Annotated in this window: 40 protein-coding genes and 4 pseudogenes (2 of these 44 cut by a window edge); 12 read left to right on the top strand and 32 right to left on the bottom strand. The window is 55.3% G+C overall.

Translation table 11 applies throughout. From position 1 onward, the window contains the following. Positions 1-941: the 5' portion of an asparaginase gene (locus tag SD70_RS03120; protein WP_197080919.1), read on the bottom strand. It extends 67 nt beyond the left edge of the window; 941 of the gene's 1,008 nt are visible here — the first part of the coding sequence; the start codon lies at positions 939-941; its stop codon lies off the left edge, out of view. Between the two features lie 16 nt (positions 942-957). Then, positions 958-2,136 carry an ROK family transcriptional regulator gene (locus SD70_RS03115; RefSeq protein ID WP_052486998.1) on the bottom strand — a complete coding sequence of 393 codons (1,179 nt, stop codon included), beginning with the start codon at positions 2,134-2,136 and terminating at the stop codon, positions 958-960. Between the two features lie 286 nt (positions 2,137-2,422). Between SD70_RS03115 and SD70_RS03110 the strand changes: the two genes are divergently transcribed. Then, complete coding sequence (locus tag SD70_RS03110; protein WP_041045537.1) at positions 2,423-3,643, top strand: MFS transporter; 1,221 nt, start codon at positions 2,423-2,425, stop codon at positions 3,641-3,643. A gap of 223 nt (positions 3,644-3,866) precedes the next feature. Here the strand turns inward: SD70_RS03110 and SD70_RS35745 are convergent, their stop codons facing one another. The 12 genes and pseudogenes from SD70_RS35745 to SD70_RS03070 all read right to left on the bottom strand — a co-directional run bounded on the left by SD70_RS35745 (position 3,867) and on the right by SD70_RS03070 (position 26,830). Next, entirely contained in the window at positions 3,867-4,010 is a 144-nt protein-coding gene (locus SD70_RS35745; RefSeq protein WP_156157869.1) for a hypothetical protein, read from the bottom strand. Beyond that, positions 3,989-5,719: a CBM96 family carbohydrate-binding protein gene (locus SD70_RS35740; RefSeq protein WP_231571006.1), complete on the bottom strand. Its 1,731-nt coding sequence runs from the start codon at positions 5,717-5,719 to the stop codon at positions 3,989-3,991. Before SD70_RS35740 ends, SD70_RS35745 begins: the two co-directional genes overlap by 22 nt. A 26-nt stretch (positions 5,720-5,745) precedes the next feature. Continuing rightward, positions 5,746-6,429, bottom strand: coding sequence for a polysaccharide lyase family 8 super-sandwich domain-containing protein (locus SD70_RS39115; RefSeq protein WP_269432407.1), 684 nt, complete (start codon positions 6,427-6,429; stop codon positions 5,746-5,748). After that, the gene (locus tag SD70_RS39110; protein WP_269432408.1) at positions 6,378-6,560 is read right to left on the bottom strand and encodes a polysaccharide lyase family 8 super-sandwich domain-containing protein; all 183 of its coding nucleotides are present in this window, start codon (positions 6,558-6,560) and stop codon (positions 6,378-6,380) included. Before SD70_RS39110 ends, SD70_RS39115 begins: the two co-directional genes overlap by 52 nt. Before the next feature lie 210 nt (positions 6,561-6,770). Then, a pseudogene (locus tag SD70_RS39105) lies at positions 6,771-7,789 on the bottom strand (hyaluronate lyase); the annotation flags it as partial. 79 nt (positions 7,790-7,868) lie between these two features. Continuing rightward, positions 7,869-12,662, bottom strand: coding sequence for an endo-alpha-N-acetylgalactosaminidase family protein (locus SD70_RS03100; RefSeq protein ID WP_197080918.1), 4,794 nt, complete (start codon positions 12,660-12,662; stop codon positions 7,869-7,871). 288 nt (positions 12,663-12,950) lie between these two features. Then, a complete protein-coding gene (locus SD70_RS03095; protein WP_041045533.1) occupies positions 12,951-17,195 on the bottom strand; it encodes a galactose-binding domain-containing protein in 4,245 nt (1,414 codons plus the stop codon). A 336-nt stretch (positions 17,196-17,531) separates the two neighbouring features. Beyond that, entirely contained in the window at positions 17,532-20,573 is a 3,042-nt protein-coding gene (locus SD70_RS03090; protein ID WP_231571005.1) for a glycosyl hydrolase family 95 catalytic domain-containing protein, read from the bottom strand. 11 nt (positions 20,574-20,584) lie between these two features. Next, positions 20,585-21,460 carry a carbohydrate ABC transporter permease gene (locus SD70_RS03085; protein ID WP_041045531.1) on the bottom strand — a complete coding sequence of 292 codons (876 nt, stop codon included), beginning with the start codon at positions 21,458-21,460 and terminating at the stop codon, positions 20,585-20,587. Between the two features lie 12 nt (positions 21,461-21,472). Further along, the gene (locus SD70_RS03080) at positions 21,473-22,405 is read right to left on the bottom strand and encodes an ABC transporter permease (RefSeq protein WP_041045529.1); all 933 of its coding nucleotides are present in this window, start codon (positions 22,403-22,405) and stop codon (positions 21,473-21,475) included. Positions 22,406-22,503: 98 nt separating this feature from the next. Then, a complete protein-coding gene (locus SD70_RS03075) occupies positions 22,504-24,120 on the bottom strand; it encodes an extracellular solute-binding protein (protein WP_052486997.1) in 1,617 nt (538 codons plus the stop codon). 325 nt (positions 24,121-24,445) lie between these two features. Continuing rightward, positions 24,446-26,830, bottom strand: coding sequence for a helix-turn-helix domain-containing protein (locus SD70_RS03070; protein ID WP_041045527.1), 2,385 nt, complete (start codon positions 26,828-26,830; stop codon positions 24,446-24,448). 500 nt (positions 26,831-27,330) lie between these two features. On the opposite strand from SD70_RS03070, the gene SD70_RS32770 reads away from it, so the two are divergent. Next, positions 27,331-29,481 carry an S-layer homology domain-containing protein gene (locus tag SD70_RS32770; protein WP_052486996.1) on the top strand — a complete coding sequence of 717 codons (2,151 nt, stop codon included), beginning with the start codon at positions 27,331-27,333 and terminating at the stop codon, positions 29,479-29,481. Positions 29,482-29,550: 69 nt separating this feature from the next. Here the strand turns inward: SD70_RS32770 and SD70_RS03055 are convergent. Continuing rightward, positions 29,551-30,509, bottom strand: a pseudogene (locus SD70_RS03055) (D-2-hydroxyacid dehydrogenase family protein). A gap of 330 nt (positions 30,510-30,839) precedes the next feature. Between SD70_RS03055 and SD70_RS03050 the strand changes: the two are divergent. Further along, positions 30,840-31,730, top strand: a complete 891-nt coding sequence (locus SD70_RS03050) for a DMT family transporter (RefSeq protein ID WP_041045525.1) — start codon at positions 30,840-30,842, stop codon at positions 31,728-31,730. 5 nt (positions 31,731-31,735) lie between these two features. On the opposite strand, the gene SD70_RS03045 is transcribed toward SD70_RS03050, so the two are convergent. From SD70_RS03045 to SD70_RS03030, 4 genes are all read right to left on the bottom strand, one after another. Beyond that, positions 31,736-32,059: an MGMT family protein gene (locus tag SD70_RS03045; RefSeq protein WP_041045523.1), complete on the bottom strand. Its 324-nt coding sequence runs from the start codon at positions 32,057-32,059 to the stop codon at positions 31,736-31,738. Positions 32,060-32,087: 28 nt separating this feature from the next. Further along, on the bottom strand, positions 32,088-32,627 hold the full coding sequence (locus SD70_RS03040; RefSeq protein ID WP_041045516.1) for a PilZ domain-containing protein: 540 nt from the start codon (positions 32,625-32,627) through the stop codon (positions 32,088-32,090). Between the two features lie 194 nt (positions 32,628-32,821). Then, entirely contained in the window at positions 32,822-33,094 is a 273-nt protein-coding gene (locus SD70_RS03035) for a hypothetical protein (RefSeq protein ID WP_041045513.1), read from the bottom strand. Between the two features lie 74 nt (positions 33,095-33,168). Further along, positions 33,169-34,359 carry an MFS transporter gene (locus SD70_RS03030; RefSeq protein ID WP_041045511.1) on the bottom strand — a complete coding sequence of 397 codons (1,191 nt, stop codon included), beginning with the start codon at positions 34,357-34,359 and terminating at the stop codon, positions 33,169-33,171. Positions 34,360-34,515: 156 nt separating this feature from the next. Here SD70_RS03030 and SD70_RS03025 point away from each other — a divergent pair, with 156 nt between their 5' ends. Continuing rightward, positions 34,516-34,869, top strand: coding sequence for a winged helix-turn-helix transcriptional regulator (locus SD70_RS03025; RefSeq protein ID WP_041045508.1), 354 nt, complete (start codon positions 34,516-34,518; stop codon positions 34,867-34,869). Between the two features lie 22 nt (positions 34,870-34,891). On the opposite strand, the gene SD70_RS03020 is transcribed toward SD70_RS03025, so the two are convergent. From SD70_RS03020 to SD70_RS02990, 8 genes and pseudogenes are all read right to left on the bottom strand, one after another. After that, the gene (locus tag SD70_RS03020) at positions 34,892-35,098 is read right to left on the bottom strand and encodes a hypothetical protein (RefSeq protein ID WP_156157868.1); all 207 of its coding nucleotides are present in this window, start codon (positions 35,096-35,098) and stop codon (positions 34,892-34,894) included. 8 nt (positions 35,099-35,106) lie between these two features. Next, positions 35,107-35,409 carry a hypothetical protein gene (locus tag SD70_RS03015; RefSeq protein WP_052486995.1) on the bottom strand — a complete coding sequence of 101 codons (303 nt, stop codon included), beginning with the start codon at positions 35,407-35,409 and terminating at the stop codon, positions 35,107-35,109. A 46-nt stretch (positions 35,410-35,455) separates the two neighbouring features. Further along, positions 35,456-37,542, bottom strand: a pseudogene (locus tag SD70_RS03010) (molybdopterin-containing oxidoreductase family protein). 211 nt (positions 37,543-37,753) lie between these two features. After that, on the bottom strand, positions 37,754-38,452 hold the full coding sequence (locus tag SD70_RS03005) for a nucleoside hydrolase (RefSeq protein ID WP_231571004.1): 699 nt from the start codon (positions 38,450-38,452) through the stop codon (positions 37,754-37,756). Further along, the gene (locus SD70_RS37495) at positions 38,398-38,667 is read right to left on the bottom strand and encodes a hypothetical protein (protein WP_231571003.1); all 270 of its coding nucleotides are present in this window, start codon (positions 38,665-38,667) and stop codon (positions 38,398-38,400) included. Before SD70_RS37495 ends, SD70_RS03005 begins: the two co-directional genes overlap by 55 nt. A 1-nt stretch (position 38,668) precedes the next feature. Further along, a complete protein-coding gene (locus tag SD70_RS03000; RefSeq protein WP_052486994.1) occupies positions 38,669-39,496 on the bottom strand; it encodes an aminoglycoside adenylyltransferase domain-containing protein in 828 nt (275 codons plus the stop codon). Then, positions 39,496-41,250, bottom strand: coding sequence for a Rieske (2Fe-2S) protein (locus SD70_RS02995; protein ID WP_331436713.1), 1,755 nt, complete (start codon positions 41,248-41,250; stop codon positions 39,496-39,498). The genes SD70_RS03000 and SD70_RS02995 overlap by 1 nt, the downstream gene beginning before the upstream one ends. A 421-nt stretch (positions 41,251-41,671) precedes the next feature. Then, positions 41,672-42,130, bottom strand: coding sequence for an SgcJ/EcaC family oxidoreductase (locus SD70_RS02990; protein WP_231571002.1), 459 nt, complete (start codon positions 42,128-42,130; stop codon positions 41,672-41,674). 152 nt (positions 42,131-42,282) lie between these two features. On the opposite strand from SD70_RS02990, the gene SD70_RS02985 reads away from it, so the two are divergent. Next, positions 42,283-42,777 (top strand): MarR family winged helix-turn-helix transcriptional regulator, encoded by a 495-nt coding sequence (locus SD70_RS02985; RefSeq protein WP_041045505.1) that lies wholly within the window; start codon positions 42,283-42,285, stop codon positions 42,775-42,777. A gap of 362 nt (positions 42,778-43,139) precedes the next feature. Here the strand turns inward: SD70_RS02985 and SD70_RS02980 are convergent, their stop codons facing one another. From SD70_RS02980 to SD70_RS02960, 5 genes and pseudogenes are all read right to left on the bottom strand, one after another. Beyond that, positions 43,140-44,012 (bottom strand): sugar phosphate isomerase/epimerase family protein, encoded by an 873-nt coding sequence (locus SD70_RS02980; RefSeq protein WP_041045503.1) that lies wholly within the window; start codon positions 44,010-44,012, stop codon positions 43,140-43,142. An 18-nt stretch (positions 44,013-44,030) separates the two neighbouring features. Further along, positions 44,031-45,305 carry an alpha-L-fucosidase gene (locus SD70_RS02975; protein WP_041045501.1) on the bottom strand — a complete coding sequence of 425 codons (1,275 nt, stop codon included), beginning with the start codon at positions 45,303-45,305 and terminating at the stop codon, positions 44,031-44,033. Positions 45,306-45,335: 30 nt separating this feature from the next. Further along, positions 45,336-47,039: an ABC transporter substrate-binding protein gene (locus SD70_RS02970; protein WP_041045499.1), complete on the bottom strand. Its 1,704-nt coding sequence runs from the start codon at positions 47,037-47,039 to the stop codon at positions 45,336-45,338. Between the two features lie 29 nt (positions 47,040-47,068). Beyond that, on the bottom strand, positions 47,069-47,926 hold the full coding sequence (locus SD70_RS02965; protein WP_052487003.1) for a carbohydrate ABC transporter permease: 858 nt from the start codon (positions 47,924-47,926) through the stop codon (positions 47,069-47,071). A gap of 64 nt (positions 47,927-47,990) precedes the next feature. Then, positions 47,991-48,894: pseudogene (locus SD70_RS02960) on the bottom strand (ABC transporter permease). A 140-nt stretch (positions 48,895-49,034) separates the two neighbouring features. Between SD70_RS02960 and SD70_RS02955 the strand changes: the two are divergent. The 7 genes from SD70_RS02955 to SD70_RS02925 all read left to right on the top strand — a co-directional run. Beyond that, positions 49,035-50,816: a histidine kinase gene (locus SD70_RS02955; protein ID WP_041045495.1), complete on the top strand. Its 1,782-nt coding sequence runs from the start codon at positions 49,035-49,037 to the stop codon at positions 50,814-50,816. Beyond that, a complete protein-coding gene (locus SD70_RS39100) occupies positions 50,813-52,546 on the top strand; it encodes a response regulator transcription factor (protein ID WP_041045493.1) in 1,734 nt (577 codons plus the stop codon). Before SD70_RS02955 ends, SD70_RS39100 begins: the two co-directional genes overlap by 4 nt. A 145-nt stretch (positions 52,547-52,691) precedes the next feature. Further along, the gene (locus SD70_RS02945; protein WP_041045491.1) at positions 52,692-54,149 is read left to right on the top strand and encodes an aminotransferase-like domain-containing protein; all 1,458 of its coding nucleotides are present in this window, start codon (positions 52,692-52,694) and stop codon (positions 54,147-54,149) included. A gap of 12 nt (positions 54,150-54,161) precedes the next feature. Continuing rightward, positions 54,162-55,100 carry a D-alanine--D-alanine ligase gene (locus tag SD70_RS02940; protein ID WP_041045489.1) on the top strand — a complete coding sequence of 313 codons (939 nt, stop codon included), beginning with the start codon at positions 54,162-54,164 and terminating at the stop codon, positions 55,098-55,100. Then, entirely contained in the window at positions 55,090-56,259 is a 1,170-nt protein-coding gene (locus tag SD70_RS02935; RefSeq protein ID WP_041045487.1) for a pyridoxal phosphate-dependent aminotransferase, read from the top strand. The genes SD70_RS02940 and SD70_RS02935 overlap by 11 nt, the downstream gene beginning before the upstream one ends. Before the next feature lie 321 nt (positions 56,260-56,580). Beyond that, complete coding sequence (locus tag SD70_RS02930; RefSeq protein WP_041045485.1) at positions 56,581-57,336, top strand: alpha/beta fold hydrolase; 756 nt, start codon at positions 56,581-56,583, stop codon at positions 57,334-57,336. 7 nt (positions 57,337-57,343) lie between these two features. After that, positions 57,344-57,671 carry the 5' portion of a TetR/AcrR family transcriptional regulator gene (locus SD70_RS02925; RefSeq protein WP_041045483.1) on the top strand. It continues 272 nt past the right edge of the window, so 328 of the gene's 600 nt are visible here — the first part of the coding sequence; its start codon is at positions 57,344-57,346; its stop codon lies beyond the right edge, outside the window.

Below are 57,671 nucleotides of genomic sequence, written 5' to 3'. Positions count from 1 at the left end.
TCTTGCGGCGCCAACGCGTACATCCGGTCTATCGTCTCCCGACCCGGGTAACCGATCTGCTCCAAAATCGATGCCGCAATGAGCGGCCATTCGTCTTCGGACCCGTCCAGCACCTTGAACGCAAAGCCGAGCTTCTCGCGCTTCAGGCCGAAGCAATAAATGCCTTTGGCCCCGCCTTTTGCGACGATGTTGGGATCCATCAGGAGCGCCGAGCAAATGCGGTCGGTGCCGGCAATCATTTCGTAGTGATCGTTCATCAGGCGGACGATCGTCTCAACGGCGCTGCGCACCGCCACATCGTCAATCAATTCGGGGCAAGCAAGCTTCAAATATACTTTCGCCAAATTGCGGAGCGGAATCGCGAACACGGGAAAACCGCAGCCGTCCGTTCCGAGCGTAATGCGTTCGCGCGGATATTCGGACAAATAGGCAAGGGTTGAGAGTATTTCCTGCTGCGCCGGATGGGAAATATCGTAATAGTCTTCGAGCGGATAGCCCATCGCCTTGCACAAAGCCAGCGTACCGAGGTGCTTGCCGGAGCAGTTGTGATAGATCGAGCGCTGCGGACCGCCGCTGCGGATCACGTCTTCTTTCGCTTGAATGCCAAGCGGGTAGGTAGGTTTGCATACAAGGTGGCTTTCGGACAAGCCTAGCTTCGCCAGCAGCCCTTCGAGCGCTTCGACATGAAACGGCTCGGCCCGGTGCGAGCCCATCATAATGGCCATTTCCTTCTCCGTCAGCCCGTATTTGGCCGGCACTCCGTGCTTGAACACGGGAATCGCCTGCACCGGCTTGCCGGACGAGCGCAAAAACGCTACATAATCCGCATCGCCGACTGCATACCTCACTTCTCCGTCTGCGCCGACCCCGCAAATGTGCCCGCTATGCACGCATTCCAGCGCGCCGTTGCGGCTTTCTTCCACCAATACTTGCTCTTGCATCTTCGCTTCTCTCCCTTCAGCTCGTTTGCAATTCATAATCGAGACGCAAATTCAGCGCCAGCGAGGCGGCACCGATCATAACCGATTTCCCTGCGAATTTGGACAGAACGAGCTTGAACGTGCCGCGAAAAGGCTCCCAAATAAAATCGTCCAATTTGGCGCGGACGGCTTCCAATATGTGCGGATGCTGCTCGATAAAGTTGCCGCTGAGAACGATCGTATCGGGGTTATACATGCAGACAACGTTGCTGACGGTAACGGCGATGTACGTGCAGGCCCTGTCGATAATGCTGATCGCCCACGGTTCGCCGGCGCGCCATTCGTGAAAAATTTCGCTGAGTCTGGAAACCTTTTTGAAGTTATTCGCTTCCTGAATCAGAGCGTATTCGGCGATGTACGTTTGCAGGCAGCCCCGCTTGCCGCATTCGCAAAGCATGCCGTTCGGATCGAAGTTGAAGTGGCCGATTTCCCCGGCAATATTCGTTTCGCCGCGGTAAATTTCCCCGTCGATGACCAGGGTGGAGCCGACTCCGCTGCCGATGCCGATCAGCACCGTTTTGCGCGATTCGTTCACGTGGCCGTAGATGCTTTCGCCCAAAGCTTTTACGTTCAAATCGTTATCGATCGTAGTCGGAATGCCCACTCTTTCTTCCACCAGCTTGAGGAAAGCGACGTTCTTCCATCCCAATTGCGATGAAAATACGACGGTTCCCGAATCTACATCGATAATGCCCGGAATGCCGATGCCGACGCCGATAATTTTGTCTCGGTTAATGCCGTTGTCGCGAACCAGCTCCAACAGCTTGGCGGCGATAGTATCTGCGACCGCTTGCGGAGCTTTGTCGTGATTCGCGCCACTGACGGTATGTTCCGCCGCAATGCGGCCGTCGAAATCGACGACGCCGATCTTGATTTCCGTCTTGTCCAGCTCGATGCCCACCGTCAGCACGGAGCTGGCGTCGATGTCGAGCAGCGTCGCCTTGCGGCCGACGCCGGAAGAGAACTGCTCGGTTTCCTTGACGATGCCGGCTTGGCATAAATCCGCGACGATGCGGCTGACCGACGTAGGGCTCATGCCGGTAATTTTGGCGATGTCCGCTCGCGAGATGGGGCGTCTGTTTCGAATGACATCAAGCACCATGCTTTTGTTTTTGTGCTTGATATATTCTTGGTCGTGCTTGTTGATCTGTTCCAAGGGCATCTCCTTCTAACACATTAGTTTCATGGTGTTATTAATTCGGTTGGGTATCACCTGCTTCTGTCTCGATTTTTTACGAGAATATGAGTTTCATCACGTTTATTTCTCCACTGGTGTTATTAATTGAAAGTATAAGCGCCCTGCGAATAGCTGTCAATAAGAATTCGCAACTTCGCTTTCAAGTTTCCTATTGTATTAATTGGCAATAACCGCTATGATGCTTCGTATCGAAGTCGCTGTTGCCGTACGTTCAGCACAATTTTCGTAAAAGGTCGTGACCCGTATGTTGCTTCCGCCAAAGGATTCCGTTCTCAGGCAGGCGTCTTTCACAAACTTTTGGATCTCGCGAATCTTATCGTCCACCTCGTTCCAGATGCTCTCCGTCGCCATCGGCTGGCAAATGTATGCGCTTACCCACGATGCTTTCAGTCTCGGTTTCGTGGGACTCGCCCAGTTTATCCCGATGGTGCTGCTGACGTTCGTCGTCGGCCATGCCGCAGACCGCTTCGACCGCCGGAAGATCGTATGTTTATGCCAGCTCATCGAAGGCGGGATCGCCGCTCTGCTGCTCGTCGGCAATATGGCCGGCTGGCTCGGTCGCGAGCAAATTTTGCTGGCTGCGGCGATTCTCGGCGCCTGCCGCGCTTTCGAAGGACCTTCGTCCTCTGCGCTATTGCCGCAATTGGTGCCGAAGCATATTTTGCAGCAAGCGATCGCATGGAGCACCTCGGCCGGGCAAACGGCGCAAATCCTCGGCCCGTCTCTTGGCGGTTTGCTTTATTCGCTCGGAGCGTCTTGCGTTTACGGCGCTGCGACGATCGCGCTGCTCACAGCGGGAATTCTTACTTGCTTCATCCGCGTGGAGCGCAGCGAAAGAAAGACGGAGCCCGTATCGCTGCGCTCCGTCTTCTTGGGTCTGGAATTCGTTTATCGCCATCCTGCGATTTTGGGAACGATATCGCTCGATTTGTTTGCCGTTCTGCTTGGCGGCGCTACGGCGCTGCTGCCGATTTTTGCGCAGGATATTTTGCATACGGGCCCTTGGGGCTTGGGGCTGATGCGAACCGCCCCGGCGGTCGGCGCCTTGCTGATGTCGCTCATTCTCGCTTATTACCCGCTGCAAAGAGCCGTCGGACTGAAGCTGTTCGCGGCCCTCGCCGTGTTCGGCCTGGCCACCATGCTCTTCGCCATCTCGACAAACCTGGTCGTATCGCTGGTCGCCTTGCTTCTCACCGGAGCGTCGGACGTAGTCAGCGTCGTGATCAGGTCTTCGCTCGTGCAGCTGCAAACTCCGGATGAGATGCGGGGCCGGGTGAATGCGGTGAACTCGCTGTTTATCGGAACCTCCAATCAGCTCGGCGAGTTCGAATCGGGCGTGCTCGCCGGATTTATCGGCCCCGTCCCCGCCGCCTTCCTCGGCGGGCTCGGCACGATAGCGGTCGCCGGCCTGTGGATGTATTTGTTCCCTTCGCTCAGGCGGCTGCGTTCGCTGTCGGAAAGCTAGAAATGTTCGAGCCAGCCCGGCTAACTGCAACAGCCGGGCTTCCGATTTGATCTTGAGAAAAATCCGGCCTCTCCCGTGCCCTTGCTCGCTCATCTGATGAGCCTGCCGTACCAATAGTCGCTATGCTTCCATAGTGCACGGTGCAGGAGTCAAGCAATCGAATCCGGACAAAAAAAAGCACAGGCCGGACGGCCTGTGCAAGATAACTTTCGCTATCGTGCGCTTATCTCAATGCCTGTGCATTTCGAAGCAAGTAGCGTGCGGCGTCGCTATTCACATGTTTGCCGCTTTGTGCTTGAACTTCATGCACGAAGCTGTTCAGATCGCCATCAACCAGTTTTTGGGTCAGGCTGCTCGCGATTCCCATGTTATCGATCCACCCGCTTTTCGCAAACCTGGCGACCAGCGCTTTGAGCGAGTCGATACTCGCGCCGTCTGAAAGTTCACGCTGACGCTCCCCGCATTTCCCGCCAGATCGCATGCTGTTATTTTCAATGAATGAGTACCCAGCGGCAACCTATAAAGCGGAATCGTTGCCCCTTGTTCAACGGGCTGCCCGTCGATCGACACGGTCGTCTTCGTATTATCGACGCCGGACAAGCCATCGGTCACCGCAAATTGCGGCAGCAAATCCTGAGCGTCGCTATAGCTTCCGTCTGCCGGAGACGCAACCGCTATAAGCGGCGCTTCCGTATCCAGATTGAATTGATACGTCTTCGCGAGCTCTGTGTTGCCCGCAATATCCGTCGACCGGTAGCTGACCGTATACTTGCCGCCGCGGCTGAATGTAACCGGTCCAGTATATGTCTGCAAAGTGCCGCCTCCATCCAGACTGTATACCGAAGCTGCCACCCCCGATAAATTATCCGTAGCAGCCAAAGTTACTGTCACCGGATGGACGTACCAGCCGTTCAGGCCGTCCGGCTGCGCCGGGGATATCGCAGCGGTCGTAACGGGCGCAGCCGTATCCAGCTTTTCGAACAGCAGCACAGGACGGTAAGCCGCCTCCGCATGCTCCTTGGAGCCGTAGATGACCCAGCCCGTCGAGCCGTAGTTGGTCGTCTGGGCGAGCTGAACGGCGATCGTCTTGTCGCCGGACAAGGCCGCGTTCACTTGTGCGGTTACGTCCAACGTTACGGGGGTTCCGGCGGCGGGGACGGTCCAGCTTCCGATCAGGCCGCCGGCGGCCGGCTTGTTGTTCCAGGTAATGCCGCTTTCCGTCCACGCATGATTGTTTACTTCATAAGCGACGCCCGTCGTATTGGCTACACCGAAACTTGTCGGAATCAGGCGGATTTTCGCGCTTTTGACTTGCCACGGCACCGCGGATAAATCGAATTTCAAATACGAATACCGGTAATAGCCGGAGTTCGGATCGTTCTTCACAACCAATTGATCGGATGTGCCGAAGTTGCTGTTTGCGTAGGAACCGTTGCGCACGTAGGCATCGTCGGAAGGCGCGATCGCGAAGGGGAGCGTGACCGGCAATTCGTTGGAAGCCGCGCTTTCGCCGGCGCCGTTAAAGGCTTTTACGGCAAAATAGTACGTGGCTCCGTCGGTTAGCCCTGTGACCGTATACCGGTTGTCGCCGCTGACCTCCGTTACATCCACGGTATTCGTATAGGTGCCGGGCGCTGTCCCGTAATACATCCGGTAACCGGCGGCTCCGGCGCTTGCGGTCCATTTCAGCGTTGCGGAGCCGGGTCCTTGTACGGCTTCCGTCAATTGAGGCGCTGCCGGCGTTGTCGGCGAAACCGTGCTCAGCTTGGCCCGAAACGTTTTCCCTATTGCCCCTGCCGTTTTTATCGACAATTTCGTCGTAGGCGAAAACTGCTTGACCGTAACGCCCGGGTCCAGCTGCAGCGCGCCCGTTGTCGCGCGGTGAAGCTCGATTTCGATCGTGCCTCCGTTCGCCTGAGTCGGATCGGCAACCCCGATTTGCAGCTCATTTCCGCTCTCGGCAACGGTGACGGACGCTTTCTTGTTGCTGGTCAGGTAGTCGGCTCCGTTCACTTGTACCGTTTCAAGCGAATCTGTCCAAAAGTTCGCTCCGACCACATTCGCCGCGGTATCCATTACCGCCTGCGAGCTGCCCGTGTTATTCAGAACTGTAAACCGGGATTCGCCGCATAAGCGGCAGCCTCGGCCGTCGTCGCCCCCGGATAGACGGCGTACGCATAGGAAGCTTGAGCGGGATCGACGCCGTGATTCAGCGCCAGACTCGCGTATTGCGCGGACAATACCGCAGCGCTGCCGTCGGTGTTTATATCTTTCCAGGAGCCGGAACGCGTTTCCCGCAAACCGTTCACCGTGGCGCCTCCCGGGAACACGTACGCGATATCGGAGCCGGGTACGCTGCCGGACAAATGCGCCCACTGTACGTTCGTCATCGTTTCCGCCCATCCGCTCGCCGAAGGCTTCGCCGTACCATTTACCGTCAGTGTATTAGAGCCGCTCTCGTTCAGCTTGCGGTTTTCGACGATCGTCTCCACGGGGCGTCCTCCGGTGCTCGTAATATCGGCGCCGAGCGCTACGTACTTGTCGCCGAAAAGAAACCATGACTTTTTGCCGGAGAGCGGCGTTCCCGTATTGTTCGACATCGAAAACTGCATGCCGACCGTCCCGTACGGGCCGTCGATCGACGAGCCTCCCGCCCAATTCGACGTGTTGAATTTGAAAGAGCTTAAAGTGCCTGTAGATCCGTCCGTCGTCGTTCCCGGCAATCTCGCCGGATTCACCGTCGGCCAGTACGCACCCGAAAACTGCGTCTGATCCGCGTTGTACAAGTAGGCTGCCCCTGCACCTTGCCACCACGCTTATAATTTTCGCCGTTGCCGTATTCGAACGCGGAAATTCGCGTCGAAAACAGCCCAAGCGCCAGGCCGAAGCTAGGCCGCAAGTGCACGGCGCGGTCCATTCCCGCGAATACATGCGTATAGATCATATCGCCTGCAGGCGCAACGGACGCATCTCCTATCAGGGCTTTTATTTTGCCGATATTGAAGATGGAAAGGCCGTCCGTATAGCTCGCGAACGTCGTGTCCGACTTGATCTGGCCCTTGGCGATTTGCCGTACGGTCGCGGCATCCCGCGCGTTCAACCCGTCCGCCAGCATGACGAGCGAAGCCACGATGCTCCGCCCCATCTGATGATCCTGCGAGCCTTCACGCGATACCGCGCGTCCCCGCACCGTGTCCATCATGGCGCCTTTATACAGAAACGGGCGGTACGCTTCCGTTACCCAACGAATGACGTTGGCTACATTGGGGTCCGTAACGTCCCAGCTGGATCCGCCGAGCAAATAGAGCAGCTTCGCCATATCTCCGATCAAAACGGCGCCGTAGCTGCCCGTATACGCGACATAATCGTGCTGGATGAACGAACCGTCCTCGTAAAAGCCGTCTCCGTCCTGTACGTACAGCAATACCTGGCTGATCGCGTCCCGGCCTTGAGCAATTTTGACGCCCGATTTGTTGAGCACTCCGCGCATGGAGACGATCAGCGCTTTATCGAGCCGATTCCGGTCTCTTTCAGCGAGGGAGAATTCGTGCGATAGGTCGGATCCGGAACGAATTTATCCAACGCCTTCGTGTAATTGGCCTTTTGCGTCACGGACATTTGATCGTACATCAAAACCATCGCATCCGTCAGGTTCATCGGCACGCCGATTTCCCAATCCCACCAGTTGCCCGATTCTCCCTTCGATTCGTTGTATTTATTCGCATACATCCAGTCCAGTCCGTTCAGAATGTCGGCAGCAAGGCTTGCGTTCCCTTTCAGGGACGATCCCGCCGTGGCATACGCCAGCGCCATTTCCTTCAGCCGGACATAGTTTGCGGAAATCGTGCTGGAGACGCTCCAATTCGCCAGATCGCTCCATAAATACGTCCGCCCGGCGCTTTTGTTCATCGAGGACCAGTAATTGTTCGCGTTCGTTTCGACTTGGCTGATTTTCGCCGCTATTTCCGGGTCCGACGTATCGATCGCCGGTCCGCCTGTCAAATAGGCGTTCCACCTGTCCCTCAGCAAATCGTACTCGTCTGCGGCGCTTGCCGCTTGCGCCGGTCCCGCCAAAAGCAGGAACGGGTACAGCACGAGACAGGCAAGGAGCGCGACTACAGCGGATTTTTTCCAACGTAAGCTCATCAACAAACTCCTCCAACGATCAAATTAGACTTGCGATTGCGGGCACCTGCATCTTTCCGTCTGAAAATGCTGGAATCGTCTAATTACCGGATTGGTCGTGAGGAACCGCAACGGTTGCCGAAGCTGAAATTTTATTGCCTGCATAATCAATAGCCGTATAGGTAATGGTGTATGTGCGCCCGCTACCTTTGCCGGATCTTTCGGCACGAAGCATAAAAACAGTATCGAAAGTGCCTATTTCTGCGCCCTGAATGTCGTTCGGCGTATTGCCTTCGCCCGATCCGCTGTCCGGCTCATTGCTTGTTATGGATTCGAGATAGACAGATTTGATTCCGGAAAGGCGATCTTCCGAATACACGTTCGCACTTACCGTGACCATTTGATGGTTTGCGGGCCACAAAACAGGTTTATCCATAACAACGCGAATCGTTGGCGCCGTCTTATCCAATTGCACGGCCACGGTATGAGGTGCTTCAACGTTACCTGCCTTGTCAACGCTCCAGTAAGAGAGAGTATGGCTGCCTTCCGCCGTGATGGTAACGGAAGTGCCTTGCTGTTTGGCACCGCCGTCCACGGAGTAGTAGGTGCCGGCTACGCCCGAGCCGCTGTCGCTGGCAGTCAAAGTGACCGTAACGTCGCTGTTCACCCAGTCTTTCGGAGCATCGTCAGTTGTAACTGGTGCGGATTTATCGACTATCGGCACGCTTAACTCCAGAACCGGACGGTTGCTGGCCTGCGTGTTCTCGAACGCTCCGTATATGGCGTAAGCCGCCCCTCCCACCTTTCTTACTGCGCCGCGAATTTTTAAGGAAAGCTGCTTATCGGCGGCCAAAGCTTGTTGAACCTGGCTCGTTACATCGAATTCATGCGCGCCGAGGGTAGGAGGGAAGGTAGCCAGCACGATCCCCGAGGAAGCAGGTTTGTTGTTCCACGTAATCGTGTTCTCGGTCCACGTATTGTCGGTTACCAGCTCTACCACTTGATTGGGCGCCGTTTCGCCAACGTCGACCAAATTCAATTTGACTTTCGCAGCATATACCGCGCTTGTAACTCCCGAAAGATCAAATTTCAGGTAGGACTCGCGGGAATAGCCGGCGTTACCGTCCCATTTGACCTCGATTGTCGGAGAGGAGCCGTAATTCGTATTCGCATACGAGCTATCCCGCACATAAGAATCGTCATAGGAGTCAAGCACAATCGTTCCGGGCGCCGACTGCGGCGCTTCGGCCGGAGGCGTCGGAATAATCGGCGTCGACCCCGCAGCTGGGCCCATATTGGCCAGCGTCACATCGTCGACATATACGCTGGTTTTGTTTCTGACGATAAAACCGGTGCGGCCTGCCGTCGTTTTCAACTCCGGTACATCGCCGTCGAAGAGCAGGATATTGTCGACCTTCAGCTTGTAATGGCTGCCCGTATAAGTCAGCTTCACTTTGTGCGGAACGCCCTGCGTTAACGAAACGCCGGGCTTATTGATAATTCCCGAATGCCCTTGCGGATCCCGGTAAGTCCAACCGGTTGCCGAATCGTATCTTATTTGCGTATAGCTGGCCGGCGACGTGTAGCGGATTACGGCTCCGGCCGAGCTGCCGGATTGAGGCGTGACGGTGAACGAAATGTCGCCATCCGCAATATCCGCCGTGTTCCGATCGAGCGCTATCGTATCGTAACGGTCCGTTTTCATGGAAAGCTGTCCGTCGGCTGCCTGAATCTGCCCGTTGCCGTAGGCCACGACCCAGCCGCCGATCTGTCCGTCGTCGAACGTCTGGTCCGCCGTCTCGGCAGGGGGAGCTACTGCTCCTAGATCTACCGTGAAATCGTCGATAATCAGCTCTTGCACGCCGGCCGGACCGCCTGATTTTTTGATAAAGCGGAAGCTGTAATCATCAGCGCTGCCGGTTGTAAACGTTTTGCTGTAGAAGTATTTCGCATTGTCGAGCGTGTCGTTGAACAAATCAACCATTCCCGTTCCATAACCGCTCGTCAGGGCGAACTTAAAGCTGTCCGGATATTTCATGCGGTACGGGAAGCTGACCGTATACGTCGTATTCGGCTGCAATTTGAGGTTTGTCGGAACGGTTCTTTCCAGTTCGGCATTGCTGGTTTCGTTATCCGTCATTTTTAACGAAAACCTGCCGTTGATCGTATTGTTCGTAAAGCCTTCATGCAATTCCGACAGATGATTGGCTCCGTTCATGTAAATGAACGGTCCGTGGCCCTCTTGATTGCTCTCGAAATCTTCGAAGAAATAATGATTTCCTTGCGGCGCCGGAGCATCAAGCTCGACGATCCGGACATCGTCCAAGTCCGCTTCCGCAGTCGCGGAGCCGGCTACCTGACTTGCTTTCATATAGAATGTCGCGCTTGAATGACCGGCGGGCACGGTGAAATTCACCCAGATCCGCTGCATGTTATTGCTCCCGAGCTTGTTGCTGTTGATGGAAGACCTCATCGTGTTGAAATACTTGTTCGGGACGTTGGACTTGGTCATCGTATTCGTAACTTCCGTGCCCCCGTAATCCTTCACGCCAACCGTAAGCGTGCGCCCGTTCTTCACTTCGGCCCATACGGATGCCTGATACGTCTTGCCCGGAATCAAGCCGGCGATCGTCTGGGCAACGGTTGCGTCGGCACCGTTATTCCCTTTCACCTGAAGGTATGTATCTCCCGCCTCGTTCGTTTGGATAGACACATGGCTTGTGTTCCCGCTCGTCGACGAGACGTTCCAGTTATTCAACAACCGGCTGTCAAATCCGGGGTCTTTGACCAAGCCGCCTTCACCGAAGTTCAGCTCCGTTACCGGCGTGATCGTATCTCCCTTGCCTGACTTATACACGACGTATGGCGTATTCGCTGCCGCATTGATCGTCAGTTGGCCCGAAACGACCGGCAAACTCCCAACCGGCACTTTCCCTGTGTCGGTGAGCTTATACAAATCTACAGCCGTTACGCCTGCCCAGCTTGCGGGAAGCGTCCAAGTCGTGTTGCCGCCAACCGAGTTCCAGTGGTACAATTTCGTCTCCGTTTGCGGATCCCACGGAAGCAAATATTGAGTAAGCTGAGGCGTTACCGTCTTTCCGTGATAGTTGGCTGTTGTAGTTGCAACGATTTTCTTCTTGAACTCTTTCTGGTACGTTGCGATTAACGCTCCGTTCCTCCTTAATTCTACTTTCGGATTGTTGGTGACATAGGTTCCGTCATTCGTCACGGTGCCCGGATCAACGACTTGCCCGGTCAATCCGCCTTGGAACATTACGTTCGTCGCTTGGTTCAGCGTCTGATCGACATCCATCTTCATAATTTCATAATTTTGCATGTACTTGGAAAGCAAATTGTTCGTAAAGAAGATGTTCATCTGGTCCTGGATCGTCAATCCGGTCTCGCCTTGATCTTCGCCTTTATCGTTGCCGTATCCCATTGCGCTAGCATGGCGGGACCCAAGCAGTATAGGGTCGTACATAAATTCATCGGTCACATGGTTTCTTAGGAATCTCTCCACCTTGCTCTCGTTCTGCGTCACATGATTCCAAATACTATACCTGTCGAGGGCGCCGCTGAATTCCGTACCGATCATAAAGCCGTTCCGGTTTAATTCGTGCGCCAGCTTCCATTGGCTGTAACCGTTTCCTGTGTATACGTCGATATAAGTCCATTTCAAATTCGGGACATTGCGGCGCAGTTCCGCGATTCTTGCGGCCAAGCCGGTCGGTCCGTTATCGATCGCATCGTCGTACCGTTTGACGCATTCCAACGGATCCGACCATTCATAGCATATCGTTCCCGACGACTTCTCGTAGCTGTAGTATTGCGATTCGGGGTTCAGCTCCCGGTTGTTGATGTGGATTCCCACATACGTATTGTATTTGGCCGCTTCGGTAGCGAACTTGTTCAGATCGCTGGCGCCGCCGGCTCTTTTATTGATGCCGATGCCATAATCCGGTTCGGCGCTTCCTTCACGCAGCGAGCCCTTCGTCTGGAACAACTGGCCGAAGCCGTCCGTATACAGGTAAAACTTCTTGATCATGTCCAGCGTTCGCAAGAACGGCCACTGTGTCATACTTAAGGTGTTATGGGCAATTTCCGCAGTCACTTTCGGGATGATCTCATGGCCATACGGCAACGTCATGATTTTGCGGTAGGCAATGCCGCCATCCTGCCAATCTACAACTCCATCCCCGTTTGCATCCGGAGTAATGGCCACTTTAACATACGGCAGCTCAACGATTTCCTGGACGTTCCCCGATATTTCTCTGTACGTCCAAGGATAGCTCCAGACGCCCATTTTTTTATAGCCGCTTTTAGCTACGGTCTGGTAATAATAATGCTGCTCGTAGTCGTTGTAGTCCGGATTGTTTTTGCTGCTGTCCGGTACGAACTCGAACGCGTTGCTGTAAATGGATGCCGCAAGCTCGCTAGTGTTCAAAATCACGTACGATTTCCCGACCGGAGCTGCATCCGCCGCTTTGTTCGCCAGCAGATTATACTCTTCCTTCGTGCTGTTCCACGACCTGACGTCGACGCCGGTTTCCTGCGCGCCTATTTGCGTATCGCGGATGGAGATCAAGCTGTGCTTGGGGAATTCAACCGTTTTCACTAAGGTGGAACCGTTTTCCTGAATGTTCGTCACTTTGAAGTTCATCACGTTTTCGACAACCTCGATGACGACGGTCATAACCACATCAATATTTTGAAAAGTGAGCGTATAGGTTGCCTTATCCAGTTCCGTCTGTGCGAATTGCACCGTTGGCGTATAAGAGACACCGTTGATGTTCACCGTTGAAATTGCGTCCTCTTGGCCGTACATCATTTTACCGTTGCTCAGCCATTGGTACTGAATAACCCGGGGGAATTGGTCGTCGATCGTAACCTCCATGACTGACGATCGAACCGTTGTTGAAGCAGCGTAAGCGGTGGGAATAGTACTGTTTCCCGTCAAATCTGAAATACCGAATCCGAGAGTCTGCGTTGCCATGAGAAGTATCGCGAATAAAGCACAAATTTTCGTAAAACGCGATTTCTTGGTTCTCATTGCTTTTCATCTCCTTTTTTTCGGTGTTTACGCAAGTTTGCGGGCTCGAATGCCGGCGCCGGCGTCAGGCTTCCTTCGCTTCCGCCTCCGCATGCGACGGCATTCTTTCCCGCTCTTCTCGCGCTTCGCCGGTTATGGCAAATCAAGCTGCTTCAAATACGCAATATCGCTCAGAAGCACATTCGCGAACGAGGCCTGTATGTGTTTGCCGGCTTGTGCCTGCACTTCATTTTCCAAAGCTTTCAACCCGTTCCTGATGTCGGCGTGCTTTTGCCCGAGATGATTTGCTTTAGCCATAAGGCTGTTCAGTATGCCGCCATCCGAAATCCAGCCTTTATCCGCTCCAGCTTGCATGAGCTGCGGCAGATGGCCGATGTCCATCATCACGTTCAACGTAAAATCGCGTGTCGTTACGTTGCCCGCACGATCCGATGCGGTCGCCCGAATCGTATGGGGGCCGACGCTCAGCTTAAGCGGCTCGAGCGTTATCGGGTATGGGACCGATTTGCCGTCCAATTCGAACGACATGCCCGCAACGCCGCTCAAGCCGTCTTGGACGTCGAACGCGATCGTTGCCGCATCCGTTTGGTAAACGGCCATCGTAACGGTCGGCGTTATCGACGGACCGGTCATATCGATTTTGACCGCCGCCGATTTCGCTGTCTCCTCGTTGCCCTCGTTATCGACGCTATAGTACTTAAGCTCGTGCGCACCCTCGCTGCTGACGGTCACCGCGGTTCCTTCCGAGAACGGGCTGCCGTCCAGGCTGTAGTATGTGTGAGCAACTCCGCTTCCGGCATCCGTTGCCGTCAGATGAACCGTCTGCGCGGTATTTTGCCATTCGCTCTTCGCGTCATCCGCCGTCACCGGCGGGATCGTGTCGCGAATATGCACGGTTACCGTGGCGGCATCCGAATCGGCAAAGCCGTTGCTCGCCATGAACGTGAACGTATCGGTGCCGGTCACACCGGGGTTCGGCGTATAAGTAAAAGCACCGGTGGCAATATTCGCAATGGCCGCCGTCCCTTTCGCGCCGTTCGTTACGATGCTGTACACGAGCGGAGCTCCTTTTGCATCGCTTGCGCTCAGAGTCCCGCTCACTGCTGTGTCTTGCGGAGTGGTCAGCTCCGAGCCGACCGCCACCGGCTTAACTGTCTGGTTTGGATCTCCATATACCTTGAATTCATAGCTGGAAGCACTTCCGCCACTATAGCTGGAGCCCGTTACGGTAACCCTGACATATCTGTACGTTGCGTTAAAAGTATCCTTTGTCAAGCCTTGCGTCGTATTGCCCGTCCTGTCAAGTATCGTCGTATAGGTCACATCGTCATTGCTGCCTTCTATTATGTACTTGTAGTACCTTGGATAGGTCGTGCTGTTGTACCAGTAGCTTTCGAGCTTCGTAATATTCATGCTGCTGCCCAGGTCAACCTTCCACCACTGCGGGTACGTGTTGGTCACTGCCGCCCATCTGGTAGAGGTCGTATTCCCGTCATTGGCGTTGCTCACTTCATTTCCTGTTTGTACCGAGCTTGCTGCAGACGTCTTCCCTTGCGATAGAAGCTGTCCCGTCTGGTTTGGATCTCCATACACATTGAATTCATAACTGGAAGCACTACCGCCACTGTAGCTGGAGCCCGTTACGGTAACCCTGACATACCTGTAAACTGCATTAAAAGTATCTGTTGTCAAGCCTTGCGTCGTATTGTCCGTCCTGTCAAGTATCGTCGTATAGGTCACATCGTCATTGCTGCCTTCAATTTTGTACTTGTAGTACCTTGGATAGGTCGTGCTGTTGTACCAGTAGCTTTCCAGCTTCGAAATATACATGCTGCTGCCGAGGTCAACCTTCCACCACTGCGGGTATGTATTGGTGACTGCCGCCCATCTGGTAGAGGTCGTATTCCCGTCATTTGCATTGCTTACCGCATTTCCAGTTTGTACCGAGCTTGCCGTAGCTGGCTTGCCTTGCGAGACAATACCTGATTGGGTAGTCATACTTACCGGCAAACTCCATATGCTTGAGCCCGCGCTATTCTTTGCCCTTACCTGGTAGGTGTGGGTCGAGCTTGCCGCTAGCCCTGTATGCGCAAAAGGACTGCTTGCGTTACTTACCACCACACCATCTACCAAAAGGTCATAACCTGTAGCTCCCGTAGAGCCATTCCAGCTGACATTGATCTGCGACCCGCTTGCCGCTGTCGCGCTCAAACCGGTTGGTGCAGACGGTATGTTTGGATTCGGTGCTGCAGGGGTGATGGTCATGACCTGAGGATTGTTGGCGCCGAATTTCATACTCTGTATGGTTGCTTGACCCGAGGCAAACTCAACTCCAAGAGCGCTTGTTCTGTTGACCAGCCTATATTTGGTTATCCCGCTTACACTTGTATTTGTCGCTGCTGAAATCGTAGATGAAGGAGATGAAGGAGTGAGGTAGGCCGGGGTTGCATTTCCGACAGGCAAAAGGTACCATTGGTCACTGCCTGCTGCAGCGCCATTTCCGCCGTTTCCGCTTGGATTCGCATCCGCGTCTGCTGCACCAAAGCTAACGCTTGCTCCCATAGCCCGCGTTGCTGCAGCCGTTGTACCGGATACCTTCAGATAGTGTCCTGTAGCTACATTCTGCAGTCTGTAGAAACCGCTATTTTTTGACGAATCAAATTCATCGGGAACGGGAATAAACTGCCACTGATCAGCCGTGCCATCCTTGAGCGCATTCCCGCCTATGGAAACAGTATAGGTTACAGACGGCGAAATTGCGGTTCCATTGGCGTCTTTTGGCGGATTGTAAGCGGAGTAGTAAGTTTGCCCGGGACCAGGATCAGCCGTAGAATAATTGATTTGTTTACCGGATAAATCGGAGATCGTCCTGAACGAATAGCCGCTGACTTGCTGATTGGTAAGACTGCCGGTGTCGATCTGGGACAAATAACTGCCTACGGCAGCCGGTAGCTTGCCTACGATTTTGAAACTGTCCGGAGCGCCTAAATCATCTGTCTCGTACACGTATCCGTCATAGCCGACGGAGCGGTACTTGCCGCTATATACGTTATAGGAAAAGGCATTTTCGTATTGAGTATTGACCGGAACAAACAGCCTCTGGCTCGCCGTATCTTTAAATACCGGGTTGCCCGTAGCGGGTTTTACTGTTGCAATGTAGCCGGTTGAATTGTTTTCTTGTTTGATCGTTATTTTGCCGCTCTCAATGTAAACGGTTACAGTTGCATCCAGAGCAGGATCGGAGTAAGAGACGGACGGAATGCTGGTGCCGCTAGAGTTGATGATCGTACCGCCCACCGTGTTCGCCGTATACGTGCTGCCTGCGGTATCTTGGAAGGTAAAATCTCCGCTGCTCGGAATTTTCGTGTAGCTGATGTTCAGGGATGAGCCGTCCATTCCTGTCCCTGTTAACGTAAGGCTGTCCGTTGCCGGCGTATAGTTAACCGTCAGATTATGATCGCTCCCAGCCCCCATAGGACTGCCTATCCATCCTGCATAACCTTTAAGCGCGGATCTGGTCCATGTCCCGTTATACCAAACATCCCATGAACCTTCGGCCATCTTGGCGCTGATCGGAGAGCGGGCGAGGCTGAACCACGTGAGTACGTTGCTGAAACCCGGCTTCCAATTGATGTGATTGTTGTACAACACATAGAAGTAACCGTTAACATTGTCAACGAAAAATCTGGTGCCGGCAACTCCGTATGACCAGGTCGAGCCCGGGAAGTTGGTTGCGGTAGCTGCTTCATTGCTGTCGTTCCACGGTGAAGTGGCCACCTGCCCGATCAACTTCCAGGTTACCCCTTTATCCGTCGAGTAGGTGGCCAGAACGCGGTTGTTATGAAGACCTGTGGCAATTCTCTGATTGTTCGTCGGGGTGCCTGTTGCAAACGGATTAAATTGATACTCGTCGTTCGTCAGTGCATACCAGTATCCCGTATCCGGGTCAATCCAGACGCCGATACCGTCGTTGTGGTCATCCTGGTAAAGAGTCGGAATGCCGTAGGTTTCGTCGATCTTGTAATTGATAGTTCCCGGCCTGTTCCAGTAAGAATTATAGGTTGTTGCAGTGCCCCAGTTCGTATTTAACGCGCCTAAGTCCGTATTGGTGTTGTATTTGATCCAGGAGCCGCCGCTATCCGACTGTTCGTAGTTGGATACGGAATACATCCAATGAAAATCGCCGTCCTTGTCGACGAACGCAGAGCCGGCAATATCAGCAGTGCCGGATGTGAGGCTTGGGACCGCGTGTTGCGCATAAGTCGGGAATTTCTCCGTCCCTGCATAGGCAGTCTGCAGCCCTCCCAATAGCTGAACCGTCAGGAATGCCGGAACAACAATTCGAGCCGCCAATTTCACTTTCTTGTTAACGCGCATACTTTACCTCCTCGTATCGTATTTGTTGAAGGCCATTTGGTCGTTCTTTCCAATCCCCCGGCGGAAATACGAGTTCTCCCAGGCAGCACCGCAACGCCTCCTTTATCAAAAGCTTCTGTTCATCCCCGCCCGGCAAAATCCGGAATGCATTTCGATTTTTAGCCGGATCTCTTGCTTTTCACCCCTTTTTCGAAAATATAGAACGCTTGCCCCGACTTCTTACAGTACACGAATCACCCCCTTTCAGCGCTGCAAATTACAAGTACGTGTAGTTCTTGTTGATAATGAGTACGTTCACCCTCCATGGCAAACCAGCACACGAGCGGAACCGCATGGTTACGTAGCCGTCCTTTTTCTGCGTGTGAGCGGTATGATATCCGTCGCATATTCGCCCGCTTTCAGCGCTTTCTCCGTTTTCCAAAGCGGCTGTCCCGGGATTTCAAGCATCGTGCAAGACGGTGCGGCGCTGTCCCCGGATACGATCAGCAGGTCGTACCTTCCCTTCGGCAACTCGACGATAAAGGCCGCATCGTCCGTTCCGCCGACGAAATCCCGGCGAAGCAAGTCCGGCCCCCCGCGATCCATTGCCGTTATCTTGTCCGCGCTGTCCCAACCGATTCCGCCAAAAGGCGTAAAGACGGATTCCGGCGATATTTTGCGAAACGCCTGGCCGAGCACACCCTCCACATGAATTTGGCGGGGTAATGCCAAGTTGTAATCTTTAACCAGCAGCTCCGGCTTAACCCCGAAATCGAGCCGATAGGCGGCAAGCCTCGACTCCCGGCTGTTGCCGGCATAATAGTCGAATGTAAAATGATCGAGCAGCCGGAAATGGTCGGTGTCCCGGTCTTTGCCGAGAAACACTCTCCGGCGCGTGTGCGCCTCGTGAACGCGAGGGCCGCACGTACCGCTTGCAGCGCCTTCTTTCGCATCCGCACCCGTCGGCAGCCACTCGGGCGGCATAGCATCTGCTCGCGAATAAACGATGTACTCGCCGCCCCGCACCGTATCAAAGCAGAGACATCCGTCTCTACGGACATGCTCCACCGCTGTCCGCAACGCCCCATCCAGGCGCACGACGGCTGCATCCACCTCTGCGGCGAACGGGTTGCGCAGCACAACTTCACCGCCTGCTAAGCTTCGTATTCCAATCCAGGCCGTACGGCCGTCTTGCATCTTCGCACTGACTTCGAACCCCCCGACAGCCAATAGCCCCCGGAACGCGCAATTGCTCCATTTTCCGTAAGCCCGCGCCTTCTCCCCGGCAAGGTGGTCGTACAGGCCAACCGTCCGTTCCCGCTCGGTCTCCCCTTTCGGCACCGCCGGAAACACCTCGATCACGCCGCCATAGCTTTGCAGCAGCATCTCGTTCACGGCGGCAACGATTTCGCCGGAAGCTTCCATCATGTGCGGATGGTACAGCGGCTCGTTCGTGATGTTGCAATAATTCATCCAGCGTTCCGTCTCTTCCGCGAACAATCCGTTGCAACGCAGCGAAAGGTCGATGCCTTGCTCGTACAGGAGCCGGAGTGCGGCATCTCCCTTGCCCAGCCGGGAGGCGGCGCAGGACAGCCATCCGAACTGAAACATGCCGAATTCCGTATTCTCCTCGGCATAGCGAAGCGTGTTCTCCGCCCGCTGCCGAAGCGGTGCCTCGCTGTGCCGGTCGATTTCGCCAACCGGATAGATCGGCATCAGGAGCGACGGATGCCGCAAATGCAAGTCTGCCGGCGCCCACTCGGAATCGAGCAGCACTTCGCCGTAACGCGCGGAAGCTGCTTCCGGATAAGGGGCGAGCCGCTCTGCGATCTCCTGCCACTTGCGCCGGTCTTCCGCAGCCTCGCCAAGCCGCTCGTTCGCCTCCGCCGCAATTCGAAGCAAGTACTTGACCGATGCCAGCGTGCACGTCGAATTGCGCGTGAGAGGCCCTTGCTCCGGCGAAATATCCGGAAACACATCATACTGCCCTTTCCCGGCATCGTATTGCAAATACCCCTCGAAAAAACGCGCAATCCGTTGAAACAACGGATACGCCTTCTCCCGCAAAAAGTCCGCATCCATGCTGTACCGGTAATAGTCCCATAAAAACTGCGCGCACCACGGCCATATGCTGAAATACAGCGCATGCGGGTAGTCCCCGGCCACGCCGTCCAGTCCGTAAAACTGCTTCGCCATCTTCCCGGCATTGTCGGCGTAGGAAAGAAGCCCGTCGTTGAACGCTTCCGCCACCTCGAGATGGTTGGCCGTATAGAGCGGCCAAAAAGCGGCTTGAATGTTGACGTCCCAATACCACATGCTGCCCCATTTGGTCGGCTGCTTAATGTCCCACAAGCCGTTCAGTCCGCACGCTTGCTCGCGCATCGTGCCTCCCTTGCCGCTGCAGCAGGCGATCGCGTACAGGTTGATATGCCATAAATCCTCGAGCAGCTTGTCGGGCAGAGTAACGGACGAGCGCCGCCAGAAGCTTCGCCAATGATCCAGATGGTTCGCCGTCATGTCCGCGACTCGCGTGACGGACTTATTCAAACGGTGCAAGGCGGCATGAAGCAGATCGTCGGCCTGCTCCTCCGTCACGACCGTTGTCAGCACCGTCACGCGCTCCCCCGCATCGCGCAGCTGTATGAGAGCGCAATCGGACGAGCATTCTGCGTTCCCCTTGGCTCCGACCAGCCTCAACATTACGATGAACGAAAACGGGCGATAACGCTCCTTGTCCTCCCCATCGGGGTAAAAGGAGCCCACATAGTAAAATGTCGACTCGTCATGCTGGCGATACGTCACATTCATGTCCACATATCGTCTTGCCGGGATCGACAGAGCTATCGAATGTAATAAAGAACCGGATGTCTGTCTGATTTCCGTCACGACAACATCGCTGTCTTGGGCGACGATCGTGCTCGCGTCAAGCTTCTTGCCTTCCTTCTCGATTCGCAGCTGCACGGCCGCCTTCTTCACGTCGAGCTGCAGCGAGTAAGAATCCGGCTCGTCCAGCTCCAACGACGGATGCAGATGGATTTCCCCGGTCGGATAATGGGATGTCCCACCGTGCGGTTTGCCGTATTTTCGGTACATGCTGTTTGCGGATAACGCGTCGCCGTACAAAAAGAGCGGGCCCTCTCCGGGATCGCGATACATCTCCTCCGCCCTCTGCTTGAGCTGCTCGAACGTACGGCCGTATTGAACGCTGTAGTCGGGTTCTTCCCCGTGCATATACTTCTTGCTGTATCGATGAAGCTTGCGGTAATAAACCTCGTAATGATTGAGCGCTATCGTCAGCCGCCGCTCCTCGTAATAAATCATGCCGCCAAAATGCCCGTTGCCGAGCGGGAAAGCTTCGTTCCAGCCGCTCGGCGCATTATCGAACGTAACGGTTGTCACACGGCTTCCTCCTACCCTTTGATCGCCCCGATCATGACGCCTTTGACGAAATATTTTTGCAGGAACGGGTACAAACAAATGATCGGCAACGTCGACACGATGATCGTCGCGTATTTGATCGTTTCTCCGATCGCATACTTGTCGTCGCTGGCCGAACCGGTCATCATCGAATCGGTGCTGTTGGCGATCAATATATCGCGGAGCACGAGCTGAAGCGGGTACTTTTCGCTGTTCCGCAAATAAACGAGAGCGCTAAAGTAAGAGTTCCAGTGGCCTACCGCATACCACAAAATCATGACGGCAATGACGGGCATCGACAGCGGGATCACGATGCGGAACAAAATCGTCCAGTCGCTGGCGCCGTCCATTCTCGCCGACTCTTCGAGGCTGACCGGAACACTCTGGAACGAGGTCCGCATAATGATCATATTGAACGTGTTGATGGCGCCGGGAATAAGAATCGCCCACATCGTATTCATCATTCCGAGCTGGTTGACAAGCAGATAGCTCGGAATCAAACCGCCGTGAAACACCATCGTCACGACGATGAAAAACATGATGATGTTTTTGAAATACAAGTTCGGCCTGGACAGCACATAGGCGCCGATCGCCGTCATGACAAGGTTGATTGCCGTTCCTAGCGTCACGTACAGAAGCGTGTTCTCGTAGCCCTTTATAATCATCGGGTTTTGGAAAACCGCCTTGTACGCCCTGAGATCGAAGCCGGCAGGGCCGAACAGCAGCCCGCTATGCTGCAGAAATGACGTCGCTTCGCTGATCGAAGCGAACAGAACGTACAAGAACGGATAGAGCGTGACGACGCACAGACCGATCATCAGGAGTATATTGAAGTAGCCGAATGCCCGTTCCCCTACGGTTGGTTTCATGCGTAGATCTCCTCACCACAGTTTGTTCTCGCTGAGCCGCTTGCTGATGCTGTTGGCTGACACGATCAGAATGAAGCTGACGACGGAGTTGAACAGGCCAACCGCCGCAGTAAAACTGTAGCTCGCCTCCAACACCCCTTTGCGGTACACATACGTCGATATGACATCCGCCGTCGAGTACGTAAGCGGGTTGTAAAGCAGCAGCACCTTTTCGCTGCCGACCGACAGCATGTTGCCCATTTGCAAAATAAACAAAATCACAATCGTCGGCATGATGCCGGGAATCGTAACATGCAGCGTCTGCTTCCACCTGCTTGCCCCGTCCATCCGCGCCGCTTCGTACAGCGTCGGGTCGATGGTGGCAATCGCCGCAAGGTAGATGATGGAACCCCAACCAACTCCCTGCCAAACGCCTGACGATACGTACAGAAACCGGAACCAGCCCGCCTCTTTCAGAAAGTCGATCGGCTCGATACCGAAAGCGCCGATAATTTGGTTAATGAGGCCCGTACGGCCCAGGAAATCGAACATCATCCCGGCTACGACGACGATCGAAATGAAGTGCGGCAAATACGAGACGGTCTGCACAACCCGCTTGAATACGCCGTTGCGAACCTCGTTAAGCAGCAACGCCAATACGATAGCTGCCGGAAAGCCGAACAGCAGCTCGTAAACGTTGATCAGAATCGTATTCTTGATCAAGCGCCAAAAATAGATGCCGTTGAAGAAGCTCACAAAATGTTTAAAGCCGACCCATGGGCTCCCCCATATTCCTTTCGCCGGCTGAAAGTCTTTGAACGCGATTTGCAAGCCGTACATCGGCCCATAGTGGAAAATGACATAATAAGCAATAACAGGTAGCGCCATCACATATACGGCCCAATGCCGCCTCAGATCGGCGCGTATCGTTTGCAGCGCAGCCCAGTTTCCGGTGCTTCGCGACATCGCCAGTCCCTACCTCTCCGTCCGGGTCGCGTCACGAGGCTTAGGTCCGGAGAGACGAACCGTTTTCCGGTTCGTCTCTGCGGCCATGCCCCGGGCGATTACCTCTTGTTGTATCGTTCGAGCGCTGCCTGCTGAATTTTAATGGCGTCGTCGATGCCCATGCTTTGAATTTTTTTGACGTACTTGTCGAAGTTGTCGATCGGCTCCACGCCCATAATGAACTTGAGCAGCATTTCGTCCTTGTACGTGTTGATGTCGGTCATGATGGAAGCGAACTTGCCGCTCTCGTCCTGCGTCGGCGTTACGAGCGGCATCTTGCGTTCGGCAGTCGGCTTCGACCAGATGGCCAGCGCGTCTTTCTGCTGCGGCAGCACGAGGTATTGCAATTGGAAGTTGTCGCTGAGCACGAATGGGGCGCTCCACGTCGCGCGGGTATACTTGGCGATGGCTTGCTGGGCGCTGACGCCGGCCGGCGGGTTCAATAATTCCGGCTTGAGTACGGCTTTGCCGTTCTGCATCGTATAGCTGGCGCCCTCGATGCCGTAGTTGAACAGCAAATCGCCCTTTTCCCCGTAAGCGTAATCGAGCCATTTGACCGTTTCGACCGGATTTTTGTCGGCGGTCGTAATGGCGGCGCCGACGCCGTTGGATGCGAAATCCTTCTGCCCCCAAATCGATTTGTCTCCCGCTTTCAAGACCGGATACGGAGCGGCGACAAGCTTGAAGTTCGGATCTTTATCCTTCATCAGGCCGGCATATTTGCCGATGCCCCCGCCGTTGTAAGTGACGGTTGCGCCAAGCTGGTTCGTCGTCATTTTGTTGTCCAACAGCTTATCGTTCGGAGCCGCGAAGTCTTTGTCCAACAGCCCTTCCTTGTACCACTTGTTCATCGTGGTGAGGAAATCTTTGTACTCGGGCTGAATCGGGCCGAACTTCACTTTGCCGCCGTCCTGATAGAAGGAGTAGTTGATGCCCCACGCGCCGAGGAACGGGGCGTCGGTGCCGAGCAAGTCTTTATCGATGTAGAACGGGATTTCGTCCGGTTTGCCGTTGCCGTTCGGGTCTTTCTCTTTAAACGCTTTCAATACGTTGTACCATTCGTCGATCGTCGTCGGCATCTTAAGGCCGAGCTTGTCGAGCCAGTCCTGGCGAATCGCCGGGCCGAAGAACACCCTGACCTTGTCGTCGCCGCGCAGGAACGGGAAGGCGTAGATGCTGCCATTGTCGGTTGTGATTTGCTTCTTCCAATCGGGATGATCGGCGAGCAGCTTCTTCAGGTTCGGCGCGTACTTATCGATCAGGTCGTTCAGCTTGATGATCTTGCCATCCTGAATTGCCTTCTCCGGACCGCCGGGGAAGCCGGTCCAGCCGTATTCGATGACATCCGGCAGCTGGTTCGAGGCCATCATCAGGTTAAACTGCTCCTTCGCCTGCGCGGTATCGAGCGGAGGATGCTGGAACTCGACTTTCACCCCGGATATTTTCTCCAGTTCCTTGTACATTTCCATGTCGGCGTATGATTTCATCTGCGCTGCAGCCGCAGGGTGATTCGCCACCCAATACGTCAGATGGGTCAGCTTCGGCGGCTGCGAATCTTTGCCTGCCTGCGGCGATGCCGAAGGCTGCCCCCCGCTTTGTCCGCTGCATGCCGCGACTGAAACCGCCAACGCGGAAACCAGCATGACGAAGCTTGCCCGTTTCATTTGTTTGTTCATTTCCTAGCCTCCCTTGTGTTAGTTGACTTATCTCTCTAAGCAGAAACCGAATCGCATCGCTCCGGCTTCCGGTTCCAAGTGTATATTCAAGCGCAGGAACTTGCCTACTTCCTTCTTTTCATTTCCGTTGTACTTTCGTAAGAAAAGCGGGGCGGCATAAAACAAATCGGTCCGACATTAAAAATCGTCGGTTCTTACCTGCGATAAAGGAAAAGGCAGTCTCCATGAGACTGCCTGAGGTTCTCAAGAAAGCCGGAGACCCACATTCTTAGGTCCGTAGCGCAGCCCCACTTTCTCGGGTAGCCTGAGTCTCCATGAGACTGCCCTATGCGTCCGAGCCGGTCTTGTCCGGCGCGATCGAATCCCGGAACTTCCCCGGCGTAATGCCTTCCAGCTTCTTAAATGCACGGATGAAGACGACGTCGTTGTTGTAACCGACCATTTGCGCGATTTGCGCGATCGTCAGCTCCCTGTTGTCCATGAGCCTCTTTGCGGTCTGCATCCTCTTCTGCGTGATGTAGTCCAGCAGGTTTTGCCCCTGATTTTTCTTGAAAAACGTGGAAATGTATTGGGGCGTCATCCGGAAACGATCGGCGATCAGCGCGAGTCCGAGATTCGGATCGCCGAGACTGCAATCGACGAAGGCGACCATTTCCTGCAGCAGCTGCATGCTGTGATCGGACCGTTCGACGTTAAACGAGCGGGTGAGCGTTTCGTAAAGCTCTTTCGTTTTCCGCTGCATGTCCTCCGCCGTCGGATGGCTGAACACCGCTTTGATCGGGTCGAAGTCCGTGCCAAGCACGTCCTCCTGATTCGTGTTCGTCGAGTTCAAAATTTTCAAAAACGTGCTCATCACGTTGAAGAACAAGCATCTGCCGAGCTCCGGCGTGATGTGGCTGGAATCGAAATTCATCGAGTATATTTTATCGAGCAGCTTCCCGACGTTGTCGGTATCGCCGCTGCGCACGAAGTTGGTGAGCTGGACTTCAATTTCAAGCGGATAATAATAGTGCTGTTTCGTGCTCACAATATCCTGAAAATAAATGATCGCATGCTTTCCCAATATCAGTCTGTATTCCAGAGCCGCGAGCGCTTCCGGATAAGAGTCGCGAATCGCTTTGGGGCCCTGATGAATCCTTCCGGCGGCGACGGTTATGCCGATTTTGAACCTTTGCGAAATGATCTCGTAGAGGGACTGAACGATGTCCCGAATATCGGCTTCCGCCTTCTCTTCCCTTTCTGTCGCCAGATTGACCAGAAGCGCGAGCCGATCCCTGTCCAGCTCGACGGGAAATCCTTTGTGGCGGGGCTCGATCAGATCGACGCTAATATTGGATACGATAAACCTCGCGAGCGCCCACTGCTGCTCGTCTTCCTCGGAAAAGTGCTGCATATCCTCTATTTTGACCAGCAATACGGCGAAACGGTCGCTGATGAACTTCAGGTCCATAAACCGCAGCGACTCTTCATTTTCCGCAGACACGTTCACGTCCATGTACCCGTGCAGCAGCCGGGATAAGTAGTTGGCGCGGATGAACGGCGTTTGTCTCGTGAGCGTGTTGCGCAAATGCTTCTCTTCGTGCATCGAGCCTTCGATCGTCTGGCGTATAAACTCGTACTCGTCGAAGGACGGACGCCCGCTCATCGGCTTGCCGCGCATGATCGCGTTCACGGTTTTTTGCAGCGGCTTGTAGCTGCGGTATACCCCGGCGCCGACGGCCAGCAGTCCGGCGATCAGGCACAGGACGAACAAGCCGAGAGACCATCTTTGAATTTGGTTGACCTGCTGCATGAACACATCGTTCGGCGTAATCGATACGTATTTGAAGCCCGCTCTCTGCGACGACACGAACGATACCATCTGATCGACGCCTGCGAGCCGGTACGCGAATGGCGCGTCGGTATGCTCCATGCGCTGCAGCAGCTCGGCCGGAAACGGCGTTGTGCTTGTGCTCATAATCGTCTGGCCGTCGTTATCGATAATATAAATGTTGCTGTGGCTGGCCGCTTCGAGCTGGGCGAACATCTTCTTGATCTGATCGACATCGATCAGCACGAAAAAGTTCCCAAGATTCTCGGACTGCGAGTTGACGGGAAGCGTTTGCGCGTAGACGATGACTTCCTTCGGAATATTTTCGATGCTCGCCAGCGGATTCAGCCCGCGGGACAGGGACGCAACCGGCAAGTAGGATACTTTGTGCGGGCTCGTCAGGAGCCCTTTTCGCCACTGCTCATACGACTGGCCTTTAAACGTGTAGTAGGTCGAATAAAACGAGCGCGAGTCGGTGAGCACGTCCGCCTTGACGATCGTATCGCTCCGCGAGAAATAAACGAAATAGTCGAAAATAAAGCTGCTGGTCATGCTGCGGTACCGGGTCATTTTGTCCCGCATGAACTCGACAAACTGGTATTTGTCGGCGCTGTTCGCAAGATCGGAAATTTTCAGCATGTAATCCAGCTTCGGGTCAAAGACGACTTGATGTGTTAAAATGTCTACCTCCGCCAACTTGTTATCAAGCAGAAGCTTGAGCTGCTCCAGCATTGCCGCGTTGGAGCGGTTCGAGCTCTTCTCGAGGCTCTGCTCGACCTTGGCGTACAAAAACAGCCCCATAGCCATCGGAATCAGCAGAATGAACAGGTTGGAGACGATCAGCGTCTTGAGCGCATTTCTGCGATTGCCGAACAAACGTAGATGAAGCTGCAGTTTCAAAGCCGTTCACGCCCTCCCGAATTATCTGGTTGCCCAAGAAAGTATGGCTGCACTGCGGATTGGAAATGTGGGTCTCCGGCTTCCTTGAACACGTGCACGAGTTCAAAGGCGCACGCTACGCTCTCCGCCCCACATTTTCATCCTCCGTTCCGCCTTTCTCGGGCAATCCGAAATGATCCACTCAATTTCACTGCCTTCGTCTATTTTGGCCTTGCACCGGTTATCCCTCTAAACTAAGAATAACACGTTATTCGCCCGCTTGGCGCATTTTCTTGTCAAGGCGACCGGAGGCGGATGCTTTCGGCCCCCGGCAGCGTGAAAAAACGTTGCCGGAACGTTGCAATTCCTTCGCTGCGTCCCGCTTCCTCCCCCCCTCAAAAAACAAACGCGGCTCGAAAGCTGTATTATACTTCCAACGCAGGCGTTCTGCACCACTGACTTCGAGCTTCGTTGCCGAAGGGAGTCATTTTATCATTATTTCATTAAGGAGAGAATCGCGTATGAATCATCGCCGTATGAAAAAGCTGCTTGCCTCCACCTTGGCCCTGTCGCTCGTGATGGGAATGGGGACGACTGCGTTCGCCAAAGGGGACGACAAGAAAGACGACGACGTTAAAATCGATTTCAACTGGAACAAAGGCAAACATCTCGGGCAGTTGAAGATGGATTTCAGGGATATTCAGGGCAGGCAATTCGAATGGGCGATGCGCTACATCGCCGATCTGGCGGCGCGTAGAGTGTTCGAGGGCTATGACGACGGCACGTTCCGGCCGCAGCAAACGGTTTCCCGCATCGAGGCAATTACGGCCGCCGTGCGCGTCATGGGGCTGCGCGACAAGGCGGAATCCGCCGCCGAAATGCAGACTCAGCTCAATTTCAAGGACGCGAACCAAATTCCTGCGTGGGCTGTCGGCTATGTTGCCGTGGCGCTCGAGAACGATTTGTTCTCCGAGTACGAAACGAAGGTGAATCCGAATCAGCCGGCGGACCGCCTCTGGGCAACGACGCTGCTCGTCAAGGCGCTCAAGCTGCAGTCTGAGGCGGAAGCGAATATGAATGCCAAGCTGCCTTTTGCCGATGCCGCGCAAATACCGGCCGGATCGGTCGGATACGTCAAAGTGGCGATCGATAAAGGGCTGATCAACGGCTTTGAGGACAATACGTTCCGTCCGAATCAACCGGTCACACGGGCGGAAATCGCCGCGCTTCTGGACCGCGCCGGCGACCATCTTCCCGGCAGCCAGGACGGCCTGATCGTCGGCACGGTTTCGGCTCCCGTCACGAACAATACGCTCACCGTCACTAGCAACGGGCAGACGGCCAGCTTGGCGCTTGATCCGAACGCGTTCATTTATCGCGCCGGAGCGAGAGTGAGCGCATCGGCCCTGCAAGTCGGCGACGCCGTACGGGTTCGCGTTTACAACAATACCGTAATTTTCGTAGAGGTCACGCAAACGAGCGGCGGCAGTACACCGGTTCCGACACCGGCAAACGGCGTGATCACGGGAACGGTGGCCGTAGCAGTAACGGGCAACGCGCTGACGCTCACGAGCGGCGGACAAACGATGGCGCTTCCGCTGAGCTCCGGCGCGCTCTTTTTCCGGAATGGCGCGCAAATCAGCGCATCGGGCTTGCAGGTCGGCGACGTCGTCAGCACCCGTGCGTACAACAACGCCGTCGTCTTTGTCGAAGTGACGCAGCCGGCAGGCAGCACGGGAACTCAGCCGTCTTACGAACGCGTGCTGTCGGGCACGGTAACGACCGCCGCCAGCAACAACGTGCTCACAATCAGCTCCGGCGGCCAGACGTACGCCTTGACGCTGAACAGCGGCGCGTTCGTCTATCGCGGCGGGGCAGCGGTAAGCGTTTCGGCGCTGCAAGTGGGCGATGTCGTAACGACCTACTCCTACAACAACTCAGTTGCCATCGTCGAAGTAACGCAAACGGCCGTACAACCGTCGAACACGACCGGAGACATTAGCGGAACGGTTATCGCTCCTGCCAACAACAACCTGCTGGCAATTACGAGCGGCGGCCAGCCGGTCAGACTTACGCTCAATGCCAATGCGTTCGTATACCGCAACGGCCTGACCACCGCCGCAGCGCTGCAAGCAGGCGATGTCATTACCGCTCACTATGTGAACGGAGTTGTGCTGTACATCGAAGTCACGCAATTAGCGGGAGGATCGGCCACGCAAACGGGGATCACCCAGCAATCCGGCACGGTCGTATCCGTCGCCAACAACGTGCTGACGCTGATCAGCGGCAACCAGACGGTAACGCTCAGCTTGCATCCGAACGCGTTCATCTACCGCGGCGGGGCGCTGGTGACCGCTGCCGCTTTGCAGGCAGGCGATGTCATTACGGCACGTCTTTACAACAACATCGTCGTTTACGGCGAAGTTACGCAGCTCTCGAGCGGCTACAGCTTTACCGTATCCGGCACTTATAATAACGTCACATTGAACAACCAGGGCCAAATCGCGACCATTTCCATCAACCAGACGAATGCGAACGGCACGGTGCAAACAGTCGTCTACAACGTCTCATCATCGGTGACGATCGTCGGCACAATGGCCAATCTGGTGCAAAATCGTCCGGTCGTGCTGCAAGGAAACAGCCAGACAGTCAGCAAAATCATCATTCAATAAAGGCAACGGCACTCATAAAAAAAATCCGCCAACCGCTGCGTGCGCAGCGGTTGGCGGATTTTTTTGCGGTCAGTTCAGCTTCCGGATCGGCTCGCCGGACAGGAACGCCTCGATGTCCTCCACGGCGCCCCGGTAAAACGTACGGTAGTTGTTTTCCGCAACGTACCCGAGATGCGGCGTAGCGAGCAAATTGGGCAGCGTTCGGTACGGGTGGTCCGGCGGCAAAGGCTCCGTCTCGTATACGTCCACGGCGGCGCCGGCGATCCGGCCGCTGCGCAGCGCATCCGCCAACGCGTCCTGGTCGACGATCGGCGCGCGCGACGTGTTGATCAAATAGGCCGAAGGCGCATAAGCGCGAGTTCGGCACAGCCGACGAGCCCTCTCGTCCGTTCGCCGAGCACGAGATGGATGGAAACAACGTCGCTATTCGCCAGCAGCTCTTCTTTCGATGCGGCCAGACTGACGCCCACTTCATCGGCCCGCTCCTGCGTCAAGTTTTGGCTCCATGCCGTGACGTCCATGCCGAACGCTTGGCCGATGCGCGCCACCCGGCTGCCGATTTTGCCGAGGCCGAGCAAGCCTAGCCGTTTGCCGTGCAGCTCCGTTCCGAGCGTGCTTTGCCACGGGCCGCCCGTGCGCAGCGCCTCGTTCTCCGGCACAATGCGGCGGGCCAGCCCCAATATGAGCGCCCAAGTCAGCTCAACCGTTGGCTCGGAGTGGCCCGACGTGCCGCATACGGCGACGCCGTGCGCCGCGGCCGCCGCCAAATCGACGGAAGCGTTGCGCATGCCGGTCGTGACGAGCAGCTTGAGGCGCGGCAAACGGGCAAACAGCGGCGCGCGAAAAGGAGTGCGCTCGCGCATGATCACGACGATGTCGCAATCGCTTATAGCATCGACAAGCTCGTCCTCCCGCTCAAAATGGTTGCTGAAAGCCCGAACCTCGACCTTGTCCGAAATAGCGGACCAATCGGCCAACGTCAAGGCTACTTGCTGATAATCGTCCAGTATTGCGCAGCGCAGCTTCATAGGATCAGGCTCCTCTATTTAAAAATCTGTAAGTATTGTATCACGTTCCGCTGTGGCCGGGGAAAACGAAGCTGAACCTGTACTTAGGTCAGGTTTCGTTTTATTCTAGTAGAGTGCTGATGAAACTTACCGAACCCGTCAGCTGCTTCGTCATTGGATTTTATGCAGTGTTTCAATCCCTGAATCAAGGTGGTTTTGTTCCTCATTGGATTTACTCCAATGAAATCACATTATGCGGTTGGCAGTTCGGGTTGACGGAGCAAGGAAACCCGGATAAATACAACCGACCAAATCCAGCATAAAAGAGAGAAAACCGAGGAGTGGACCAACATGAATCGCCTGTCACGCATGCAAACCGTATTGTTAATCGCGTTTCTCGTCATAACGTGGGGCGTCAACTGGCCCGTCACCAAATTTGCGCTTCAATTCACCCCGCCTATCCTGTTCTCGGGAATGAGGACGCTGCTTGGCGGCATATTCCTGCTAGTTGCGGCGCTGCCCAAATATAAATCGGTCCGGTTCAGGACAAACTGGCATATTTACGCCATTTCCGCCTTACTGAACATTATTTTGTACTATGGCCTGCAAACGGTGGGGCTCCAGCATTTGCCGTCCGGGCTGTTTTCCGTGCTTGTGTTCCTGCAGCCTGTTCTCGTCGGCATTTTTTCGTGGCTGTGGCTGGGAGAGCCGATGTATAGGGTCAAAATTTTCGGGCTCGCGCTCGGATTTGCCGGCGTCGCCACGATCGGCCTTGGCGGACTGTCGGGGCATATTTCCGCAGTGGGGATTCTGCTCGGCCTTGGGAGCGCGTTAAGCTGGGCTCTGGGCACCGTATACGTGAAAAAAGCGGGGGAAAATGTGGATTCCATCTGGCTCGTGACGCTGCAGCTTATCGCCGGCGGGCTGTTCATGACCGGAATCGGCGCCGCAACGGAGAGCTGGTCCGCCATCGTGTGGAGCATGCCTTACATCGTCAGCCTGCTGTTCATCTCGATCTTTGTTATCGCAATCGGCTGGTCCGTCTTCTTTATATTGATCGGATCGGGCGAAGCCAGCAAGGTGGCTGCCAATACGTTCCTCATCCCGCTCGTGGCCATCGCGGTCGGCGTCATTTTCCTGCATGAGCGGTTTACCGCGTATTTGCTGGCCGGGCTCGTACTGATCATGGTCAGCATTTACTGCGTCAACCGCAAGCCGAAGCGAGCCGCGGCAGTGACGTAACTATGTCAAAAACCCGGATCGCCGTCCGGGAAAAACTGGTATCGCTCCAGACAAACATACTTGTCCTTCTCGATCTCTACGCCTTCAGCCCGCAACAGGAACGATTGCAGCTCGTACGATTCGGGATCGGCTATCGCGATCTCCCCCTTGGCGTTGATCACCCTATGCCACGGGAGGCGATGCTTTTGGCTGAGCGAATGCAATATTCGGACAACCTGCCTCGCTCCTCTAGTACTTCCCGCACATTTCGCGATTTGGCCGTAAGTCATTACTTTACCCTCGGGAATCGCGCGGATAACGGCAATCACTTTCTCGGTGAAAATGGTCATGTTCGCTCACCTGCCATCGATCTCGCGTTTACCCCTGCAGCTTTTTTTTGCGGAGTTCCACTTCAACCTCTCGAATGAGGCGGAACAAATCTTCTTCCTTGGAAAAATGGGTTTTCATAAACTCCAGGCCGTAAGATATGAGCGGCCTGCCGAAAGCTTCGTCTTTCCGTATCACTCTGCCGATAATTTCCAAAGGCTCGTCGTTTAGCATGAAAAACATTCGGATGATCGATTTTTGTCGTACCGGGAAATCTTCGTGGCTGTCAAACCGCAAACCGGTCAAACTGATATCCCGTACGACCCCTTTTTTACGCTCGCCTTCAACCGGTTGGTTACCCATGTCCATAAATTCGAATTCGCATTCCGTAATCGGTATGGCGACCCGGTAATATTTCCTTTTATTCGTTTCTTGCAATTTTTGTTGAAGGCTCTCTATCGTTTTGTCCATGGTTTTCATTTTGGTCTCTTGTTGCATCATATGCTTGTTGTATTTCAAAACATTCACCAGCAGAACAAGGATGACGATAAAAAATATCATCAGTATGGCAATTGAAATCAGATACATCATAGATGGCGACCACCCCAATCAGAATCGAAACTCACCCCAATAATAAACCATAAATCCATATAACGCCAACAAATTCTTGCGAATGCGGCATACCGCGATGGGAAAAATGGCCGGTGAGGAACATGAAAAAGGGACTATTCCTCTGCCGTCTGCAGATTTTGGAATAGTCCCTTTTTCGTGGCTACTGCGGCTATTTATCCTTGCGTTTGCTCGGAAGTGTCGGAAGCTGCGGTAGTTTGCGGTTGTCCCGCTTGCGCCCGCGTTTGATTCATCCCGGCTTGGGCGGATTGAATGCCTTGCTCGTTTTCGCCGGCCACAGCCTGTGCTGCGGCATTTTGCGCCGCTTGGTTGGTTGCCGCCTGTTGCGTAACCGCGCTTTGCGCCGCCGCGCTGCCGGCCTGATTCGCTGTTTGCTGCGCTTGCCCCGCAGCGTTCGTATAGCGGTTGTTTTGTTGTTCGTTCGGCATATCGTTCTTCCCTCCTTTAATCCGTGTTTGTGCTCGGATATGCACCTTGTTATGATTTACAGAAACTTGCTTTATTATCCATTCCCAAATTTCACTTCCCGTTTGGCATCGAACCTGATTTTTTTGCGCAAAGAGAACGAAACGCCTGCAAGCCCTAGCCCGAGCACATACGTGCAGCCGGCGATCCATGAGTTGTGCAGCACGGTCGAGGTGGCATCCGCAACGAGTCCCCCCGCTCCGGCTCCGGCCGCAATTCCCAAATGAATGATGGACGTGTTCACCCCGAGCACGAAGTTGGAAGACTGCGGAGCTTGCTGAATGAAATACGTTTGCAAAGCGGGCGCCGTCATAAACAGCGAAAACATCCACAACGCGATGATCGCCAGTCCCGCGAACGGGACTGCGGCAAATGCAGGCACAATCGCAACGGTCGCCGCAGAGATCGTTAAACCGAGCGAAATCATGCGCGCCGCCCCCCACCTGTCGGTGCCAAAGCCGCCGAAGCGCGAGCCGATCATGCCGGAAACGCCCAGCACCAGCATCATCAGTCCGACGTCGGAAACGTTCAAATGAAAAATCGTTTGCAGGAAAGGCGTTAAATACGTTAACATGACCGAATTGCTCATGTTCATGAAGAAGGACAAAAACAATCCGCTGACAATGACGGGATTGCCGACCACGGCAAAACGCTGCCTGAGCGATGCGGGCGCGTCCCCTTCTATATGCGGCAGCAGGCGAATCATCCCGAGCATAATCAGCAGGCCGACAGCCGCCAATACGGCAAATATCCCCCGCCAGCCCCACCAGCCGGCGATCGCGATGCCAAGCGGCACCCCAAACGTCAAAGCGCTGCCGAACGCCAAAGCTATCGTGCTGATGGCGCCGCCCATTTTGTCCGCGGGAACCAGCTTGGCAACCGAGCCGATCGCCACGACGCTGAATACGCCGGCGCTCAGGCCGAGAATGACCCGGGAACCGAGCAGGACGGCATACTGCGGGCTCCCGAACGAAACGAGGCAGCCGGCCACAAAAACGGCGAGCGAGCCGGCCAGTACGCTCTTGCGTCCCATGCGGGCGGTAACAGCGACCAGCAACGGAGTGCCGATTGCAAAAGCGAGGGAATATGCGGTGATCAATTGTCCGGCAAGGGCGATGGAAATGTGCAAATCGTTGGCGATGGAATTCAAAATTCCCGCCACGACCAGTTCGACAGTGCCAACGACAAAACAGCCTAAGGCGATCATGTAAACAAGCAGACGGTTCATGGTTCTCTCATCCCTTTCTCTGCGGTTCATTCCGATGGTGAGCATGACTCACTTGTTGACATTATAAAGAGTCGACTATAATAATGTAAGAACGCAAAGTATTTGGATATTATCCTGACATTTTGATTAACTAATTTTTAGTAAGCTGGTGATTGTGTGGAACCATCGAGTGAAGTTACCGACAGCTCCAGCATTTGTGACGTGCTCCGCATCCTCGGCGCCAAATGGGCGTTCCTCGTCATCGCCGAGCTGGCCAAAGGCCCGAAGCGGTTCAACCGGCTGCTGCGGGATACGGCTGTCATCCGAACCCAGTCTTTAACGGATACGCTGCGCCATCTGGAGCAAAACGGCATCGTGCGGCGCGAAGTTTATCCAACCGTGCCGGTAACCGTGGAATATTCGCTAACGGACAAAGGGAGCGATTTTCAAGCGGCGCTGAGGGAGATGGAGAAGTGGGCGTTGAAATGGGGGCAACCGCAGCAGACGGAAAAAACCGGCCGCTCTTCGTAAAGAGCCGGCCGGTTTTTTTAGTTTAGAACAGGCGATTCCATTGCGGAACGAACATCGATTTGTAGCTTGCCGTCAATTCGTCGGCTTTTCCGGGCGCGATTCCCGCTTTCAGCAGCTCCTGCCGAAATGTGCGGGCGCCGATCCGGCGATGGTAATAATAACGGATAAGCAATCCTGGCGTCTTGCAGACGATAGCCGCGAGATGGGCGAAGATCTTCAGCATCGGCATGATGGCCGTCAATGACGCGGCAAGCCGCGGACTGAATTGTCCTGCGTGATCGACTTGGGGACAAGCTCGGAGGCGACCGATTTTACATAGTTCATGTAATCCTTCGACATCTGCAGCGCCTCGTTAGCGGGAATGCCGGACCGGGTCAGCTCCGAGTAGAACGCTCCGACAGCTTTGCCGACGCGAGCTCCCGCCTCCGCCGAATACAAGATGCCGAGCAGATCGTTTAAAAATCCGGGCACTTTGGCCGAAACGACTTCGAGCAATTCTCCGATTTCCTTCGTCGGGATGTTAGGGGTTCCGTTGTTCAAGCCGAACCTCTCCTTTGCTCTGGTTTTGACTACAGTATAAGCGTTGTTACGCCTCGTCAGAACCATCCGCCGAATGAACTTCTCCTCCGTCTGCAGACGGAATTTTCTCCACTTGCACCGTACCGGAGAAGAACGTCGCTCCTCCGCCCATATCGGCGACGCGGTCGGGAGTCAAAGCGTTGACGAGCCGTTTGCCGCCGGCGCCGCCCGCCCAAAGCCCCTGGCTGACCACAACCCCGGGCAAAACGTCGTCGCCAACCGATACCGGCAGCTCGCACTCGCCGCGTTCGTTCCATACCCGGACCGCATCGCCGTCAGCAATGCCGAGGGCGGAGGCGTCCGCCGCGTTCATGTGGAGTTTCGGCGCTTTCTCCATCTGAACGTGCTTCTCGTTGTGGGAAAACGTGGAATTGAGAAAATTGTGGTTCGGCCCGGGAACGAACAGGAACGGGAACTTCTCGTCTTCGCACAGCGGCACGTAGGTCGGCAGCGGCGGGTAGCCTTTGCGCTCCATCAGCTTGGAATACAGCTCGATTTTGCCGCTAGGGGTTCGCAGCTTGCCGGGGAACAGCGGTTTCACCTGCGCTTTCACGAACTGCTTCTCCACGAGCGCCTCGTACGTAATTCCGTCCAGGCAAGGATTGTCGGGATTATCCAAAGCCTGGCGGATCATGTCCTCCTCCGTATCTTGCAGCGCCTGCTCTTCGAATCCCATCCCGCGCGCAGCAGCTTGAACACATCGACATTGGACTTACTTTCCGCATACGGCTCAATGACCGGCTGCTGGATTTGATAATAATGATGCCAGTAGGAACGGTATAAGTCCGTATTTTCGAACGATGAGGTCGCCGGCAGGACGATATCGGCATAGGCGGCCGTCTCCGTCAGGAAAAGGTCGTGCACGACCGTGAACAAATCTTCCCTCGCGAGCCCTTCCCTTACTTTGTTGGCGTGCGGAGCCACCACCGCCGGGTTGGAATTGTACACGTACAGGGATCGGATCGGCGGATCCAGCTCGAGCAAGGCGCTGCCCAGCAAGTTCATGTTGACGAACCGCGTCGCCTTCGGCAATAAATCCGGGCGCCGGAGGGCAGGCGCGTTGTGCTCCAAATACGCCCCGTTGCCCTTAATCGCTCCGCCGCCTTTATGGAGCCACTGGCCGGTCAGCGCCGGCAAGCACGAAATCGTCCGCACGCACATGCCGCCGTTATCGTGATGCTGCGGGCCGTTGCCGATCCGGATGAAGGACGGAGACGTACGGCCGTATAGGCGGGCTAGCCGGTAAATGTCGCCGACAGGAACTCCCGTGACAGCAGAAACGGTATGAGGCTCATACTGCCGGACATGCTCGCGCAGTTGTTCGTGCCCGACGGTATACTCGCGCAAAAACGCCTCGTCCGTCATTCCCTCTTCGAACAAAATATGCATTATCCCGAGCGCGAGCGCCGCATCGGTGCCGGGTCTGATCGGGATGAACCAATCCGCCCAGCGGCCGGTCCGATTGCGGTGCACGTCGATGGCGACGATCGTCGCTCCGTTCTTGCGGGCTTTCTCGGCGAGCATGACCTGATGCATGTTCGTGCTCACCGCATTGATGCCCCACATGATGAACAGCTTGGCGTGCACCGTATCCTCCGGATCGGTCCCGAAGCTGCCGCCCATCGTATAAGCGTACCCTTCCGTTCCCGCGGCTTCGCATATCGAATACAGGAGCCGGCTCGCGCCCAGGCGGTAAAAAAACCGGCGGTCCATCCCCTCCGTGCCGATCCGGCCCATATTGCCGTAAAAGCTGTAGGGCAGGATGGATTCGGCTCCTTCCTCCGCGATCAGCCGTTTCCACTGCGACGTAATCGTCCGGACGGCTTCGTCCCACGTGATCCGCTCAAAGCGGCTCTCGCCCTTGCGCCCTATCCGCTTTAGCGGATAGATAAGCCGGTTCGGGTCGTAGATGCGCTCCGCCATATGGCGGACTTTGTTGCAAATCGCGCCTTGCGTGACCGGATGCGACGGGTCTCCTTCTATTTTCACGATTTTGCCGTCTTCCTTATGAACGAGCAGCCCGCATTGGTCCGGGCAATCCAGCGAGCATACGGCAGGAAAAACGCCGCTTCGTGCGTGGCTGTAACAACTCATCGTGCAGCTTCTCCTCGACAATGATTGTAGGTGCTGGCAAATCAGGCTGCCCGAGAAAGGCGTAGACGCACATTTCCAATCCGCAGCGCAGCCATGATTTCTTGCGCAGCCTGAACACATCCGTATCATTGTACCACGGCGGGACCTGCCCGTTCACCCGGGATTGGCGCACACCGCGGCCGGCAGTCCGTTTCGCCGGCACCGCTCGCGGCTAGCCCAGCTTGCCGAACAGATCGCGGAACACCAGATCGCGGTGCACGTGCCGCACATAGCGGATGAAATGCCGGGAAGCGTCGACGCTCCAGCGGCAATCGTCCGACAGCAGCGGGCTGTGCGTTACGACGCTGGGAAGCCAAGCTTCGTTGACCAGATAGGCGATCGCGGCGACGTCCCAGATGACCCTCGATTTGGCAAAATGGTCGCTGCTGCAGCGCTCGTACGTATCGTACAAATATTGCCCGATCGGCCCTTTAGGCTGCACGTAATCCTTGATTTCGGAAAGCGTCGTCTGCAGATGGGAAGCGGCACCCATGCACGGAATGAGCACGAGCGGCACGCCGCTGTTCAAGACGATGCGGGACGCGTGCAAGTCCTGGGCCAGGTTGAACTCCCTCGTATCCGGCCAATGCAAAGCGTGCCCTCCCAGCCAGACGACGACGATTTTGGCGATAATGCGCGGCTCAAGCAAAATGGCTGAGGCAATATTCGTGATAGCCCCGATGGCGACGACGTACAGCGGATCATCCTCGGGAGCGGCCATCGCCCTTGCGACCAAGTCGCGCGCGGCATCGCTCGCAACCGGCGCGTGCGGCCCCGGCAAATACGTTTCCGCGCCGCGGCATATCGGAATGCCCGTCATTTCCGGGACGAGCGCGGCGATGCGATGCAATTCGCGGAAGCTTTTTTCCATGCCGTCCTGCGGGCTTGTCGACAAGTCGTTGTAAAAGGGGCCGCATAAAACGCTTCGACCTGTATCCGCTCCGGCGATTTCAACGCGTACACGACGGCGAATTGGTCGTCGATTTCGTTGAACGTGTCCGTGTCGAGCACGATGCGCACTTTGCGCTGCGGATGGGACAAACGTTCGAGCATGCGGTGCTGCGAAATAACCGGGAATGCAGACATGTTACCTTCTCCTTGTATGGTAAATGCGATTGCCTTCGGTACGAATCGCCCTAAGCAGCTCCACCAGGTCGCGAAGCCGCGCCTGCTGCGAGCCGTATTCCCGCTCCGCGCGGCGGCGTTTGATCGCCATCGCCTCGCGGATCAGCGGATGCCAGCGTTCCGGCAAAACGGTGAGCCCGTAGGTGCCGGCGCCGATTTTGCCGGTCACGCCGCATTCGCTGACCGTATACAGTTGCCGCAGCATGCCGAGCACGCACCATTCGACCGCTTGATCCAAGCGCTGAGCTTGTGTGTCAAGCTCCGCCGGCTGCTTGGATTCATGCTGCGCCAGCCGATCGATCCAACCGGCCCAATACGTGTTCATGTTGTCGATAACATAGTCGGCTAGCTTATCTTCCGGTACCTCGTACGCAAAAGGCACATCGTCGCCATATACCCGGATACCGTGCTTTTGCAGCACCCACCAGGTGACCGGATTCAAGTCGGCTCCGGTTCCGTCGTCGTGGAGTTGTTTATTGAAATAAGTCAGGAACCCGCTTAGCTCCGGAGGTTGTTTGCCGAGGTCGTTACGGGTTATATAGGCCCCCATCAAGTCGGTGCCTGCCAGCTCGCGCTCGATTTCGCCATGCGCTTCGGCTATGGCTTGCATGTCGGAACGAGCCGGCGCCCGCCGGACGACGGCGATAAAATCGATGTCGCTCGAGCCCTCCACATAGGCGCCGAGCGCCGTGGAGCCGTACAAATAAATCGCCTCCAAGGCGCCCGGCAAGCGGGCCGCAAGCGACTCGGCCAAGCGGTTCATCGTCCTGCCGACGCGGTCCGGCACCATCAGGAGCGTTCCTCTTCGTCAAACAGCCGCTCCCCGCGGTACAACCTCCAGGCGATCCTTGCCGTATGCGGCAGCTCGCGTGCAGTCGGAGCGTGCGCCGCCAAATACCGCGCGCACGCCACCAGCAGCGTCTCCTTCGCCCGCTCCGCGAAACTGTCCGACCGTTCCCGCCACCGTTCGAATTGTTTGACGGCAGCCTCGTACATTTGGAACGTGTGAAACTCGGCGTCTTCCCGGAGCAGACAGTGGCCGAGCGTATTGAGCAGCGCATCGCAATCTTGGCCTGCACGGACGTAGTCGGCAACCCAGCCGGCCGCTTCGTCGACCTGCTGCCTCCGGTCCGTAAGCTCCAGCAGCTCCTCCAGACGGTAATCGCCGTCCGTGGCGGATGCTTTCGGTTTGGGGGCTGGGGCGCGAGGGACGTTCAGAAACCTGTCGTGGTACACAGCCGCCGCGCCGTAAAACAGCGCCCGGTTCAGCAGCGGCTCCTGCGAACGGAGCAGCCGTTCATGTACCGCATGAGCGTAAGTGAACGTATGCAGCACCGCCACCCAGTCGCCGAAATCGTTCTGCGTATGGAACCGCGCGACCCGCTCGGCGGCGGCGAGCGCGATGAGCTGAGCGATGCGGGATGGAGCTATCCCGGAGAGAAGAAGCTCCGTCAGCTTTTCCACCGTGTCGACAGGCCTGTCGCTCAGCAGCTGCTCCAGCAAAGCGTCTTCGTCCAGCTCCGGCACGCCCTCCCGCGCGGCGCCGCTCCCCGCCTGCAGCCGTTCGAAAGCTTGCCGCAGCGGCGTGACGAGATCGACCGGCGCTTGCCAATGGTGCAATTCTTCGCTGCGCGTCGGATCGCCCAAAAGCGGCACGAGCGAAGCGAGCACCGGCTTCGTGAAATCCGCCCCCATCGTCTCCAGCGCTTCGAACGCCTTGTTGTGGAAGTCGAACGTATGCCCGCCGTCCAAATAAAAATGATCCGTAACGGCGACAAGCATCATATCGGCCAGCCGCTCCGCAGAAACGCCGCTTTCGACGGCCGTCAGGAGCACCTTCTCCGCACCCTGCGTATCCCGGACTTCTGCACAGTTGCGATACCATGCCATGAGCCGTTCTACACCTGCGCCGTTTTGCGGCAACGGGCCCAGCAAATGGCGTGGAGCGCGTCCGGCGCTCGCTCGCGCCACATGCACGAGACCGTGATACAGGGCGAGAATTTGCCCCGTGCGGTCCAGCTTGGGCAGCACGTTCCGCATCGCCGTCAATATCGTAAGCCCTGCGCCCCAGCCCGTTCCTTGCCCGGTGCCGAACGCTATGCCGACGCGGACGATGTCGTCCGCCGGCACGCCTGCCTCCACCAGCCCGACTACCGCTTTGGCGATGACGATGCCGATGTTTTGCTCCAGCCCTTGCCGCAGCCGCGCTTTTAATCTGCCTGTATTGTCGGTCTGCCTCGGCACAGGGCTAACCCACACACCGCCATCGTCGATCCTGACGTCGTACGCCGGAACGTCGTCCGCCCACGGATCGAGCGTGCCTCCGCTGCCCACGTCGAAGCGGGCATGATGCCAATGGCACGTCAGCATGCCGTCGCAAACGGTTCCAAGATGGAGCGGAAAGCCGAGGTGCGGACACCGGTTGTCGACCGCGAATACCCGGTCTTCGTGATAAAAAACCGCGATGCCTCCCTTTACGACTTTCGAACGCTCGGCTTTCAACGCTTCCAATGTCCCCGCATGAATCCATTCGCCCAAGCTCACCCGAATCGCCTCCTTACATATTTTCCCTTTAACAACAGTATAGCACGAAACGGTCAGTTGCTTGCTCTTAAAAAGCGAATCTATAATGAACCGTAGAGCAAAAATTTCGGGCAGCATAAGGAAGTGGGGCGGAAACCGATATAGGCAGGGCTTTCCGGTACGATGAGATAGTAAAACAGCTGAAAGAAAAATCATGGCACGAGTTTCTTCGTGTTCCGTCCATAAGTGCCGGAATTTATCGGCTTAAAGTTGGAGACGCGGACCTGCAATCTCCGCTTTCGGATCTTACCGTGCTAGCGATGTTCTCGCCGGCGGAATACACGAACAAAACAAAACGTCTGTGACGAGCACAGACAGTAATAACATAATTTTGTTATTGTCGTTGCCAATACGGCACATCCCTTATCTCTTCAGTTCCTCGCTATTTGCTTAACTTCATGAATATTTTTTGCATCAGGCCCGGTCCCGAGATTCTGCTGTTCTGAAACGCCGCTATTACCCATTTGCCATTCTGTTTCACCACGACGTTGGTATTTATAGAGTCTCTTTTGCTTGGGGCATGTTTTTGCCACCTTAATTTGACGGCTCCGAGTCCGTGAAAGATCGCCATCTCCGGCGAAATGAAGCGGATGTTTTTAATCTCTCCTTCCAGCGTCGACCCTCTCAATACACTGTTCCATAGTTCTTGATGGGTTTCGGCAATCGCTTTTCTCCCCTGCAAATGTTCTCCCTGAAACGTCACATAGTCGGCATCCTCCGTAAAACAAGAACCATAAGCCGTTCCATCCCCGTTATCCCATGCGAATTTCAACTTTTGAAAAAGGGATTCAATCTCTTTAATCTCCTGTGCCATTTCCTTCAGATCTTCTTGTCTTGTCATTCGAATCGTTCCTTTCCGCGATAAAATTGTTTGGCCATTCAAATAACTCGTGGTATACTTGGGAGCGAAAAAAACTTAATACGTACATTTTCTTGATAAATTAATTATCTTGATTAATTAAGATATTATCATCTTAATGTGGAGGTATAGAAATGTCAAGGGATAATTTTCCTTCCGCCGAACTTACTTCGTTACAGCAAGATTTACTGCATGAATTGCGGCAAAACAGCGCACGCGCCGTCATGTTTCATCAATTCATTTCCGAACAGTTGGGGCTAAATGCCACCGATCACAAATGCCTGGATTACTTGAATCGCACCGGCCCCGTAACAGCCGGACAGTTGGCACAACTAACCGGCCTTACAACTGGTGCCGTAACGAGCGTAATCGATCGGTTGGAACAAACAGGTTATGTTGTTAGGGATAAGGATCCGAATGATCGAAGACGCGTAGTCGTCAAGCCCGTGCCGGAAGGATCGGAGCACATTTCACCCATGTTCCAATCGGTCATGCAATCGACGCTCCGGATCATCTCGCAATATACGGATCAGCAGTTGCAGTTGATTCTTGACTTTATCAAGCAGTGCAATGAGCTGACATTAGCTGAGATGAACAAGCTGAAGAAGGAAAATGACAGCGCACAGTAAGCAAGCCCCACCCCGGGAGTTTCGGCAGGCTTCGGCGGGTTGGCAGCGTAAGGCTATTGCAGAAGTCATAAAGGAACGGTGTTCCGCTATTTTCAAAATTGAGAATGATTGCGAGAAAATAGCGGAACCACGTTCCTCTATCGCCGTCGAAACGCCTGCTCATACCCGGTTTACACCGTTTTTGCAGGCAAATAACGGATTCCTGTGCCGCTAATTTGGGGAAATACCGGGAAATGCCGCCGATAACGGAACCCCGTTCCGCTATGCCCATAGCCAAACGAAAAGAACGCCAACTTCGGGTTTGGCGTTCTCCTTCGGGTTTGGCGTTCTTTTCGTGTACGGCGCTCCTGACCGGCAGCCGCTTATGCCTCTTGCCACAGCCGGCGCAAATTGTCCATCGCGATTTTCGAGGCTGCCCTGCATTCCTCCATGCCTTCGAACTCCACGGTCAAATATCCGTCGTAGCCCGACTCCTTAATGAGCTTCAAGATGCGCCGCATATCGAGATCTCCCTGCCCGACGATCGCGCCGCGCAAATAGTTGCCGTGCGCGCTTCGGAACCAGGGGCCGGCGCCGGGAGGCTCGTCGTACGGCCTGATGTAAAAGTCTTTCACATGGACCAGCGACGCATACGGCAAATTGTTGCGCACGCCGACCAGCGGCTGCTCGTCGACGCACAAGAAGTTGCCGACGTCGAGCGTCGTCCGGAAATTGGGACGGTCCACCGCAGCCAGAACGCGCTGCACGCGGTCGCTCGCCTGCACGCTGAAGCCGTGATTTTCGATCGTCGTCGTGATCCCGTACTGAGCGGCGTAATCCGCGATGAGCCGGCTCCCCCTGACCATCCAGGACAAATTTTCCTCGAACCAATGAATCGTCATCATCTCCGGTGGCAGCGTAAAAGCCGTCACGTCGTGGCGCATATGCTTCATGCCGAGCCGGTGCACCAAATCGACATGCTGCTTGACCCGCGCCACCTCGGCCTCGAACGCCGCTTCGTCGGGCTGAACGAAGTTGGCCGGCATCGAATAGTTGGACAGCTCGATTCCCGCTTCCTTCGCCTTGTCCCGGACGGCGTCCGCCAGCTCGGGCTGGTCGACCAGCGTAAACCCGTATGGCACGATTTCCATATGCTCGCCGCCGTTGTCGGCAATCCACTGAATCGCGTCAAGTACCGTCATTTCTCCCGCTTTCAACGCGCTTAGCAAGCTGTACGTGCTAAGTCCGATTTTCAAGTCCATCCCCTCTTTCGTTCATTCGATTTCCAGCGCGATCACGGTGTCGATCTCGTCCGGAAGCTCGGCCCCGGCCAAATGGATGAAGGCGCCGCTGTCGGTGTCCGAATATTGCTCCGCCATCCACGGCACGGATACTTTGAGCTCCGAGCCGTCGGCCAGAAGCCTCGCCTTCTTGATCTTCCCTTTCAGCCCCCGGAAATAAATCGGGCCGATGCCGCGGTCGAACACGTGGGCGTACAGCATGTTCCCGTTCTGCGTATACCGTCCCCATTCCGGCTTCGGGAGGCTTGAGGCGCCGCAGCCGTAAATGCTGTCGCCACTATGACGCATCCATTCGCCGACCGCTTCCAAAATGCGCAGCGACTCCGCCGGAATTTCCCCGCGCGCATTCGGGCCTACGTTAAGCAGCATATTCCCGTTTTTGCTGACGCATTCCACGAGCGCGCGCACGACTTGCTTCGGCGATTTGTAAGCGTGGTCCTTCGCGTGATAGCCCCAGTTGTCGTTGAGCGTGATGCACGCTTCCCACGGAACCGGAAGCCCGTTCTCGTCCACGATGCCGCCCGGCGGCACAATTTGCTCCGGCGAGTAAAAGTCGCCGGCGTACGGTTCTGGCTCGGCCGCCAAAATATGGCCGCCAAGCCGATTGTCGATCATAATGTCAGGTTGAATCGAGCGGATCATGTTCACAAGCTCGGTGGCCCGCCATTTTTCACCGGTCATGTCGTCGTAAGAGAAGTCGAACCACATAATGTCGATTTTACCATACCGGGTAAGGAGCTCCTTCACTTGCGCATGCAAATAATCGACATACCGTTCGAACTGAATGGGCCGGTCTTTGTAAGCCTCGTTGTCCCGCATCGGATGAATGCGGTCGCCGTAAGCGGGGTAATCGTCATGATGCCAGTCGATCAGCGAATAATAGAATCCGACCTTCAGTCCTTCCGCGCGAAACGCCTCGACGTATTCCTTGATCAAATCCCGCTGCGCCGGCGTATTCGTCGCCTTGTAGTCCGTCTGCTCGCTGTCGAACAGGCAGAACCCGTCGTGATGCTTCGTCGTCAGGACAGCATATTGCTGCCCCGCCGCCTTCGCCGCTCTCGCCCATGCCCGCGGATCGTACCGGTCCGGGCGAAACTCCCGGAAATACGGCTCATACTGCTCATTGCTCAGCTTCTCCACGCTTCGCACCCATTCCCCCCTGGCGGGGATGGCGTACAAGCCCCAGTGAATAAACATGCCGAACCGCGCTTCCCGAAACCAGGCTGTACGTTCTAGGCGTTCGTTCATCGCCATGCTCCTTTCGCTGCGCCGCAGCCGTTACTTTTTGTTCATTTTGTCGTAAGCGTCCTGGTAAATTTGCAGGAACTGGCCGATTCCGGAGCTGCCGAGCCCTTTCACGTAAGCGTCCCAGTCCTTATCCAGATCTTTCGCTCCCATAATGAATTGCAGCATCGATTGCTCGATATAGTCTTTGATGATCGGCTTCAGCTGCTTGACCTGATTCGATTGATCCGGAGTGAGGAAAATGTCGGTCGGGAACTCCTCTTTCGGCTGATGGCCATCGTACAGCTTCTTCGTCGCGTTATAAAGTCGCAGCTCCAGTCCGTCCATCGTGTAAGGATCCTGTCCCGTCGCCATGACTGTCTCGCGGAATTCCGCCGAACGCAGCCCCGGTCCCATCTGGTTCCAATGGTCGTTCTGCACTTGGCCGACTCCGTACGACGTTTCCTTGATTGTAATTTTTGGCGCCGTTCCCCGCAAATTTTTTTCGTCCGCGCCCGACTTCACCCAGTTTCTCCCTTCCTCGCCGAAGTTGGACATGATCGTCCCTTCCTCGGAGTACAAGTAGTCGGCCAGGCGGATCGCCGCTTCCGGGTTTTTGTTTTTGTTCGTAATAGCGAATACCGAGTTGCCGACGCCGACATAGTGCGCTGCGTACGAGATACCGTCCGGCCCGGTGAGCGGGGCGATCGGATCGTACTCCTTGTGCCGGGTAGCGTTCGGCGATGCGTCCGTAAATTCGCCGAACCAGCCGGCTGGAATCGCTCCCGCGATCGCGACGTCGGGATGGTTGCCTTTTTGCGCCAGCGCATCGGATTTTTGCGTGAACGCTTCTTTGTCGATCAGCCCTTCCGCATAAAGCTTGTGCAAATACTGCAGCCCTTTCTTGAAGCCCGGCTTGTCGGCGATCGTCTCCAGCTTGCCGTTATGCATATCGAAATAGTTGTTATCCTTGTTGAAATAAATGAAGGCGTTCATGACGAAGGAGAAAACATCCGTGTACCAGCCGGTCGGCGAGCCGGTCAGCGGAATTTCGTCTTGCTTGCCGTTGCCGTTCGGGTCTTTTTCCTTAAACGCTTTCAGCATGTTGTAAAAGTCGTCCGTCGTTTTCGGCGGCTCCATTCCCAAGTTTTTCAGCCATTTCGAATCGACCCACATTTTGGAGCCGAATTGACAGTGAAAGCACTCGTTGATGGAAGGAATCGCATAAATGTTGCCGTCTGGTGCCGTGATCGCCTTCTCCAAGTACGGTATATCCTTGAACGCTTTTTTAATGTTGGGAGCGTACTGGTCAATCAGCTTGTTCAAAGGAATAAACACGCCTTGCTGGCCGTACAGCAGCTGCTCTTCTTTCGTCAAATTGCCCTGCATGAAAATGTCCGGGTAATCGCCGCTGGCGAGCAGCAGCTGCTTCTTCTCGTTCAAGCCGTCCTGCGGAACGAGCTGCCAATCCAGATGTATATTCGTTTTTTGTTCCAAATATTTCGTAAACCAGTTCGTGTTCAAATCGGCGATGTTCGCGGATTGCGGGGCGAAGGCGGTCATCGTAATTTTGTTCTGGACGATAGGGAACCCGGCAGCCTGGAAATTCCCTTGCGCCGCCCCCGCTTTCGCATCGCCAGAAGCTGACGGCGCCGCAGCAGGCTGGTCCGCCTTCTGCTCGCAGCCGAATGTCAGCATCAGCAGCAAGGCGATCAGCGCCAAGCTTACCCATTTCGTAACCTTTCGTTTTGTAGACATTGCGATCTACTCCTTTTGTCGGTGGGGTGTCATCCTTTCAGAGAGCCAATCAGCAAACCTTTCACAAAATGGCGCTGCACAAACGGATATATGATAAGGATAGGAGCGCTCGCCACGACGATAAGCGAATATTTCAGCAGCTCCTTCAGTCCCTGGCGCTCGGCCAGCTCCTTCACATCCTTGACCATCGTGGCGTCGATGGAGTTCAAAATCAAAATGTTGCGCAAGACGAGCTGAAGCGGGTACAAATCCGGCGACTTCAGGAAAATCAAAGCGTCGAAGTACGCGTTCCAATAGCCGATCGCATACATGAGGACGAGCACGGCGATGATCGGCTTGGACAGCGGCAGGACGACCCGCAGCAAAAAGTTCGCATCGCCGCAGCCGTCGAGATGCGCCGCTTCCGTCAGCTCGGCGGGAATTGACGTTTGGAAAAACGTCCTGGCCAAGATGACTTGCCAGACAGCCAGGGCGCCCGGCAAAACCATCGCCCATCTCGTATTCAGCAAATCGAGCCCCTTCACCGTCAAATAGTACGGGATCAAGCCGCCGCTGAACAGCATCGTAAACACGAATAAAGCCATAATGACGTTGCGCCCGTACATGTCTTTGCGCGATAGCGGGTAGGCCGCCGTAATCGTCAGCGCCACGCTGATGGCCGTGCCGAAGCCGGTGTAAAACAGCGAGTTCAGGTAGCCTTTTACAATTTGCGGGTTCTCGAACACCGCCCTGTATCCTTTCAATGTAGGCTCGACCGGGAGCAGCCACACCCGGCCGGAAATGACTGCAGCGGACGAGCTGAAGGACGAGCTGACGATGTAAACGAGCGGGTACGCTACCACCACGAGACAGACGATGAGAAAGGCGTAAACGAACGCCGCAAACATTTTGTCGGAGAAGCTTTCGCGAATGGCGGCGCCGGTGCGGTGCAAAGCCAAGGCGTTCCCCCCTTTACCAGAGGCTATGCTCGGAATATTTTTTCGCAATCAGGTTGACGCCGAGCAGCAGAAGCAGATTGACGACGGAATTGAACAGGCCGACCGCCGTGGAGAAGCTGAAGTTGGCGCCGACGAGGCCCATTTTGTACACGTAGGTCGAAATCACTTCCGACGTTCTGACGTTGATCGCGTTTGCAGCAAATAAATTTTTTCGAAGCCGATGTTCATCACTTGCCCGGCATTCAGGATGAGCAAAATGACGGCAGTCGGCATGAGGCCGGGCAAATCGATGTGAATCAGCTTTTGCAACCGCGACGCCCCGTCCACTTTGGCCGCTTCGTACAGATGAGGGTCGACCCCGGCGAGCGCCGCCATGTAAATGACCGCCGCATACCCCGTAAATTGCCACACTTCCGACAGCACGTAGACGGTTTTGAAATATTCGGGCTTGGTCAGCACGTTGTCCGCCGGGAAGCCGAACGCTTGCGCCAGGAAATGGACGACGCCTATTTGCGGCGACAGGAACAGCATGATCATCGAGACCATAATGACGGTGGAAATAAAGTAAGGCGCGAACGTAACGAGCTGCACGATTCGCTTGAAGGCCCCGCTTCTCGCTTCGTTCAGCGCCAGCGCCAGCAAGATCGGCGCCGGGAAGCCGAGCAGCAGCGAATAGACGCTGATCAGGAACGTGTTTTTCACGATGTTCCAGAAGATCGGCAGATGGAAAAAATCGGCGAAATGCTTGAAGCTACCCATGAGCTGCCCCATATGCCTTTCGTCACCACATAATTTTTGAACGCGATTTGCACTCCGACCATCGGGACGTATTTAAAAACAAGCAAATACACGAGCGACGGCAACAAAATGGCGTACAATTGCCAGCTCTTTCTCATTTTTGCGAGTGCGATCCGCATGCCGGCCGTCCCCACTCTCCTTTTCTTCTTGAGGTTAAGCGTTTACAATAAGATTATAAGAGAAAGGCCAGGCTGGTTATAGCGACCATTTTATAAGCCGAACCGTCCATTTTTAATATTGGCAAGGTGGTGAGTTGTCCGTGCTGCCCCGTCTCGTGTCCAAATTCCGCAACCTCTCCATCGTGAAAAAGATGGCTATCGGCTACTTCGTCATCGTCTTCATTCCGATCATTTCGTTCGGCCTGATCCTGTACAACCAAAACTATAACCGCATTTTGGACGAGTACGCTGGGGGCCGGGAAAAAATTATCGACCAGGTGCTGTCCAATTTAAAAGTGAACACGATCCAGATCGAGTCCGTTTTCGAGCTGTTCCAATATAATTCCAACACCGTCGATTATTTAAGCGGGACGTACCGGACGGATTTCGACCAGGTGAACAACTTCCTCAAATACATCCGCCCGCTGTTTTCGTACATTTATTCCTCGAACAAGCTGGTCGACACGGTGAAAATTTATTTGCCGAAGCAGAACGACATGGTGTTCCGCCCGGAGATGGCGGGCATGGACGAATTCCCTTACGGCGATGCCGTCAAATCGCTTCCGCTCGGCATCGGCGAGTGGAAGTCGCTGGCCGCAGGCGGCCAGCCGCCCGGCATCAATCTGCATTATTTCCGCAAAATCGGCAACCGCAATTACGAGCAGGAAATCGGGCTGCTGGACATTTCCGTGAGCTCGGGCATGATCGCTCCGCTGCTTCGCGCCCTGGGCGCGGACGGAGGCAACAATTTGTATGTGCTGAACAAGAGCGGGCAAGAAATTTACCGGATGGAGACGAAGCCGCTGAGCGGCGAGAAAAAGCAGGCGCTGTTTCGCCTGGCGCCGCAGCGCGACTCTTACCATTCGTACCAAACGGTGAACGGCGAAAAAATGCTGATGGAGTCGTTCTACTTCGACGGGCTGCAAATGAAATTCATCGTGCTGGAGCGAATCGACGACGTCTTCCGGGGCATTAACAAAAACCGCATCGTGCTGCTGCTTGCCGTCTCCGCCTTGCTGCTCGCGCTGTCGGGGCTGTACTACATGATCGCCCTGTCGATAACGAGAAGAATTTTGAAGCTGTCGAGCCATATGCGCAAAGTGGGCGAAGACTACTTCCCGCTCTATCGCGGCGATATCGTGAACGACGAAGTCGGCCAGCTGACGATCTCCTACAACAAAATGATTCATCGCATCGACGAGCTGGTGAACTCGGTGCACCGCTCGGAAATGATGCGCAAGGAGGCCGCCTATCAAATGATGCAGGCGCAGATCAAGCCTCATTTTTTGTACAACACGCTGGAATCGATCCGGATGATCGCCGAGGCTAACGACGATCCCGACGCCGCCCATATGTCCTACTCGCTCGGCAAGCTGCTGCGGTACAGCCTGTCGTCGGCCAAGAGCGAAACCGTTCTGCTCGAGGAAATCGAAAACGTCAAAGAGTACATCCATATTCAAAGCGTGCGTCTTGGCGACCGGCTGCAGGTGTCGTTCCAACTGTCGGCCCGGGTCGACAGCTTCGTTTGTCCCCGGTTTATTTTGCAGCCGCTCGTGGAAAACAGCATCGTGCACGGCATCGCCGGCGTCCGGAAGCGCTGCACGCTGACGATCCGGGTGTACGAAGACTCTTCCCATATGTACGTCGACATTTCGGATACGGGGGCCGGTATCGAGGAAGGGAGGCTGCGCCACATTCAAGCGGGACTTAAATGGGCGGCGGACGCCGGGGACTCGCTTGCGGCCGGCGGCGGCGTAGGTCTCTATAATGTCAACGAAAGGGTTAAAATGTTCTATGGCAAAGATTCGGGAATTCGGCTCGAAAGCGTTTATGGAGAAGGCACGAGCTGCACACTCCGCCTATGCAAGGGGGAATCGGCTTGAAGCTGCTTGTCGTCGATGACGAGCCCGTCATTTTGCACGGAATAATGCGGATTATCGAGAGAGGAAACACTCCTTTCACCGAAGTGGTCGGAGCTGCGGACGGCATCGATGCGCTGCAGCTGCTCGAGCGTTTCAGGCCGGATTTGATGATCACGGATTTGCACATGCCCGAGCTGAACGGGCTCGAACTGATCCACGAGGTGCAGAGCCGGCGCTATTGCGACCGTTTCATCATTTTAACCGGCTATGACGATTTCGAATATGCCAGGCAAGCGATCCGCTACCGGGTGATCGATTACTTGCTGAAGCCGATTCATAAAGAAGAGCTGCTGAACCTGCTCGTTCGCACCGCGCAGTCGATCGAGAAGGAGCGCGCGGCTGCGGGAAAGCTGGATTTGCTCAAGTTAAAAGAGCATATTTTGTACAATAGCCCTTTTGACGAGCAGTTTGTCTCTCCCGACGAGCTGAAGGCGATGCTGCCCTATCCGCACATCGGTCTGCTGGCGGGCTGTGCGGAACCGGAAAGCTTGCCGGCGTTCCTGGCTTGCGTCAATCGGCTTGCTGCCGAGTTGGAGGCCGGATTCGGATTGAACGGGAAAGCTGTCGTCCTGCATTCCCGCCAGCTCGGCCAGGCCGTCGTGCTCATCAACAGCGCATCGGCTATCTCCGAAGCGCAGCTGAGCGGCATTCGCGGCAAGCTGCTCGCCTCGGGCGACCCGCGCCTGCACAAGCTCGGCATCGGCTTCAGCCAGCGGGAACATGCGGCGGGAAAGCTGCGGGAGCTTTACAACGAAGCGATTGCGGCAGCGATCGTAAGCCGCTATGCGCAGGGCGAGATCATGGCCGTATTCGATCAGCATGAGCTGGGGATTGAAGAGGGTTTGAATCGATTGCACCGACTGGTTGAGGAACGGCTGCAGCGGTGGGAATCGCCGGAGCAAATCAGGCAAGACATAGCGCGCTGGTGGGCCGAGGGTGCCCCGGATGCGGGGTCCGGTGCGGGCGGCGGGGTTGCTGGGGGCGCCGGGGCCAGTAGGGTTGCCGGTGATACAGGGGCCGCTGTGGGCGCAGGGTCCGGGGATGCTAGGGTTGCAGGGAGCGCCTGGTCCAACGGGGGTGCCGGGGATGCTGCGGATGTTGGGGACGTCGATTCCAACGGGATCGCTGGAGATACAAGGGCTGTTGAAGCCGCCGGAGCGTCTTTTCGCCGGGATCACCGCCCGCTGCTCGTGTGCATCGCTGTCTACTTGCACCACATCGGGTCAAGTCTGGAAAAAATCGCGGGCCCGCAAGCGGCGGCCGAGCTTTTCCAGAACAGCGAGCGGCTGGAGGGCGATGCGCTGGCAGCCTTATGGAGCCAAGTGCTGCAAGCTGTGCATCGCACGGATGCGAAGCATTCGACTCAGCATACGATGGATAAAATCATCGGCTACGTGGAAGCAAACTACAAGCAGGACCTTTCGCTGGACTTGCTGTCCGAGCATGTCCAGGTGCATCCGAACTACATCAGCATCCTGTTCAAGAAAGAGAAAGGGACGACTTTTCTTCATTATTTGCATTCGTTCCGCATCCATAAAGCCAAAGAGCTGATGAGCCAATTTCCGGACTGGCCGCTCGATGCGATAGCGGAGCAAGTCGGCTACGCAAACCCGAGACATTTTTACAAAGTGTTTAAAAAATACGAGCATCAAACCCCGGGCCAGTTCCGCATTGCCAGCAAGAGGGACTGAGCATGCCTGCTAAAACCGGGACCGAGCAAATGCTATACAATGCCCCGCACACAGTTCAGGAACCACAACCCGGCAAAAAATGCCGGGTTGTGGTTCTTTCTTTCCTCTCCCTGTTTGTGCCATCATGTTTATGGGGGCGATGAACATGTTTAACGACTTCAAGGCCACGGAAGACCGGCCTGTCTTTATCCAGGTGAAAGATTACTTGAAACGTCTGATTATAAAAGGATCCCTGCAACCCGAACAGAAGCTGCCCTCCACCCGCGAGCTCAGCTTGCTGCTCTCCGTCAGCCGCAACACCGTTATTTCCGCGTACTCCGAGCTGGAGAACGATGGCTTTGTTTATGCAGTTCAGGGAAAAGGCAGCTATGTTGCAGCCGCTTCCGCACCCCCGGTTGCAGCCGCTCCATCCTGCGAAATCGATTGGCCATCGCGCATTAACGGATATGCGCGGCAAGCCGTAGAGCTGGACCGAATGAAGCGCGGCATTCGCGCGGAGAAAAACGTTATTTCCTTCACCAGCATAGCGCCCGACGAGAAGCTATTCGATCTGGATAATGTGAAGCGCGCTTTTCTTGACCGTATGGCGATCGAGGGGAACGTTCTGCTCAATTACGGCTATGCGAAAGGCTATAAGCCGCTTATCGATTATTTGTTGAATTATATGGAGCATAAGGGCGTCGATCTGAGCGGGAAAGATATGCTGATAACGAGCGGCTTCACGGAAGCGTTCGACATCGTCCTGTCCGCTCTTCGCAGAAAAGAAGGCGGATCGGTCGTTTGCGAAAATCCGACCCACTACACCGCGATCAAAAACTTGAAACTGAACGGTTTCGACATTACCGGCATTCCGATGGAGCATGACGGCATCAATCTGACCGAGCTGGAACGCGCATTAACGGAACGGGCTTACGATTGCGCATATTTGATCCCGTCCTACCACAATCCTACCGGCATCGTAACGTCCCCCGTGAAAAGAGCGGCAATCATGCATCTTATGGCCCGACACGGTATCCCGGTCATCGAAGACGGTTTTAACGAAGAGCTGCGTTATTCGGGCTCGCACGTTTCCCCTTTAATCGCAACAGCCGGGCAGGGAAACGGCGTTATTTATCTCGGCAGCTTCTCCAAAGTGCTTTTCCCCGGCCTCCGGGTGGGCTGGGTACTGGCGGACCGCCGGCTCATCGATTGCCTGGAAAGCATCAAGCGCTCGCGCAGCATTCACACCTCGACGCTTGATCAATCGGTGCTTTATCAATATCTTCGTAACGGCAACTTGGAGAAATATTTGAAAAAGGCCCGCTCCGAATATAAACGAAAATACGAGTGGACGAAGCTTTGCTGCGAAACGCATCTCCCTTATAAAAAATTATCGGGAGACGGAGGCTTGCATCTGTTTGTCGAATTCGAAGAGCGTTTCGATACGACGGCGCTGCTTAACGCCTGTGCAGGCCAAGGTGTCATTTTTACGCCGGGGGACATGTTTTACACCGACGGCGGAGGACGGCATACGATGCGGCTCGGCTTCTCCAGAGTGAAATTCGAAGATATCGAGAGAGGGCTTGAAATCATCGGCCTGACGGCCAGACAACTTATAGGATAACGAGGTGCTGACATGAAGGTTGGCGTCATTATGGGAGGCGTATCGTCGGAACGCGAAGTGTCGCTCAAGACAGGCAGGCAAATGATCGACCAGCTGGACCGAAACAAATACGAACCGGTTCCGATCGTCCTTACGAAGCGGGAAGATCTTGTCGGCATGACGGAAGGAATCGATATCGCGCTGCTTGCGCTGCACGGCGCTTACGGCGAGGACGGTACGGTCCAGGGGACGCTGGAGACGCTCGGCATTCCGTATACGGGCAGCGGCGTACTGTCGAGCGGCTTGTGCATGGATAAGGACCTGAGCAAAAGATTGCTGCTGGCCGAAGGAATCCCGACGCCAGATTGGTTCTGTTGGACCGGGATGGACGAATATGCGCCGGAAGACGTCGAGAAACGGCTCGGCTTTCCGGTCTTCGTAAAGCCGAACCGGGGCGGTTCCAGCATCGGCGCGCAAATGGCGGCAGACCGGCAATCGCTTCGTTCGGCCGTCCGGGAAGCTTTGCGCTGGGACCGGTCGATCATCGTTGAACAGTATATGAAAGGCGACGAGCTGACCTGCTCCATACTAAACGGCGAGCTTCTGCCGATCGTCGGCATCCGTCCGGTTCAATCCGGATGGTTCGATTATCAAGCGAAGTATGCAGAAGGCGCAGCGGACGAACAGGTTATCGTGTTGCCGGCCGAGCTGGAGGCCCGAGTGCGCGAAACGGCGCTCGCTTGCTACCGCCTTCTTAAATGCAGCGTATACGCCCGAATCGATATGATGCTGGTGGACGGCATCCCCTACGTGTTGGAAGCCAACACGTTGCCCGGTATGACGGTTACCAGTCTTCTTCCCAAAAGCGCAGAAGCGGCGGGCATATCGTTTGACCGGCTGCTGAACCTTATTATCGAATTATCCATGCAAGAGCGAAAGAAAGAACGGGAGATGACTTGTTATGCGCAATGAATATGTGACGCAGCGCGTTCGCGACATTCCGCCTTCCGGAATTCGCGCCTTTTTCGAACTGACCGAAAATAATCGGGATACGATCTCGCTCGGCATCGGAGAACCGGATTTCGTTACGCCGGAACATGTCCGGGCGGCCTGCATTCGCGCTCTACATGAAGGAAGGACGAAGTACACCCCGAATGCCGGTCTGTACGAACTGCGGGAGGAAATCGCTTCGTATCTGCACAATGGATTCGGTCTCCGCTATGAACCCGCAAACGAGGTGCTCGTAACGGTAGGTACGAGCGAGGCGGTCGATTTGGCGCTTCGGACCTTTGTGGAGGCGGGCGATGAGGTGCTTATCCATACTCCCTGTTATATCGCCTACTCCCCCATCGCCCATCTTCACGGTGCTCAAGTTGTCGAAGTGAAAACGACCGCGGAAGAGCGGTTCAAACTGACTGCGCGGGCGCTGGCCGAGTCGTTGACACCTCGCTCGAAGGTGCTTGTAGTAAATTTCCCGAATAACCCGACAGGTGCCGTTATGACGGAGGAAGATTGGCTGCCGGTTGCCGAGCTGGCCGTGCGTTACGACCTGATCGTCGTTTCGGACGAAGTTTACGCCGAGCTTTCTTACGGAGCGCGGCATGTGAGCATCGCTTCGCTTCCGGGCATGAAGGAGCGGACGATCGTGATTAACGGATTTTCCAAAGCTTTTGCCATGACGGGATGGCGTGTCGGCTATGCCTGCGGCAGCCGGGAGCTTATTGGCGGCATGCTCAAAATCCATCAATACACGGCGATGTGCGCTCCGGTTCTCGGACAAATCGCCGCCATCGAATCGCTGCGCAACGGTCTGGAAGCAAAGGAAACGATGAAAGACGCGTTCGACGGACGCAGGCGGATGTTCGTCAAAGGATTGAGAGAAATCGGACTGCCGTGCCATGAACCGCAGGGTGCCTTCTATGCTTTCCCTTCTATTGCGCACACAGGGCTAAGCTCCGAGCATTTCGCCCGGCTGCTTCTAAAAGAAGCGGGAGTTGGAGCCGTTCCGGGCCATGTTTTCGGAACAGGAGGAGAAGGCCATATCCGATGTTCGTATGCGGTTTCGGCGCAGCTGCTTGCCGAAGCGCTTGAGCGCATGAAACGGTTCGTCTGCGTACCGGAACGGACTTAATTTCGATAATACCGACTCAATACCTTCGTTATTCAGCTAATCTGTCCGTAAAACAGCGAGGCTGCCCATCGTATTTTCTTGCGGCAAGCCTCGCCAATCATCGTCTATCCGAATAAAGCGGTGGTCACAAACGGACATTCCGATTGACGAAACTGATGCCGCGTACCTTATGGAGCGCGGTATCTGGACTGCGGCAAATACGACAAGTTTCATTTGGTCCGCCACATACTCCTCTCTGCATTTTTTATTGACTGTACGTTCAGTCATAAAATATAATAACATGGTACAGGAACAAATTGGCATTATCGGGAGGGAGAAAGAATGGATTTATATTATGAAATTGCGGGAGAAGGCTCGCCTGTCGTCCTTATTCACAGCCCGGGCGTGGATTCGAGGGAGTGGAAATATGTCGCGCCGCTCCTGGCCAAAACCAATAAAGTCGTTACCTTTGACGCCCGGGGATGCGGACGTTCGCCTGCTCCGCTGTCGCCGATCCGCATCATGGACGATTTGCGGGAACTGTTCGATCACCTGGCTCTTACTAAAGTGACGCTGGTCGGGCATTCCATGGGCGGGCAAGCGGCGACCGAGTTTACGTTGTCTTATCCCGACTTGGTAGAACGGCTTGTATTGATCGCCCCTTCGCTCTCGGGTTTTGCTTATTCGCCGGAGTTTACCGAGTGGATGGCCCAAATTAACTCGCTTGCTCCCGATCTCGGCAAAATGGTGGAGATGTCCTTGAACGGACCTAACTATCGAATCGCTGCGGCCAGTCCGCACCGGGATTTTTTGCGTGAAATGACCGTCCATTATATGACCAAAGTGTTTACGGAATGGAAGAGCTTCGAGGTTGTTTGGCCTCAGCCGCCTGCGATCGAACGTTTGGAGGAAATTGCGGCAACAACGTTGTTTATTCACGGAACGGTGGAATGGCCGGATATGCTTCGCGTCGCCGAGCAATTTAAGCGTGTCCCCTCCCATCGCTTTGTTCAAATCGAAGGGGCAGATCACATGCTTACCTTAACGCACGCGGAAGAGCTCGCGGGCCTCATCCTGCGTTTTTTGACGGAGGAGTGAATCTGCAATGCCTCGCACCCGGGATGAGAATGACCGAATTCGACAACTAACCAAAGAAAAAATACGCGCCGCTGCCATGGACATATTTATCGAGCGGGGCTATCATGCCGCATCTATCGACGATGTTGCGAAGAAAGCCGGCATTTCCAAAGGCTTAATGTACAATTATTACAAGGGGAAAGAGGAGCTCCTCGCCGAAGCGGTTCAGCATCGGATCGACGAAATCGTCCGGGTCATGCAGGAGGCGTCCGCTTTGCCTTCGCCGTCCGAACAATTGAAGCGCATCGTCGAAGGCGCGCTCGACAACGTCAAGCTGCAGCCTAAAGTGCACCGGT

Origin of the sequence: Gordoniibacillus kamchatkensis (assembly GCF_000829455.1) — a bacterium.
GTDB lineage: Bacteria > Bacillota > Bacilli > Paenibacillales > NBRC-103111 > Gordoniibacillus > Gordoniibacillus kamchatkensis.
The sequence above is the reverse complement of the archived record's forward strand: the minus strand, read 5'-3'. Positions and strand labels throughout refer to the sequence as shown.

What these genes read in the sequence shown, in the direction of transcription:
- SD70_RS03040 (WP_041045516.1), bottom strand. Translation starts at nt 32,627, where the DNA reads ATGATGTATCTGATTTCAATTGCCATACTGATGATATTTTTTATCGTC.
- SD70_RS02970 (WP_041045499.1), bottom strand. Translation starts at nt 47,039, where the DNA reads ATGTCTACAAAACGAAAGGTTACGAAATGGGTAAGCTTGGCGCTGATC.
- SD70_RS03030 (WP_041045511.1), bottom strand. Translation starts at nt 34,359, where the DNA reads ATGAACCGTCTGCTTGTTTACATGATCGCCTTAGGCTGTTTTGTCGTT.
- SD70_RS02975 (WP_041045501.1), bottom strand. Translation starts at nt 45,305, where the DNA reads ATGAACGAACGCCTAGAACGTACAGCCTGGTTTCGGGAAGCGCGGTTC.
- SD70_RS02990 (WP_231571002.1), bottom strand. Translation starts at nt 42,130, where the DNA reads ATGACAAGACAAGAAGATCTGAAGGAAATGGCACAGGAGATTAAAGAG.
- SD70_RS03020 (WP_156157868.1), bottom strand. Translation starts at nt 35,098, where the DNA reads ATGCCGATGCTGAAGATCTTCGCCCATCTCGCGGCTATCGTCTGCAAG.
- SD70_RS03000 (WP_052486994.1), bottom strand. Translation starts at nt 39,496, where the DNA reads ATGGTGCCGGACCGCGTCGGCAGGACGATGAACCGCTTGGCCGAGTCG.
- SD70_RS02930 (WP_041045485.1), top strand. Translation starts at nt 56,581, where the DNA reads ATGGATTTATATTATGAAATTGCGGGAGAAGGCTCGCCTGTCGTCCTT.
- SD70_RS03095 (WP_041045533.1), bottom strand. Translation starts at nt 17,195, where the DNA reads ATGCGCGTTAACAAGAAAGTGAAATTGGCGGCTCGAATTGTTGTTCCG.
- SD70_RS02940 (WP_041045489.1), top strand. Translation starts at nt 54,162, where the DNA reads ATGAAGGTTGGCGTCATTATGGGAGGCGTATCGTCGGAACGCGAAGTG.
- SD70_RS03075 (WP_052486997.1), bottom strand. Translation starts at nt 24,120, where the DNA reads ATGAACAAACAAATGAAACGGGCAAGCTTCGTCATGCTGGTTTCCGCG.
- SD70_RS03050 (WP_041045525.1), top strand. Translation starts at nt 30,840, where the DNA reads ATGAATCGCCTGTCACGCATGCAAACCGTATTGTTAATCGCGTTTCTC.
- SD70_RS03100 (WP_197080918.1), bottom strand. Translation starts at nt 12,662, where the DNA reads ATGGAGGTTACGATCGACGACCAATTCCCCCGGGTTATTCAGTACCAA.
- SD70_RS32770 (WP_052486996.1), top strand. Translation starts at nt 27,331, where the DNA reads ATGAATCATCGCCGTATGAAAAAGCTGCTTGCCTCCACCTTGGCCCTG.
- SD70_RS03005 (WP_231571004.1), bottom strand. Translation starts at nt 38,452, where the DNA reads ATGGAAAAAAGCTTCCGCGAATTGCATCGCATCGCCGCGCTCGTCCCG.
- SD70_RS35740 (WP_231571006.1), bottom strand. Translation starts at nt 5,719, where the DNA reads ATGGATACCGCGGCGAATGTGGTCGGAGCGAACTTTTGGACAGATTCG.
- SD70_RS35745 (WP_156157869.1), bottom strand. Translation starts at nt 4,010, where the DNA reads ATGGGAATCGCGAGCAGCCTGACCCAAAAACTGGTTGATGGCGATCTG.
- SD70_RS02945 (WP_041045491.1), top strand. Translation starts at nt 52,692, where the DNA reads ATGTTTAACGACTTCAAGGCCACGGAAGACCGGCCTGTCTTTATCCAG.
- SD70_RS03085 (WP_041045531.1), bottom strand. Translation starts at nt 21,460, where the DNA reads ATGAAACCAACCGTAGGGGAACGGGCATTCGGCTACTTCAATATACTC.
- SD70_RS02985 (WP_041045505.1), top strand. Translation starts at nt 42,283, where the DNA reads ATGTCAAGGGATAATTTTCCTTCCGCCGAACTTACTTCGTTACAGCAA.
- SD70_RS03045 (WP_041045523.1), bottom strand. Translation starts at nt 32,059, where the DNA reads ATGACCATTTTCACCGAGAAAGTGATTGCCGTTATCCGCGCGATTCCC.
- SD70_RS02965 (WP_052487003.1), bottom strand. Translation starts at nt 47,926, where the DNA reads ATGTTTGCGGCGTTCGTTTACGCCTTTCTCATCGTCTGTCTCGTGGTG.
- SD70_RS03110 (WP_041045537.1), top strand. Translation starts at nt 2,423, where the DNA reads ATGTTGCTTCCGCCAAAGGATTCCGTTCTCAGGCAGGCGTCTTTCACA.
- SD70_RS37495 (WP_231571003.1), bottom strand. Translation starts at nt 38,667, where the DNA reads ATGTCTGCATTCCCGGTTATTTCGCAGCACCGCATGCTCGAACGTTTG.
- SD70_RS02935 (WP_041045487.1), top strand. Translation starts at nt 55,090, where the DNA reads ATGCGCAATGAATATGTGACGCAGCGCGTTCGCGACATTCCGCCTTCC.
- SD70_RS39110 (WP_269432408.1), bottom strand. Translation starts at nt 6,560, where the DNA reads ATGGACCGCGCCGTGCACTTGCGGCCTAGCTTCGGCCTGGCGCTTGGG.
- SD70_RS03035 (WP_041045513.1), bottom strand. Translation starts at nt 33,094, where the DNA reads ATGCCGAACGAACAACAAAACAACCGCTATACGAACGCTGCGGGGCAA.
- SD70_RS03080 (WP_041045529.1), bottom strand. Translation starts at nt 22,405, where the DNA reads ATGTCGCGAAGCACCGGAAACTGGGCTGCGCTGCAAACGATACGCGCC.